Origin of the sequence: Simiduia sp. 21SJ11W-1 (assembly GCF_024138675.1) — a bacterium.
Classification (GTDB): Bacteria; Pseudomonadota; Gammaproteobacteria; order Pseudomonadales; family Cellvibrionaceae; genus Simiduia.
Genome location: NZ_CP090959.1, coordinates 2,840,080 through 2,897,750 on the forward strand (window position 1 = coordinate 2,840,080; position 57,671 = coordinate 2,897,750).

General features: G+C 55.9%; 49 protein-coding genes (2 of these 49 only partly in view). 26 read left to right on the forward strand and 23 right to left on the reverse strand.

The window, feature by feature from the left end; genetic code table 11:
* Both L1F30_RS12430 and L1F30_RS12435 read right to left on the reverse strand, forming a co-directional pair.
* Positions 1 to 2,585: the 5' portion of a TonB-dependent receptor domain-containing protein gene (locus tag L1F30_RS12430; RefSeq protein ID WP_253356516.1), read on the reverse strand. It extends 118 nt beyond the left edge of the window; the window shows 2,585 of its 2,703 coding nt (coding positions 1-2,585); its start codon is at positions 2,583 to 2,585; its stop codon lies beyond the left edge, outside the window.
* Between the two features lie 122 nt (positions 2,586 to 2,707).
* Entirely contained in the window at positions 2,708 to 4,279 is a 1,572-nt protein-coding gene (locus tag L1F30_RS12435; RefSeq protein ID WP_253356517.1) for a hypothetical protein, read from the reverse strand.
* 309 nt (positions 4,280 to 4,588) lie between these two features.
* Here L1F30_RS12435 and L1F30_RS12440 point away from each other — a divergent pair, with 309 nt between their 5' ends.
* Positions 4,589 to 8,206, forward strand: coding sequence for an EAL domain-containing protein (locus L1F30_RS12440; RefSeq protein ID WP_253356518.1), 3,618 nt, complete (start codon positions 4,589 to 4,591; stop codon positions 8,204 to 8,206).
* Positions 8,184 to 8,894: a DUF5020 family protein gene (locus tag L1F30_RS12445; protein WP_253356519.1), complete on the forward strand. Its 711-nt coding sequence runs from the start codon at positions 8,184 to 8,186 to the stop codon at positions 8,892 to 8,894. Before L1F30_RS12440 ends, L1F30_RS12445 begins: the two co-directional genes overlap by 23 nt.
* 81 nt (positions 8,895 to 8,975) lie before the next feature.
* Here L1F30_RS12445 and L1F30_RS12450 read toward each other — a convergent pair whose 3' ends face one another.
* Positions 8,976 to 9,470, reverse strand: a complete 495-nt coding sequence (locus tag L1F30_RS12450) for a peptidylprolyl isomerase (protein WP_253356520.1) — start codon at positions 9,468 to 9,470, stop codon at positions 8,976 to 8,978.
* A gap of 149 nt (positions 9,471 to 9,619) precedes the next feature.
* Positions 9,620 to 9,967 (reverse strand): DUF6122 family protein, encoded by a 348-nt coding sequence (locus tag L1F30_RS12455; protein ID WP_253356521.1) that lies wholly within the window; start codon positions 9,965 to 9,967, stop codon positions 9,620 to 9,622.
* A 168-nt stretch (positions 9,968 to 10,135) separates the two neighbouring features.
* Between L1F30_RS12455 and speA the strand changes: the two genes are divergently transcribed.
* Positions 10,136 to 12,025, forward strand: a complete 1,890-nt coding sequence (gene speA, locus L1F30_RS12460; RefSeq protein WP_253356522.1) for a biosynthetic arginine decarboxylase — start codon at positions 10,136 to 10,138, stop codon at positions 12,023 to 12,025.
* A 552-nt stretch (positions 12,026 to 12,577) separates the two neighbouring features.
* Here speA and L1F30_RS12465 read toward each other — a convergent pair.
* The 9 genes from L1F30_RS12465 to L1F30_RS12505 form a co-directional block, all read right to left on the reverse strand.
* Positions 12,578 to 13,408, reverse strand: a complete 831-nt coding sequence (locus L1F30_RS12465; protein WP_253356524.1) for a universal stress protein — start codon at positions 13,406 to 13,408, stop codon at positions 12,578 to 12,580.
* A gap of 235 nt (positions 13,409 to 13,643) precedes the next feature.
* Entirely contained in the window at positions 13,644 to 14,426 is a 783-nt protein-coding gene (djlA, locus tag L1F30_RS12470; protein ID WP_253356526.1) for a co-chaperone DjlA, read from the reverse strand.
* Between the two features lie 53 nt (positions 14,427 to 14,479).
* Complete coding sequence (locus L1F30_RS12475; protein WP_253356528.1) at positions 14,480 to 15,553, reverse strand: hypothetical protein; 1,074 nt, start codon at positions 15,551 to 15,553, stop codon at positions 14,480 to 14,482.
* A 73-nt stretch (positions 15,554 to 15,626) separates the two neighbouring features.
* Positions 15,627 to 16,286 (reverse strand): hypothetical protein, encoded by a 660-nt coding sequence (locus tag L1F30_RS12480; protein WP_253356534.1) that lies wholly within the window; start codon positions 16,284 to 16,286, stop codon positions 15,627 to 15,629.
* A gap of 178 nt (positions 16,287 to 16,464) precedes the next feature.
* Positions 16,465 to 18,195 (reverse strand): thiamine pyrophosphate-binding protein, encoded by a 1,731-nt coding sequence (locus L1F30_RS12485; protein ID WP_253356536.1) that lies wholly within the window; start codon positions 18,193 to 18,195, stop codon positions 16,465 to 16,467.
* Between the two features lie 164 nt (positions 18,196 to 18,359).
* Positions 18,360 to 19,529 (reverse strand): lipase family protein, encoded by a 1,170-nt coding sequence (locus tag L1F30_RS12490; protein ID WP_253356537.1) that lies wholly within the window; start codon positions 19,527 to 19,529, stop codon positions 18,360 to 18,362.
* 63 nt (positions 19,530 to 19,592) lie between these two features.
* Positions 19,593 to 19,994 carry a DUF6795 domain-containing protein gene (locus L1F30_RS12495; protein ID WP_253356539.1) on the reverse strand — a complete coding sequence of 134 codons (402 nt, stop codon included), beginning with the start codon at positions 19,992 to 19,994 and terminating at the stop codon, positions 19,593 to 19,595.
* A gap of 258 nt (positions 19,995 to 20,252) precedes the next feature.
* Positions 20,253 to 21,626 carry a glutamine synthetase family protein gene (locus L1F30_RS12500; protein ID WP_253356541.1) on the reverse strand — a complete coding sequence of 458 codons (1,374 nt, stop codon included), beginning with the start codon at positions 21,624 to 21,626 and terminating at the stop codon, positions 20,253 to 20,255.
* Between the two features lie 114 nt (positions 21,627 to 21,740).
* The gene (locus L1F30_RS12505) at positions 21,741 to 22,574 is read right to left on the reverse strand and encodes a helix-turn-helix transcriptional regulator (RefSeq protein WP_253356543.1); all 834 of its coding nucleotides are present in this window, start codon (positions 22,572 to 22,574) and stop codon (positions 21,741 to 21,743) included.
* 226 nt (positions 22,575 to 22,800) lie between these two features.
* Between L1F30_RS12505 and L1F30_RS12510 the strand changes: the two genes are divergently transcribed.
* From L1F30_RS12510 to L1F30_RS12520, 3 genes are all read left to right on the forward strand, one after another.
* Positions 22,801 to 23,481, forward strand: a complete 681-nt coding sequence (locus L1F30_RS12510) for a GntR family transcriptional regulator (RefSeq protein WP_253356545.1) — start codon at positions 22,801 to 22,803, stop codon at positions 23,479 to 23,481.
* Positions 23,482 to 23,640: 159 nt separating this feature from the next.
* A complete protein-coding gene (locus L1F30_RS12515; protein ID WP_253356546.1) occupies positions 23,641 to 25,014 on the forward strand; it encodes an aspartate aminotransferase family protein in 1,374 nt (457 codons plus the stop codon).
* A gap of 312 nt (positions 25,015 to 25,326) precedes the next feature.
* Positions 25,327 to 25,887 carry an aminoacyl-tRNA deacylase gene (locus tag L1F30_RS12520; RefSeq protein WP_253356548.1) on the forward strand — a complete coding sequence of 187 codons (561 nt, stop codon included), beginning with the start codon at positions 25,327 to 25,329 and terminating at the stop codon, positions 25,885 to 25,887.
* Between the two features lie 55 nt (positions 25,888 to 25,942).
* Here L1F30_RS12520 and arfB read toward each other — a convergent pair whose 3' ends face one another.
* The 4 genes from arfB to dbpA all read right to left on the reverse strand — a co-directional run bounded on the left by arfB (position 25,943) and on the right by dbpA (position 29,826).
* The gene (gene arfB, locus L1F30_RS12525; protein WP_253356550.1) at positions 25,943 to 26,356 is read right to left on the reverse strand and encodes an alternative ribosome rescue aminoacyl-tRNA hydrolase ArfB; all 414 of its coding nucleotides are present in this window, start codon (positions 26,354 to 26,356) and stop codon (positions 25,943 to 25,945) included.
* Positions 26,353 to 27,540, reverse strand: a complete 1,188-nt coding sequence (lhgO, locus tag L1F30_RS12530; RefSeq protein ID WP_253356552.1) for an L-2-hydroxyglutarate oxidase — start codon at positions 27,538 to 27,540, stop codon at positions 26,353 to 26,355. The genes arfB and lhgO overlap by 4 nt, the downstream gene beginning before the upstream one ends.
* Positions 27,541 to 27,561: 21 nt before the next feature.
* The gene (gene dcd, locus L1F30_RS12535; protein ID WP_253356554.1) at positions 27,562 to 28,131 is read right to left on the reverse strand and encodes a dCTP deaminase; all 570 of its coding nucleotides are present in this window, start codon (positions 28,129 to 28,131) and stop codon (positions 27,562 to 27,564) included.
* A gap of 300 nt (positions 28,132 to 28,431) precedes the next feature.
* A complete protein-coding gene (gene dbpA / locus L1F30_RS12540) occupies positions 28,432 to 29,826 on the reverse strand; it encodes an ATP-dependent RNA helicase DbpA (protein ID WP_253356555.1) in 1,395 nt (464 codons plus the stop codon).
* A 159-nt stretch (positions 29,827 to 29,985) separates the two neighbouring features.
* On the opposite strand from dbpA, the gene L1F30_RS12545 reads away from it, so the two are divergent.
* Entirely contained in the window at positions 29,986 to 31,323 is a 1,338-nt protein-coding gene (locus tag L1F30_RS12545; protein ID WP_253356557.1) for a DEAD/DEAH box helicase, read from the forward strand.
* Here L1F30_RS12545 and L1F30_RS12550 read toward each other — a convergent pair.
* From L1F30_RS12550 to apbC, 5 genes are all read right to left on the reverse strand, one after another.
* Positions 31,320 to 31,736 (reverse strand): hypothetical protein, encoded by a 417-nt coding sequence (locus L1F30_RS12550; protein WP_253356559.1) that lies wholly within the window; start codon positions 31,734 to 31,736, stop codon positions 31,320 to 31,322. The genes L1F30_RS12545 and L1F30_RS12550 overlap by 4 nt on opposite strands.
* Before the next feature lie 149 nt (positions 31,737 to 31,885).
* Positions 31,886 to 32,416 (reverse strand): lipocalin family protein, encoded by a 531-nt coding sequence (locus L1F30_RS12555; RefSeq protein ID WP_253356562.1) that lies wholly within the window; start codon positions 32,414 to 32,416, stop codon positions 31,886 to 31,888.
* 78 nt (positions 32,417 to 32,494) lie between these two features.
* Positions 32,495 to 32,869: a TonB-dependent receptor gene (locus tag L1F30_RS12560; RefSeq protein WP_253356564.1), complete on the reverse strand. Its 375-nt coding sequence runs from the start codon at positions 32,867 to 32,869 to the stop codon at positions 32,495 to 32,497.
* A gap of 87 nt (positions 32,870 to 32,956) precedes the next feature.
* Positions 32,957 to 33,637 carry an ion channel gene (locus L1F30_RS12565; RefSeq protein ID WP_253356566.1) on the reverse strand — a complete coding sequence of 227 codons (681 nt, stop codon included), beginning with the start codon at positions 33,635 to 33,637 and terminating at the stop codon, positions 32,957 to 32,959.
* 51 nt (positions 33,638 to 33,688) lie between these two features.
* Positions 33,689 to 34,774, reverse strand: a complete 1,086-nt coding sequence (gene apbC, locus L1F30_RS12570) for an iron-sulfur cluster carrier protein ApbC (RefSeq protein WP_253356568.1) — start codon at positions 34,772 to 34,774, stop codon at positions 33,689 to 33,691.
* A gap of 254 nt (positions 34,775 to 35,028) precedes the next feature.
* On the opposite strand from apbC, the gene metG reads away from it, so the two are divergent.
* From metG to L1F30_RS12610, 8 genes are all read left to right on the forward strand, one after another.
* Complete coding sequence (gene metG / locus L1F30_RS12575; RefSeq protein WP_253356574.1) at positions 35,029 to 37,041, forward strand: methionine--tRNA ligase; 2,013 nt, start codon at positions 35,029 to 35,031, stop codon at positions 37,039 to 37,041.
* Positions 37,042 to 37,223: 182 nt separating this feature from the next.
* Entirely contained in the window at positions 37,224 to 37,799 is a 576-nt protein-coding gene (gene rsxA, locus L1F30_RS12580; protein ID WP_253356576.1) for an electron transport complex subunit RsxA, read from the forward strand.
* Between the two features lie 8 nt (positions 37,800 to 37,807).
* Positions 37,808 to 38,407 (forward strand): electron transport complex subunit RsxB, encoded by a 600-nt coding sequence (gene rsxB / locus L1F30_RS12585; protein ID WP_253356578.1) that lies wholly within the window; start codon positions 37,808 to 37,810, stop codon positions 38,405 to 38,407.
* Complete coding sequence (rsxC, locus tag L1F30_RS12590; protein ID WP_253356580.1) at positions 38,404 to 40,683, forward strand: electron transport complex subunit RsxC; 2,280 nt, start codon at positions 38,404 to 38,406, stop codon at positions 40,681 to 40,683. Before rsxB ends, rsxC begins: the two co-directional genes overlap by 4 nt.
* A gap of 7 nt (positions 40,684 to 40,690) precedes the next feature.
* Positions 40,691 to 41,746, forward strand: coding sequence for an electron transport complex subunit RsxD (gene rsxD, locus L1F30_RS12595; RefSeq protein WP_253356582.1), 1,056 nt, complete (start codon positions 40,691 to 40,693; stop codon positions 41,744 to 41,746).
* On the forward strand, positions 41,746 to 42,384 hold the full coding sequence (gene rsxG, locus L1F30_RS12600) for an electron transport complex subunit RsxG (protein ID WP_253356584.1): 639 nt from the start codon (positions 41,746 to 41,748) through the stop codon (positions 42,382 to 42,384). The genes rsxD and rsxG overlap by 1 nt, the downstream gene beginning before the upstream one ends.
* Positions 42,381 to 43,166 carry an electron transport complex subunit E gene (locus L1F30_RS12605; protein WP_253356585.1) on the forward strand — a complete coding sequence of 262 codons (786 nt, stop codon included), beginning with the start codon at positions 42,381 to 42,383 and terminating at the stop codon, positions 43,164 to 43,166. The genes rsxG and L1F30_RS12605 overlap by 4 nt, the downstream gene beginning before the upstream one ends.
* 358 nt (positions 43,167 to 43,524) lie before the next feature.
* The gene (locus L1F30_RS12610) at positions 43,525 to 44,046 is read left to right on the forward strand and encodes a TetR/AcrR family transcriptional regulator (RefSeq protein WP_253356587.1); all 522 of its coding nucleotides are present in this window, start codon (positions 43,525 to 43,527) and stop codon (positions 44,044 to 44,046) included.
* A 346-nt stretch (positions 44,047 to 44,392) separates the two neighbouring features.
* Here the strand turns inward: L1F30_RS12610 and L1F30_RS12615 are convergent, their stop codons facing one another.
* Positions 44,393 to 45,241 carry an ABC transporter substrate-binding protein gene (locus tag L1F30_RS12615; RefSeq protein ID WP_253356589.1) on the reverse strand — a complete coding sequence of 283 codons (849 nt, stop codon included), beginning with the start codon at positions 45,239 to 45,241 and terminating at the stop codon, positions 44,393 to 44,395.
* Positions 45,242 to 45,500: 259 nt separating this feature from the next.
* Between L1F30_RS12615 and L1F30_RS12620 the strand changes: the two genes are divergently transcribed.
* The 11 genes from L1F30_RS12620 to L1F30_RS12670 form a co-directional block, all read left to right on the forward strand.
* Positions 45,501 to 46,100, forward strand: coding sequence for a c-type cytochrome (locus L1F30_RS12620; RefSeq protein WP_253356591.1), 600 nt, complete (start codon positions 45,501 to 45,503; stop codon positions 46,098 to 46,100).
* Positions 46,097 to 47,296, forward strand: coding sequence for a cytochrome-c peroxidase (locus L1F30_RS12625; RefSeq protein WP_371922633.1), 1,200 nt, complete (start codon positions 46,097 to 46,099; stop codon positions 47,294 to 47,296). The genes L1F30_RS12620 and L1F30_RS12625 overlap by 4 nt, the downstream gene beginning before the upstream one ends.
* 16 nt (positions 47,297 to 47,312) lie before the next feature.
* Positions 47,313 to 48,866 (forward strand): parallel beta-helix domain-containing protein, encoded by a 1,554-nt coding sequence (locus tag L1F30_RS12630; RefSeq protein WP_371922634.1) that lies wholly within the window; start codon positions 47,313 to 47,315, stop codon positions 48,864 to 48,866.
* Positions 48,867 to 49,279: 413 nt separating this feature from the next.
* Entirely contained in the window at positions 49,280 to 50,209 is a 930-nt protein-coding gene (locus tag L1F30_RS12635; RefSeq protein WP_253356594.1) for a DMT family transporter, read from the forward strand.
* Between the two features lie 152 nt (positions 50,210 to 50,361).
* Positions 50,362 to 51,657, forward strand: a complete 1,296-nt coding sequence (hmgA, locus tag L1F30_RS12640) for a homogentisate 1,2-dioxygenase (protein WP_253356596.1) — start codon at positions 50,362 to 50,364, stop codon at positions 51,655 to 51,657.
* Positions 51,658 to 51,699: 42 nt separating this feature from the next.
* A complete protein-coding gene (locus tag L1F30_RS12645) occupies positions 51,700 to 52,710 on the forward strand; it encodes a fumarylacetoacetate hydrolase family protein (protein ID WP_253356597.1) in 1,011 nt (336 codons plus the stop codon).
* Between the two features lie 14 nt (positions 52,711 to 52,724).
* Positions 52,725 to 53,360 carry a maleylacetoacetate isomerase gene (maiA, locus tag L1F30_RS12650; protein ID WP_253356598.1) on the forward strand — a complete coding sequence of 212 codons (636 nt, stop codon included), beginning with the start codon at positions 52,725 to 52,727 and terminating at the stop codon, positions 53,358 to 53,360.
* Positions 53,361 to 54,015: 655 nt separating this feature from the next.
* Positions 54,016 to 55,263, forward strand: a complete 1,248-nt coding sequence (locus tag L1F30_RS12655; protein ID WP_253356599.1) for a ribonucleotide-diphosphate reductase subunit beta — start codon at positions 54,016 to 54,018, stop codon at positions 55,261 to 55,263.
* A 74-nt stretch (positions 55,264 to 55,337) separates the two neighbouring features.
* Positions 55,338 to 55,526, forward strand: a complete 189-nt coding sequence (locus L1F30_RS12660) for a hypothetical protein (protein ID WP_253356600.1) — start codon at positions 55,338 to 55,340, stop codon at positions 55,524 to 55,526.
* 55 nt (positions 55,527 to 55,581) lie between these two features.
* A complete protein-coding gene (locus L1F30_RS12665; protein WP_253356601.1) occupies positions 55,582 to 56,484 on the forward strand; it encodes a diguanylate cyclase in 903 nt (300 codons plus the stop codon).
* Between the two features lie 943 nt (positions 56,485 to 57,427).
* Positions 57,428 to 57,671, forward strand: partial view of a lysoplasmalogenase gene (locus L1F30_RS12670; protein ID WP_253356602.1) — the start only. Its footprint extends 419 nt past the window's final position; only the first 244 of its 663 coding nucleotides appear in the window; it begins with the start codon at positions 57,428 to 57,430; its stop codon lies beyond the right edge, outside the window.

Consider the following 57,671-nt stretch of genomic DNA (forward strand, 5'->3'; position numbering starts at 1 on the left):
AGGCTGATGTTTTCGTAGGGGTAGAATGCGTAGTTCAGATCCAGAGAATTAAATGGATCTTCGTATGCATCATCTGCGCCGTCGCGCGCGGCAAACGCAATGCGTGAACCAAAGTAGTTATAGGCAAGTGTGGCACTGTGCATACCACTGGGCGCATCGTAACCAAACTGGATGTTGGCCACCTCACGGGAGTGGCCGGTCATGCGGCGCTCATTATTGGTTAGGCCTATGTCTTGATCGGTAATGGTAATTTCTGAATCACTCAGGGTCAGGTTGCCAGACACAAACAACCCTTCAAGGGCGTTATCCAGGCCCCAGAGCCACTCCATTTCCACGCCCATGAGTGAAGCTTTTTCGGCGTTCAAAAAGGTCAGCACCACATTGTCATCAGAGCCAGGCGCACGCACGGTTTCGATGGGGCTTTCAATGTCTTTGTAGAAGGCCGACAAGGTAAAACTGTTGCCGCTGTCAAAGAACCATTCAGCTCGGGCATCAAAATTTTGCAGATCTGAGGTCTCAAGGTAGGGATTGCCCACTACGCGGTAATCGGTTACCGGATCGATGTATTGCACAACTGCCACTTCACGTAAATCCGGGCGCACGGTGGTGCCACCGTAGCCCAACCGGAACTGGAACTGTTCGGCCCAAAAATTCTGCAGCATGTAGGTCATCGAAAGCGATGGATAACTCTTGGTTTCCGACACTACAATTTTTTCCAACTCCTCGTCGCTCACCCGCATCTGGTTCACAAAATCCAGCGTGTCGATGGGCAGCGCCACCTGCTTGAATGATTCACGACGCAGGCCTCCGGAGAAACGCCAAGTCAAATCCAGCGTTAAGTCGGCTTTACCGTACCAGGCATCCAACGTTTGCGCGGCCAAGTAAGACTCAGCCTCCGCCGAACCCAAAGAGGCGATAAAACCGTTGCTACGCTTGGTGAGTTCATCTTCACCAAATACTTCGCCCGGTGTACCGCCCAGTGCATCCATGCTGGCATTGGAGGTATCGATGTTCACCGATGTGCCGATATAGGTACGATCTTTACGCGAGCCATCAAAGCCACCACTTAACTCCAGATCATAGGTTTCCCATGTAAGAGGCAGACGAACATCCCAGCCGTAGCTCTCTACGTTGTCTTCCATATCGGTGAAGCGAAAGATGGCCGCCTTAGACAACTCCTGCACGCGCGTGGAGTAGACTTCACCCGTTGCAACGTCGATGGATTCAATACCTTCAACGGCCACTTCATTGGGCTTTTCAGTGGTGGCGCGGCTATCGCTGTAGTACCAGTTCAGCACCATTTCATCAGCCCAACGCAATGGCAGCTCGTATATTGATTCGTTAAACGCCGCTACAATGTTGTGCTCACCTTTGGCCTGCCAGGTGTGCAACTCACGTTGTTCGTAGCGCAGATCGTAGGTAACAAAGCGGTTACCACTGTCTTTTTCGGCCTGGGTACCTTCATTAAAACCACGGGTAATGCTGGCTTCATCTTCGGTATTGCGAATGAACAAGTAATTCACGTCAACTTTGTGATTCATGCCATGGTTTACACCTAGGCTGGTGTAACTATTGATGGACACTTCGTCGGTTGTGCTTATGGTGTTAGAGAAATTATTCTCTGGATTGCTGGCGCTGCGATTCACACGATCTTTATTTCGCGTTTTCTGATCGTAGGCACCCAGTGCGATAAAGCCAACATCCCAATCTTCCGACACGCCCCAGCGATAGCCCAAACCGCCTTTGATCTTTTGGTCTGCCCCGTTTTTCGAAGACTTGACATCAATATCGCGATTCAGCGATGACGCAATCTGGCGATTGATATCTTGCGCCTCATTTACAGTGTGAAAGCCACCGTCGTAGTTCAGGGTTTTCAGAATATTGGCTACTGAAATGTCGCCGCGGTATTCGTTAATGGCTTGGGAAATTTCACCCGGCAGCGCGCGGGTGCCGTCGTCTACACCCCAGCGATCATCACCACCACCGGCGTAGGTGAGCCCATCTTTACCAGTACTTTCTGAACTCCAACCGGTGCCGATAGACAGATTTACCAGCAGATCATCAGGCAATGCCCGGGTGCGGATGTCCACGTTACCGCCGCCAAAATTGGCGGGCATATCGGCGGAATATACCTTTTGTACTGCCAGTGACTGAATCACTTCGGCGGGAAAAATATCCAGCGGCAACACGTTGCGCTGCAAATCAGGCGACGGTACCAAGGCACCGTTCAACTGCGCAGACGAGTAGCGTTCACCCAAACCCCGCACGTAGATAAACTTATCATCCACCAGCGTCAGGCCGGGTACGCGCCTTAGCGCCGAGGCCACGTTAGGGTCGCCCACGCGCACAATCTGTTCACTGGAAATAATATCGGTAACCACATCGTATTCCAGGCGCTCTGCGATCACATCTTCGGCACTGCTGCGCTGGCGAGCGACTACCGTGACTTCTTCCAGGGGTTTGGCAATGCGAATGGTGGGCGCATCTGCCTCAACTGAATCGGCTTGAGCAAAACCGAAGGGGCTCACGCTGGCCATTACAGCCAGGGCCAGGGCGTTGCGCTGCCAGTGTTTTTTAGTGTTCATTGTTGCTGACCTTTGTCGTATCTTGATGCAGAAATGGGCCCGAACCTTGTTAGCCACACTGTTCGAGCCCATCGTCTAAACCGGTGGCAGTGGTGGGCAAGCCCACCTCTGCCATCAGCGAATTACTGCAGGCCCAGCGTCCAACCGGCCGTCCAGTCGTCATCGGCTACTACCGCACCGAAGTAAGTTGGCATTTCGAAGAAGTCATCATTCTTGCCATTGGATACGTCGGTAGTCATCACCGTGATGGCATTGCTGGAAGAATCCATCATCATGCCCTGGGTGTAGATGCCGTCTACCACAGCTGCACCGGCCGGGTTGCTTTCAACAAAGTTATTGGCCGACGCGTTGAAAAAGTTGGTGGTGTTGAAGCTGCTGCCGGCAGGTAAATCGTCAGAACCGGCATTCTTAACAGGCTCTGAGCAAGACAAAATGGTGGAATCAACAATCAGCTTGCCGTTTTCAGCATTCTGAACGGTGCCCGTGCTGTTGATCTCAAAGCACTCGTTGCCACCCGCAGGGGATACAACAATAGAGTTGTAGATTTCCGCCTCTGCTCCGTGGCGCAACAGGAAGCCTTCACTATCGCCGTGGGTGCCGTTGTCATTGCCTGAGGTTAAGCAGGTGATGTTGGATAAAATCGGGTGAGACATGGGCGCAATCAGCCAGTCTGCCGGGTTAGATGCATCGGCTGGGCGTTTGTCGGAGATGTTGTCGCCTTCAATACAGCGGTTGCCATTGTCTGATGCGTGCTTGATCAGCGCGTATTGGATTTTACCTACGTAGCCGTCTGAGAAGTCCAGCGAGTCGTCGCGCACGTTTACCAGTACCGCGTGGGATACGTTTACAGCACCACCGAAGAATTCAAAACCGTCATCAAAGGTGTTGTACACCTGCACGTGATCAACCACGGTGCCGGAACCTACGGCGTTAAAGGTAATGCCGTTAAGTTCGTCACCGGTCACTACGGCGAAGCCTGAGTGCTTTACTACCACATACTTGAGTGAGCCTGAGCTCTCTTCATTATTGTTGCCACCGTAGTAGGATTCCTGCCCCTCAGATTGCACAGCACAGGTGCCATTAGTGCGCTCATCATCAGTACAGTTGTTGGTAATGCCGTTTCCGTTAATCATGATGCCGCCCCACAGGCTTACCGCATTTTCAGCCGCTGTGTTGGTCACCAGGTCGGAATATCCGGAGAAGATAATGGGTGCGGCTGAGGTGCCGTTGGCGATGATGCGTGAGCCACGGGAAATGCGCACATAGTCGCTCGGGTTAGAGAAGGCCAGCTTGTTACCGGCAGCGATAGTTAGCGTTGGGCCATCGCCTTCTTGCGGCACGGGCACACCGGCTGCGATATCAGCCGGGGTTACGTCTTCGCCTACAAACAGGCTGCTTTCGAAAATGTGCACACCCGAGATAAACGGAATGGTGAGGTCCGCCACCAGTGGTTTGTTTACCCCAACGAAAGTGGAATCGTAAAAACAGTTATTGCCATCAAACGAGCCTATCAGTGTTTGGCCATCAACCGCGTAGCTGGCGCAAGGGTTGTTGTCGCCAGAACCACCACCGCTAACAACGCTGTTATCCACTGAATTATCGATATTGGTTGGCTGAACATTTACGTCGCCACCACCACAGGCCATAAGGGCGGCTGCCAGCGTATTGAGTGCAAGTATGTGCTTGAGTTTCATGGAATCGTCTCCTAACGATGATCATTTGTAGGTAGGTGAGAAGGCTCTTACGGCCGGTATGTGGCTCACTTGGGAAGGAGATACTAGCGTTCCAAAATGACAAAACTCAGTCACTTTTATGTCGGCTTTGCGACCATAAAATGGCATGCAGATGACAAAAATTTGACACTATTAAGAAAATTTACCTTAAGGCTTAAGGTAAACCGCCGATACAAATACTGCAGCCCGAGCGGCGAAAACGCCCCCGTATGCTAGGCTCAGAGCTATATTGGCTATTCATTTCACACCATCACAGCAGGAACTGCCGCGTTGACCCGAGCCCTCACCCTACCGCTGGTGTTATTGCTTGCCCTTTGCTGGGCACCACACGCCCTGCCAAACACAGAGGTAAGCCTGCAACTGCCCTGGGATCACGAATATCGCTACGCGGGCTATTACGCCGCTGAAGATGAGGGGTACTACAAAGATTACGGGCTGGGGGTCGAAATTCGCAGCGGTTTCACCCATACCGGTGAGCGACTAGACCCCATAACAGAGGTGCTCGCCGGGCGCGCCACCTTCGGCGTTGCGGGTATTGAATTGCTCTATCACCCAGAGGCCAGCCAGCAGCTGAGAATCCTGGCGCCCATATTCCAACAAACGGCCACCTCGCTGTTCAGCTTGCAAGACACGCCCCTTGGCAAGCTACAAGACTTGGTGGGCAAGCGCATTGCATACCTTGCAGCCAGCAGCGAACTACACGAGTTGAAATCATTGTTGCGCCAGCTCGGCATAGATACGCATACCATGAGTTTTGTGGCAAGCCCAGCCCCCCTGGAGTTACTGACCCAAGGCGCGGCAGACGTGATTCTCGGTTACAGCCCGCGCTTGCAATATCAGGCACAAAAAAAGAACCTGCCGATCAACGAATTATCGCTCGGGTTGTTTCAGCGCCGCCACTACAGCGACATACTCTTTACCCGTGCCGACACCCTGCAACGCAAGCCCGTAAAGGTGGCCAATTTCATAGAGGCAACCAAGCAGGGCTGGCTGCTTGCGCTGGAAAATCCCACAGCCGTGGTGAACACTATCTTGCGCAAATACCCGCAAACCCATTTGGATCAAAACAATCTGGCCGCTTATAACACCTATATCGCCAAAGCCTTGCCCAACTTTATTCAATACCCAGCGGTACCTATCGGCTTTTCAGATCCGGTACGCTGGCAGGTGGTGGTAGATTCGCTTTTGCAAATTGGCGCCCTGACAACCCCGCTCAATATCAACAGCATGCTTTGGCGCCCGCAACAAGATGGGAAGAACCTGTATGAGCTGCTGCCGTTTCTGGCGGGCATCTGCCTGAGTATTGGCCTGATTTTATTTTTTGTAATTCGCGGGCGACACCAGCCGCTTTTGTTAGCGCTGGCCGTTACGGTGGTATTGGGCACGCTGGCTATCGAACGTTGGCTTATAAGCCAAAAGCAGGAATTGCTGCGCTTAAGCCTTTTGGAAAGCAACATGCAAATGCGGGCGCAAATTGAAGGCGTGCTCAACAATACCCTTACCGGCATTCACGGCATGGCCACCTATGTAAGCGCACAGCCGGATATTTCGCAAAGGGATTTTAAAGATTTTGCCGCAGCCATGATGCGCCGCGACCCAAGCATCCGCAACATTGTACTGGCGCCGGATTTGGTGGTGAGCTACGTCTATCCGATGAAAGGAAACGAGGCCGCCCTGGGGCTTGATTACCACAAAAACGATGCCCAGCGCGAAGCGGCATTCCGGGTGCGTGATCGCGGTGAAATGGTATTGGCCGGCCCCCTTGAGCTGGTGCAAGGTGGCCAGGCCTTTATTGCCCGTGCGCCAGTGTTCATCAATTCAAACGGTGGTGAACTCCGCTTTTGGGGGCTGGTAGCCGCACCCATAGACGCAGCGCGCCTGCTGTTGCGCACCGGCCTTGACCCCAAATATTTACTAACACCAGGCAAACCCGTTACCGCTACCACCATCGCCATTCGCGGCAAAGACGGCAAGGGCACATTGGGCGAGGTGTTTTACGGCGACCCCGCGGTATTTAACAACCCCGAGGCACTCACAGTTCCCATCAATATCGGCAGCGACTCCTGGATGCTGGCCACACTACCACCACAGGGCACCGCACTTGAGCCGCAAACCCTGTTCGCCACCCGCGCCACAGCGCTATTGGTGTTTATTATTTTCTGCATGCTCATATCGCTCTTGCGCCGCCAGGAAAACCGGCGCGAACTCTACGAGGAAAATATTCGCCAAAACCAACGCCTGCTCACCGAAATTGGCGACATGGCGCAGGTGGCAGGCTTACGCATTGTCAACGGCAACACCGTCACGGAGATCAGCGCCCAGGCGTTCAACATTATGCAAATGGACGTGCGCACGCCGCCGTTTTCTGCAGATGATCTCACTAAAAATTTAAGCCGCGTTGCAGGGCTAAAATTACTGTTCGTTATGCGCAAATGCCAGGAAAGCGGTGAACGCCAGCAAACTGAAATTCAGGTAGACCACCCAGACGGCAAAGTTCAGTGGATTAAAGTCATCTTCAGCCCCCAGGGTAGAAACGAGTTAATAGGCGCAATTCAAGATATCACCCGTCAAAAGGTGAACGAGAACACCATTCGCGAACAAGCCACAATGGACAGGATTACCCAGCTGCCTAACCGCTGGTTTTTCACAGAGCAAACGGCCATTGAGCTTACCAAAGCCAAGCGTGAGAACACCAAAGTTGCACTACTGTTTATTGATGTTGATAACTTCAAATCCATTAACGACAGCTTAGGTCACGCCACCGGTGATGACTTTCTGCGCGCCATTGCGGCACGGCTGAGAGCCTGCACGCGCGAATCTGACGTGGTAGCAAGATTGGGCGGCGATGAATTCACCGTACTGCTTACCAACATTGAAGACTATAAAAATGCCTTCAAAGTGGCCGAGCAAATTATCCGCTCCATGAACCAGGCCTTCATGCTGCTGGGCAATCAAATTTTCTCAAGTGTCAGTATTGGCATTTCGGTTTTTCCTGAAGATGCCACCACTACCGAAACGCTGCTGAGCCATGCAGATCAAGCCATGTATGCCAGCAAACAAAGTGGTAAAAATAATGCCAGCTTTTTCACCCTGGCCATGCAAGAACATTCTGAGCGCCAGCACTGGATATACAACGAGCTGGTGCAAGCCATTGAAGAAGATCAGCTGTCTGTGGCTTACCAGCCAATTTTCAACCTGGCAGATGAATCCATTGCCGATTGCGAGGCCCTAGCGCGCTGGTACAGGCCAGACGGTGAAACCATTTCGCCGGCTGAATTTATTCCCGTAGCCGAAAGTTCAGGGCTTATTAGCCGCCTGGATTTAGTGGTGTTAAGAAAAAGCCTGACGCTACTTACGCAAACCAAGAACATGGGTGTTTCGGTAAACATTTCGCCCAGGCTCTTTCATGAAACTGAAAAAGGCTTTGCCAATTGGCGTGCACAACTGCTGGAACACCCGCAAAAAACGCGGGTAACCGTTGAAATTACCGAGCGGCTATTGGTTGACGACCGGCTGGACGCCGAGGCCCTGCTGGCCGAGCTGCAGCGCGAAGGCCTGGACATTTCACTCGACGACTTCGGCACAGGCTATTCATCGTTGAGCTATCTGTCGCGATTTAATGTAAACAAGCTCAAGATTGATCGCTCGTTCGTCATGGCCATCGGGCGCAGCAAAACACAGGAAACATTAATTGAAACCATTCTCAGCATGGGTGAAAAGCTGGGTATAGATGTGGTTGCCGAAGGTATTGAAACCCAAGAGCAACTCGACTTTCTACGCAACCGCGGCTGCCGCTACGGGCAGGGATTTTTTCTGGCCAAGCCCATGCCCGATGTTCAGCTGATCAAACTCCTGGGAGAAAAAAATGCAGCGCCCACTACGCACTAGCAACACACTTGCCATTACAAGCCTGCTCAGCCTCAGCGCTGCCCTGCCATGCGCCGCCATGGACGTAAGCCTTTCAGGCCTCTATGGCGACAACTATGCGGTAGAGCCCGAGCGCCAGGCCACCGCCACGCTGGAAGTGGTAGCCTGGGGCAGCTGGGGCGATTTGTTTTCCTTTGTGGATTACAAAAGCTTCCCCGGCAGCGATGCCGCCAACAGCTGGTACGGTGAAATTGCACCGCGATTTAAATTGATAGACGGCGAAATGCCCCTTTATGCAGCCTTTACCTACGAGCGTGGCAAGGGCGATACCGAAGCTTATTTGGGTGGGCTGGGCACAGATTTTAAAGTGCAGGGCTTTAAATTTTTAAAGGCCAATGTCTACTACCGGGATTCACCCAATCACACAGGCCACGGCTGGCAAACCACGGTGTCTTGGGCCTACCCTTTTGCCAACGAACACTGGGTGATTGATGGCTACATAGACTGGGTTTTCAGCACTGAGGAAACCGAACCACACCTGCACTTTAACCCGCAAATAAAGTGGGACATGCAAAAAGCCTTAGGCTCATCAATGCGGTGGTATGTGGGGCTGGAGTATGACTACTGGTATAACAAATTCGGAATAGACAACGATATTCTAGAAAGCCGGCAAAACACCGCAAGCCTGCTGGTCAAGCTGCACTTTTAACCCGCCAAGGCCTGTAACCCCCGTGTAAAAAAAGCCCGCACTTCGCCAGGAAGTGCGGGCACATCTTAACTTCCTGACACCTTAATCGTGCTGGTGGCCACCCACACCGTGGGCGTGCCCGTGAGACACCTCCTCCGCAGTGGCCTTGCGCACCTCTAGCACTTCTATGTCGAAGGTGAGGGTTTTACCCGCGTAGGGGTGGTTGGCGTCAATATCAATATTAAAGCGCCCTACTTTCAGCACCACGGCATCTTGCGGGCCATGCTCGGTATTAACCGATGCAGTCATACCCGGGCGCAGCTTGTTTTTCAGCTTGGCGTGATCCACCAGGTGCTTGATGGGTATGCGCTGGGTGGCGCCATCCTGGCGCTCGCCATAGGCCTCAGCCGGGGTAAGCGTCATAGAAATCTTGGCGCCGGCTTCCTGGCCTTCCAGCTGCTTTTCCATGGCAGGCAGCAGGTTTTGGTAGCCGTGCAGGTAGAGTACCGGGTCGCCTTCGCGGGAGGTTTCCAGTGTGCTTTCACCCTCTTTCAACTCATAGTGAAAGCTGGCAACTGTGTCTTGGGTAATTTTCATGGAAACCTCCGGCGATAAAAGGCCGCAAGTATGGCGAGCAGCGCCCCCCTTGGCAATGGCCATAAACCTGCGCCAGTACAAGCGAGGCTTATAAACGCTGCAGCCAGCTAGTCAAGTAACGGGCTTAAATGAACCCGGCCGTACAATAGCTAATCGAACATGCGCGCCAGCAGTTCGGCCAGGCCAAACTGGCGCACACAATCGCTGGCATCCAACAGCATATGCACCAGCAGGCCCACACCCAGCCAGCGGGTGCGGGGCCAGAGCGCCAGCAATCCATACAGTGGCCACACAGGCCAAAGGTGCAGCGGGTGGTAGGTAATACTGCAGCGATCCGGGTCATACAAAGGTGTGGCGAGCAGGTGGTCTAGATCTACCAGCATCGCCAGCAGCATCCACACGAGCGCGTTGCGCCAGTGCGCGCGGGCACAGACGCGCGCAATCAGCAGGGGCACCAGAAAATGCAAAAGAATGTGGCCAAGCCCTGCAAGACTCACTTAATCACGCCCCCAGTTATGTATACTCATGCCGGTAATCAGAGTAAAAAGCCACAATGCTTGCCCAATTGCGACACTTATCGCCCGCAGGGCCTATGCACCTTGAAGTGCAGCTGACATAGCCTACAATCCGCCACTTTACCCCATCCAAGAGGGCAACCACAGCCAATGAACTGGTCAATCGACGATTCTCGGGAACTCTACAATATCACTCACTGGAGCGATGGCTACTTTGACGTAAACGAACAGGGCGAGCTGATTGCGCGCCCTGATCCGGATCAGCCCGCCCATGAAGTGAGCCTGATGGCTTTGGTTGAGCAGGCGCGTGCCCAGGGTATGCCTACGCCCTTGCTGGTGCGCTTTAACGACATCCTGCACGATCGCGTAGACAGGCTGTGCAACGCCTTTGCCGGCGCGCGCGAACGCCTGGGCTATGAAGGCCAATACCGCGCCGTTTACCCCATCAAGGTAAACCAGCAGCACGATGTGGTTGAGCAACTGTTGCTACACGGCGGCCAGGAGCGCTTCGGCCTTGAAGCCGGCTCCAAGCCCGAGCTGATGGCCGTCATTGGCCTTGCCAAACCCGGTTCTGTGATTGTGTGTAACGGCTACAAAGACCGCGAGTACATCCGCACCGCGCTGATTGCAGAGCACCTGGGCCACCAGGTGTACATCGTGGTGGAAAAAATGTCTGAAATGAATCTCGTGCTCGAAGAAGCCGAGAAAATGGGCGTAAACCCCCGTATGGGTGTGCGGGTGCGCCTGGCTTCACAGGGCAAGGGCAAGTGGCAAAGCAGCGGCGGCGAGAAATCCAAATTTGGCCTTTCGCCCACCCAGATACTCTCTATGGTAGATACCCTGCGCGCGCGCAATAAGCTGGATGCATTGCAGCTGGTGCACTACCACCTGGGCTCGCAGCTGGCCAACATTCGCGACATTCAACACGCCCTGCGCGAAGCTGCGCGCTATTTCGCCGAGCTGCATGCGCTGGGTGCACAAATTAAGTGGGTAGACGTAGGCGGCGGCCTGGGTGTGGATTACGAGGGTACCACCAGCTCGCAATCGTCTTGCTCTACCAACTACTCCATGCAGGAATACGCCAACAAAGTGGTTACCGCGCTCATGGATATTTGCAGCGCCCACGACATTGCCCACCCCAATATTATTTCAGAATCGGGCCGCGCCATGACCGCGCACCACGCGGTGCTGATTACCGATGTGATTGGCGTAGAGGAAACCGTTGGCTACAAACTGCCAGACCCGGTGGAAGATAACGAAGCCAGTATTTTGCAGGATTTGTGGCACGGCTTTAAAAACATTTCGCGCCGCAGCGCACTGGAAATTTACCACGATGCGGTATACGCCATTGGCGAGGCACACAGCCTGTATGTGCACGGTGCGCTGTCGCTGCAAGAGTGGGCCCGCGCCAGTGAACTCTACGCAGCCAGCTGTGTAAAAGTGCGCGACGTGCTGCAAAACAACCCAGGCGTGCACGCAGAAATTCTTGATGAATTAAATGAAAAGCTGGCAGACAAAGTATTCTGTAACTTTTCACTTTTTCAGTCGCTGCCCGATGCCTGGGCCATTGGCCAGATCTTCCCGGTGCTGCCCCTGCACTACCTGGACCGCCGCCCCGAGCGGCGCGGCATTTTGCAAGACATCACCTGCGACTCCGACGGCAAGCTGGATAAATACGTAGAAGGCGAAGGCATTGAGCCCACCCTGCCCATGCCAAAAGTGGATGAAGACAAGCCCCTGTACCTGGGCATGTTCATGGTGGGCGCATACCAGGAAATTCTGGGCGATTTGCACAACCTGTTTGGCGATACCCACTCAATGCACGTGGAATTCAACCCAGACGGCAGCTACGAAATTCTGAACCCGTTAATGGGCGACACAGTAGCAGACATGCTTTCGTGCGTAGACTTCGATGTAGACCAAATCATCGGTATCTACCGCGAAAAGCTCGCCGCCAGTGATATTTCCCCTAAGGTACAAGCCGAGTATTTGGCGGAACTGGAATCGGGTATGGCAGGCTACTCCTACCTGGAGGAGTAAAAGGCCAACGTTCGCAAAGCACTGCTTTGCGTTGGCCTTTTACGACCCCCAGCTATGCTGGGGGGCCACCAACCAACGGCCCGCAAACGCAAACTCTCAACGAAACTCGCACACTCAAAACACACTGGCAAAGCACTGCTTTGCGTTGGCCTTTTACGACCCCCAGCTATGCTGGGGGGCCACCAACCAACGGCCCGCAAACGCCAACTCTCAACGAAACTCGCACACTCAAAACACACTGGCAAAGCACTGCTTTGCGTTGGCCTTTTACGACCCCCGGCTATGCTGGGGGCCACCAACCAACGACCCGCAAACGCAAACTCTCAACGAAACTCGCACACTCAAAACACACTGGCAAAGCACTGCTTTGCGTTGGCCTTTTACGCCCCCAGCTATGCTGGGGGCCACCAACCAACGGCCCGCAAACGCGGGCTTTTAACAAAGCCGGCAGCACCCCAAATGCGGGTGCTGCCGGCTCTCTTGAACAGTGGACAGCCACAAAAAAACCAGCCCTCGGGCTGGTTTTTCATGGTGCGAGTAACTGGCTTGGCGTTACTTGGTGGTAGTGAATTCGTTACACACCATCACATCAACGTCCAGCGCGCCAATAACGCGCTCGGCCGTGTTGCCGCGCAATAAGGTGCCTGTTGAGCCCAACTGGTTCAAGGTGCCCATTACAACCAGGTCTGCATCAATGGCGCTGGCCACACCAGACACCACTTCATCGGTATAACCTTGCTTTACGTGAATGCGATCCGCCGATACGCCGGTTTCTTTTGCCAGTGCACCGCGATCGGGGTAGAGCATGGAATCCAGGTAGCCGTTTACAAAGTGCAGCTCGGCACCGTAGTTATTGGCAATGTATTTGGCGCGCTGCACTATCTGTTTGTTCAGCTCGCGCTGCTTGTCTTTATCAGCCTGGAAATTCACCGCAGCCAATACCACTTTGCGCTTGTCGTGTGCACCGGGGCGAATCAATACCACGGGGCAGGCGGCTTTTTTAAGCACTTGCCACTTGGATTCAGCAAAGGTAAAACGGCGCGTGGTTTTAGCGTGCACCGGCAGGTAAATCATTTCAGCGCCACTGCGCTTGGATTCCTGAATAATGGCGCCCTGCCAGTCGCTCGACCAGCACACCTGAATTTCACACTTAAGGCCGGCCTCTTCTACGGGCTTTCTGATCTGATCGCGGAACCAGAATTCATCGCGGAACAAATGATCGTTGATTGCGCGCGTATCTACCGCCTCGCCATCAACGGCCACAAAGATATTCAGCTTGGGGCTGGGGGTACGGAACTTGGAGGTGATTAACGCACGCTCCAGGGCAATGTGTCGGTCGTCGTTTGGGTCTACCACCACAAAGACTTTCTTTTCAGCTTCCATCTTAAACCTCTAATACTTCAGGCAAAAAGCCTGCAATTGTTATGATCGCCATCGTCGATCCGCGCTGCCTCAGACTCACCAGAGGCTCGGTTGCCGTTTGCGCTACCCCTGCCCACGGCCACAATGCTTGGGCCAAGCGTGGGCATGCACCCACATCAACCTCAAGCCGGCCCCTACTTTAACACAGCTCGGCTGGCAATTATCTCTGGGCGCGGGCGGGTTTTTTCAAGCTTGGCTAACGGCCTTTACGGGATTTGCGAATCACGTCATAGGCGCGCTGCACTTCCTGGGCGCGCTCGGTGGCCACCTTGATCATGCCATCGGGCACGCCTTGGCCCATGAGTTTATCCGGGTGATTTTCACTCATTAACTTGCGATAGGCCCTTTTAAGTTCGGCATCAGTTGCGGATTTTTCAACACCCAGAGCGGCATAGGCGGTAGCCAACTCGTAGCCCGCCGGCGGCGCCTGCTGGCTACGAAACTGATCTTGTGCGCGCAGCATGGCCATAAGCTGCTCAAACATCACACCGGCAAAGCCCAGGCCCTCTGCCACTTCGCGCAGGGCCCTTTCTTCGCCCGGGTGCAGCTCGCCGTCCGCCATGGCCATACCCACCACATAGGTAAGTAAAACCCGACGCAAATTGGGCTGTAGCTGGGTGGCACTGAAAAATTCGCGCACCACCGGCTGAATATCGAAATCCGCTTCGGTGCCGCGCTTGAACAGGGCAATGGCGTGCTGGCGATTGGTGTCGGTAATGCCGTACTTGGCCATCACCTCTTCAGCATTATCAATTTCCGATTGGCTAACCTGCCCGTCAGCCTTGGCAATATGGCCAAGCAATGGAAAAAGTGTATTGATAAACCGGCTTTCAAGCTCGCGCCGTTGCTCAGGGCTAACGCCCCGGCCCATTTGATTTAAGCCACGGTCAAAAAAGTGGCCCGCAACCACACCCAGAATTAACCCCACAGGGCCCAAGGTGAGAAACCCCAGCAGGCCACCTATTAATTTACCGGTCATTCAGTTTCCTCAGGCGGCGGCCGCCACCTACTAGATTCTACAAATTGTGCGCCTTAAATAGCTCGCGTAACTTTCGCCCAGTCGCCTGCGCGGGCAACACTCATAAAGGCCTCGCCCAGCTCCAGGCTGCGCTCTTTGACAATGCGCCAGCGCCTGGCACGTTCGTCATCATTGTGTTTAAAACGTTGGAAATCTTTCCGATCGGGTATACGCCCGGCGGGTAAAGAGGCCACAAAAGCGGCAGTGGGTACCACCATCACAACGTTATCTAACGCACTGCCCGTGGCACGCCGTGAAGGCAGGTACTTATCGTACCAACCTGGCAGCAGCCAAGGGTAAAAATGCGGGTAGAGTATCAGCCCGGGCTCCCGCCAGAAATTCGCCGGCACCGGATGGTAATCCACCAGGCCCCCATCGCGATATATACCCGGCGGCGCCTCGGCGATGGCTGTTTTCGGGGCCATAACGTAGGGAATGGAACCCGAGGCCACCACGGCATCGCGCAGGTTATTTGCGTTGAGTGGCTGCAGTTCGGTGGGAATACCGTCTGTGGCCGCCACTGCCGGCATACGGCGAGGATCTGCAAATATCACCCGCTCAAATTGGCGATTCAAGTGCCGGCGGCCCTTGAAATTGCGCACAAACGCCGATGACATACCCCGCAACAACGGCCAGGCGGCCTCCCGCGACAAGGTACCATGGCAGCGTGCCACACCGCAGTGATAGTTAAAACGCGCTTGCGACAACAGGTCGTCTGCTTGCGGCTGCTGCAAAAAACGGTTCAGGATTTTCATCAACTCGCGGTGCACCACGGGCTGGGTAATGCCATCGGCATAGTTCTGGCCAATGTAGCCCTCGGCCAGCTCGTTGAGTGCCCAGCCCGGGTTCGACTGGCCAGCGGCGGCCAACTTCCAGGCACCGATAGAGGTGCCGAACAGGTGAATGGGGTGCGTGGATTTCGGCAGCCACTGCTCGAATATCGCGCGATCCAGGCCATAGATAGTGAGCCACTTTGCCGCACCGGATGCGCCAAACACACTGTGTATGTGCTCCGGCGCCAGGCCATTGTGTTGAATATGGTGATAGGCCGCCGGACCCGCCAGCAACTCAAAGGGAGGTGTAGCCATCGAGGGTGTCATTCCTGAAATTCAAACGGGCGTTAGCGTACCTGCCCTGCCCCGCGCTGGCAAACGCAACCCCTTACGCCAGCCAAACCCTGAGCTCTGAAAGCGCCGTGGCGTGGGTGAGATAGGGCACATTCATGCCATTGGCCCGCCGCTGGATTTCCGCCAGTAATGCGGGCAAATCATCGAACATGCGCGGCGTCACGGCGCCAGCACTCGCCACATAGCCCCACATTTGCAGCAGGGCATCGCGCAGGCTCTGCTGCTCGGGCACCAGGCGCAACTGTTTGCACACCTCGCCCGCCAGCCAGTCGAAATTTTCGCGCCCACGGCTGGCAGCCACTTTTACGCTGATTTCCCGATAGGCGGCCATTGAGCGCGCAGCAACGGAATATTTATGCTGGGTCCAGAGGCTTTGGGTGGAGTTTGGCAGGGGTATGCGCCCGGCATTGCGCTCAGACGCCTTGAGCCTGCCGAAAATATCCGCCGGCGCCTGCAACTTGGGCCATGCGTACACAGTGGGTGCCACTTTGGGCAGCACTTCTGATTGCGGCAGGCCGCGCAGCTCGGTTTCAGCTTCAAGCCAGGCTGCCACACAGTGCAATGCCTCGCGATGCTGCAACCAACTGGCCCCCGCGGCATCCTGGGCACCGGTTAACAGGGCCTCCACACGCACGCGCTGGGCGTGTAACTCTGCATCATTCAAATACGCGGGCGATATTTCCCAAACCTGCATCTCAGGACCTCAATACCGCTGAATAATCAATCGTCCTGGATGTTTCGCAGGCGGCGTGCTCACTGCTATCAAGCCGCGCGAATTCAGCTAATTTCATTCATTCTAAAACCCAAATTGTAGGGCCGATGGCGCCCTAATGAAAGTGCCCACACACTCACCCGGCCACTCCAAGCAGCCGTTAACCGGTTACGCGCCGCCAAAGCGCACGGGTAATCATGCGCACTTTGGTGGGCAACGGTAAGCGATTGAGGTTGGTGCGCACTATGCCTTCGGTGAAGCGGGTTTTCTTGGAGTAATCCACATAGACATCCAGCAGCACGGCAACCCCCTTGGCAGCCTGCGCCAGCGCCTCGTCCAAACGCGCCTCTATGGCCTCGTTGTGCTCGAGCTTCAGGTAGGTCACGCCAGTAGCTAACGCGATGCCCTCCATGCGGACATCGCGCAGCTCTGTACAGGTTTTGCGGTTATAGGGCACTTGCTGGGCCTGTGAAATCTGGCTCAGCTCGCCGTCGTTAAATACGGCAAACACCGCGCCCACGCCCATTGCCTTGGCCGTTACAAGCTCCATGGCCGTCATCAAAAATGCACCGTCGCCAATAATACCCACGACCTGCGCCTGCGGATTGGCAAGCTTGGCGCCAATTACCGCGGGCACCGCGTAGCCCATGCAATTGAAATCTGTGGGCGATATAAACCGCCCAGGCGCGTGAATGGGCATCAATTCAGCGGTTAGAAACGTGTGGTTGCCATCGTCAGCCACCACAAAATCTGTATCTGCCAGCCGCGCTCTGAGTGCGGCAAAGAATTTTGCGGGATTAACCCGCCCTACCACATTGTGGGCAAACCATTGCGCTTGATAGGCCTGCTTGTGACGCGCAATCAGTGCTGGCACATCATCTGTGCGACCAACGGGCGCCAAGGCCCGCAAGCGGCTTGCCAGCAGAGGCAGCAGCTGCGCGGCATCGCCCTCAAGGCTCAACGAAGCCTTGTAATTTACGTTAAACACGGCGGGGTTGATGTCTAGATGAATCAGGTGTTCAGGCACAGTAACCCCAAAGCTTGCGGTGCCAATTTCGGCAAAGCGGGTGCCCACCGCCAGCAGGCAATCACACCCCTTAAAGGCCTCAGTGGCCGCCGGCACGGCAGCCGGGCCAAAGCTCATGCCCGTGTGCAGCCGATGATTACCCGGAAACACGCTCAAGCCCTGTAAGGTTGTGGCCACAGGTGCATTCAGGCATTCGGCAATTGCGATGGCCGCCTCACTGGCCCCCAAGGCACCCCAGCCTAAAAATAAGCCAGGGCGCTTGGCTGCTGCCAGCATGCGCGCGGCAGCCGCTATGTCGTCATCTTGGGCCACTGGCTGCGGCTGGGGTGCGCGGTATTGAGGCAGCAGATCCACAGGCCCGAGATCAAGCTGGATATTCACCGGCACCTCCACAAACACAGGCCCCGGCTCGCCACTGATGGCCGTGTTATAGGCTTCAAACAGGGTGGGCACTAGCTCTGCGTGGCTGGCAATCTTGTAGGTTGCCTTGGTGATGGGCGCCAGCATCTGATGCTGATCCAGCTCGTGCAATTGATAGCCGTACTGGGAATCACTGCGCACACCGCCACAAATAATGAGCATGGGGATGCCATCCAAAAAGGCCTCACCGATTCCACTTGCAGCGTGTGTCGCACCCGCTGCCGGCACAATCACCAGTACACCTACCCGGCCTGATGTGCGGCTGACAGCATCGGCCATGAATGCACCGCACCCCTCGTGGGTAACCAACACGGGTTCGATAACCTCAGACTGATCCAGCTCGTCGTAGATTTCCGTGTTGTGCACACCGGGAATGCCAAAGGTATGGCGAATATTTAATTGCTCTAACGCGTAGCGTACTAGCCAGGCACCGGTCTTTTTCATCGCCGCTAACTCTTGTTGTTATTTGGAGAAATAACAAAATACCGCATCTGTGCCGCCCGCGCGAGCAGCGCCTAAAGCCTATGAAATAGCGCAAACCTGCGCCTGCGGCGCAACCCCAACGCGCAGGCATTGGGGCTTTGCAAAGGAATTAGCACAGCAAGGCGTTAGTGCTTTAACGTGCGCCCGGCCTGGCGCACTAACTCTGATACGGCGTGATGAAAGCGCATGAATACCGTGCGAATTAAGGCCAGTGTGACATTCGCGCCCTCAACCAGCACCACACCCACAAGCTGTGCCATACGCTTGATTAAGCGCAACACCCAAAAAGACACATCCTTGGCGAAATCCAACGCCTTGTGCATCAGCATGGCGAGGCGATCGAGCAGGGTAAAGGTTGTGCTACCAGCCATGACAACAGCCACACCGGCAAGGTTGATGAGCTTCTTCACCACCCACAAAACCGCGGCACTTACTACTCGGGCTGTGTTTAAGGTGAGCGAGGCGATGCCATCAGATTTCAGCCATTGCTCAACGGCCCCATCCAATACATCTTTTGGCCGCTTGGCACGCAAGGTTTGCCAGGCCAAACCGGTTTTGCCGTCGCCTTTGGTAGAGGCAATGTAGCGCACCATGCTGTGAAATTCCCAAGGCTTTAAATGCAGGCCCGACGGCAACAGTAGGTCGCCTTTGCCGCCATCGGGAATGTGCATAAAAGGCCAAGTGGGCACCATGGGCACAGGATCTGTTTGGTGGTAAACGCGAAATACATTGCTAGGCCCAATGCGCCGCTCAGCACTGTTGGCAAAGAAATCCAGGCCTACCCTTGGGCTGCCAAAAGTGTACAGCTTGATCTCGCGGCCAGAGGTGGATTTCAACCAGTCGGCGGCAAGGGTTGCAAGTGCGCCACCAAGGCTATGGCCCACACAATGGATGGTATGCACACCGGCTGAAAATGTTGGCAGCGCGCCAGAAAAAGAGGTGAAGGCATCCTGAAACCCTTGATGCACCTTGCCACCGGAATTGGAGTTTTTTAAGCCCGCGTTTAAGTCGGTGAGAGCATCCATGAGGCTTGCGGTGCCTTTAATGGCCACAATTGCCTGGCCTTCGTAGGGCGTGTCTTTTTTACCCTCAGCGGCAACGGCCATCATGTGAGCAGTTTTCAGCAAAATACCGCCGGTTTTACCCACAATACCTTTGGCTTCCATACTTGAGTCTTCACCCAACTCAAAACTGTTTTTGTAGGCCGCATAAAATGCCTTGCGGGTGATGGGATTTTTAACATCGTAGATATCTGATGCCAGGTTGGCGACAAATAACGGTTCCAGCTCTGCCATGTTTCACGTCCTTATAAAAAGAGTTCACCTGCCTCTACTGTTTACCTTTCAAAACGTCACTCGCTACCACTGGCAGCTGGTAAGCATCAACGCATCAAACTCCCGGCTCACTTGCGGCTCATCGGTGAGCTCGCAACGCAGCTTTACCGGCCGACCGCCCAGCTCTGCGTTTTCTTCGGGCTTGCGTTTGCTGTTAATCCATATCTCAAATTCTTGGCCCAGGTAGTGCACATGAATAGCCTGGGCCACCACAAACTCAACGGGCAGCAGCTGGGTAAGCGAGCGCTCGTGCAATTCTGGCAGCACCAGCTTGCCGGCATCGTCTGCGTAAAACTCATCCACATGCGGCTTTTGCCACTCAACCGTTCGCACAACCTTGGCGCCACTGGCAGGCTCGCCTTGATAGGTGAGCGTCAGGCTCATTTCCGAAAAGGTACATGCCTTACCGGCATCAAAAAAAGACATAGCTGCTCCATCTAGTGCAAACAACGCCGCAATCAGTATTATTATCAAGCGTGTCACAATGCATCCTTCACTAAACTTTTGTGCGGGCTACACGGGGCGTGCAGCACAATGTTTATGTGGTCAAAGTTATCGCTTGCCGCCAGCACTGTGTCAACGAAAACCGCCCAAGTGGCGCGCAACTGGTACCATGGTTCCCGCGCATTTTTTGCACCCATAAAAAAACGGCGCACAAGGCGCCGTTTGTAAACCCAAGCTTATTTAGAAAGCCAATAAGTAGGCATCGTACTCCATGCGCGTCACCGTGTGACGGAACTCATTGAGCTCCTGGTGCTTGGATGCGAGATAGGAACGCTGGAACACCTCGCCTAAATGCGTGCGCACAAAGTGCGAGCGCTCAAAGGCGTTCAGGGCATCGGGCCAGTACACAGGCAGCGAAGACTGCGCCTGACTGTAGGCATCACCTTCCATGGCCGCGGTGGGCTGCAGCTTGCGGGTAATGCCCTCATAGGCACCGGCCAAAATGGCTGCCAATACCAGGTAGGGGTTAGCATCGGCACCGCTTACACGGTGTTCGATACGGGTTGCGGCGAAATCATCTGATGGGATGCGCAGCGCCACGGTACGGTTTTCATAGCCCCAGGTAGGCGCCATAGGCGCGTAAGAGCCAGGTTGAAAACGGCGGTAAGAGTTAAAGTTTGGCGCGTACACCGCCATGGTTTCCACCATGGTCGATTGCACACCGGCAATGGCGTGCATCAAGGCTTCGCTGCCCTCTTCGGTTTCATTGTTGAAAATGTTGTGGCCTTTTTCATCAAGAATACTGAAGTGAACATGCATGCCGTTACCGGCCATGTCACCAAAGGGCTTGGCCATGAACGATGCGTTCAGGTCGTGACGACGGGCCACGCTCTTGATGACGCGCTTGAGCATCATGGCGTGATCGGCGGCACTGCAAGGGTCGTCTTCGTGGTGCAAATTAATTTCGTACTGCGCCGGTGCGAATTCTTTTACCAGCGTATCTACCGGTACACCCAGGGTTTCGCAGGCCTCACGCATTTCGTGGAAGGCCTCTTCGTACTCCTGCATCAAATCCAGGCTGTAGGGCTGGCCGCCAATGGGGTAATCGGCGTTGGCATCACAGCCTGCGTGCACGGGCCGGCCGGCAGAATCGCGCTTTTCTTCGAGCAGATAAAACTCAAGCTCAATGGCCACTACGGGCGTTAAGCCAATGGCCTTGAATTTTTCAACAATGGTATCGAGCACTACCCGTGGGTCGCCCACGTAGGGCTGCTCTTCCAGATCGGCCATATGCACGAACATCTGGCCCATGGGGCGGTCTGTCCATGGCACGCGGCTGAGGCTTGTGGCCACCGGCACACAAATGCCGTCGGCATCACCATCATCAAAAGCCACACCCGGTGCATCACGGCCCCAGATATCGAAGTTCAAGGTGGTAACAGGCAGCTTCAAACCGCCCTTGAATGCCTTCAGCAGGTTATCCCGTGGCAACCATTTACCACGCAGTACGCCGTTAATATCGGGCAACAACACCTCGATGGTTTCAATATCGGGGTTTTCTTCCAGGAACTTTTTCGCGAGTTCCAGATCTTTCGCTTCACTAGGGCCAAGCATGACCATCTCCATCAAACGCGCCGCCCGTTGGGGCAGCGCCTACTAAGGTATTCTTTAAAATTTAGCCGTTAATTCGGCCATTCACACTGATTTTGCCCGCTTGGGCCGGCTGGCTCAGCCAGCGGCACCCTGGCGGCCAAAATAGCCACGCAGCGGGTCTTGCCCGGGGGCGGCATCGAAGCACCCCAGCGAGTTAATAAACAGCGAAAACACTTCGGTTTGCGAGCTTACATCCAGCTTCTGATAGATGTTTTTACGGTGCCGGCGCAGGGTTTCTGTGGAAATTCCCAGTTTATCGGCGGCAAAGCGCGTGGAATAACCACTGAGCATCAGGCCCAATACATCTTGCTCACGGGCGGTGAGCAAGGAGCGGCCGAACAGCGCAACAGCTTGGCGCACGCCGGCTTCTACGCCGGGCTTTGGCTGTTCAAACACCTTCACATGCTGGCTGATCAGTTGGGTCACCATGGGCGAGCAGGCGTTCAACAGGGCAAGTTCGGCGGCGCTAAAGGGCGGTGCCTGGCGGGCGCGCATCAGGCACAGGTGGATATGGGTGTGATCGTCGATATGGGCCACAAACACCACTTCATCGCACACATCCATGCCATCGTGCGGGCCACGCCCGGCGTCTTCAACGGCGGCGCGCCAATGGCTGAAGCCGGCTTCCATGTCGCCATTATGGGTGAGCTGATAGAAAGGGTCTTTGCGGTACAGGCCCGCCTGGTAGTCATCTACCTGCTGCTTGCGCTGAGCGCCGCTCAACCGGTGGAATAACACGCAGGGCTCGGGCTCTGAGTCTGTATAGCGCCACACTTGGGGGTAGTCGACAGGCAAGGTGGCAGACAGCGCGTCTACCAGGGCTGCGTAGAAATCGGGGCTGCCTAAACAGGCTACCGCCGTTGCGATCTCGCGATTCCAGACTTCTAAAGCCTGTGTATGCAGGGTCATGATTCAACTGGGCCAGGGCCCATGCCTCTCTGATTTGCCTTCAAAAAACCTGTGTCCAGCAACATAAACTGAACTATTATTCTGTTTTCGGGTCGTAAAAAACAGTTCACAAGCCCGCCCTGGGGCGGCTGCTTGCGGGTGGATCACATCGGCTTTTAAAAATAATGTGATCACAAAATCAACTTGTGGGATAATCTAACCCTGCCAATTAGCAAAGTCAAACCCCATGAGCGAACCCACACCCGAATTCAAGACACAACAGGAGCGCGTCTACTTTCAGCTGCGCGAGGCCATCCTGTGCGGGCGCTTCGTGCCGGGGCGGGCGGTGACCATTCGCGGCATTGCCGAAATGCTGGATGTCAGCCCCATGCCCGTGCGCGAAGCACTGCGCAGGCTAACCGCCGAGAACGCCCTGGCGCTGCAGGACAACCGCCGGGTAACCGTGCCGCTGATGACCGCCGGAAGGCTCGAGCAAATTGTGGAGGCCCGCATAGCGCTTGAGACCCAGGCCGCCCTGCGGGCCATGTCGCACATCTCGGCAGCAGATCTGGCAAGGCTCAAAGCGCTGGATGACGAGGTAACCCGCGCCATTGAGGTGCAAGATGCCGAGAGCTACATCCGCACCAACCTGGAGTTCCACCTGAGCCTGTACCGCTACGGCCCGAACGACGTGATCATGCCGCTCATTGAGAGCCTATGGCTGCAAAGTGCACCTTTTATGCGGCTTGTGCTAAACCGAATAGGTTTGGGCTACCTCACCGATCGCCACGTACAGGCCACAGATGCCATCGCCAATCGCGACGCACTGGCGCTGAAACTGGCCATCGCCAGCGATATCCGCGAGGGCATCGGCGCCCTTGGGCAGGAGGAACTGGAGGCTGCCATCGCCGAGGGCGAGGCTACCTAAGTTGACATAGGCCCAAATTGGGTACACCGGGGGTGTTGCCAAGCGCCCTCAAAATGTGATCACATTATTAAGACAAACATCGCTGCTGTCGGCACGGGCACCGCAAGCCCACCGGCAGCGCCAACCATCAACGCGCCCACCCGCGCACGAGGAGGTTCCATGAGCCAGGTTTACAAAGCGCGCTCTACCGCCGAATGGCAATCACTGGATGCCGGTCATTACCTGCACCCGTTTACCGACTACAAAGATCAAATGGCGCGCGGCAGCCGCATCATTACCAAAGCGGAAGGCCCCTACATCTACACCTCTGAAGGCCAGAAAATTCTCGATGGCATGTCGGGCCTGTGGTGTTGCAATCTGGGCTATGGCCAGCAGGAAATCGCCGATGCCGTTGCGGCCCAGCTGGAAGAGCTGCCCTTTTACAACAGCTTTTTCCAGTGCGCGCACCCGCCATCCATTGAGCTTTCCGCCAAGCTGGCCGAAGTGGCCGCACCGCACATGAACAACGTGTTCTTCACAGGCTCCGGCAGTGAAGCCAACGACACCGTGATTCGTATGGTGCACCGCTACTGGGATCTCAAGGGCGAGCCCGAGCGCAAGATCTTTATCAGCCGCAACAACGCCTACCACGGCTCCACCATTGGTGGCGCAAGCCTAGGCGGCATGGGCGGCATGCACAGCCAGTTCACCCGCCTGCCCTACGTTCACCACGTAGACCAGCCCTACTGGTTCGGTGAGGGTGGCGACATGAACCCCGATGAGTTCGGCCTGCAAGCTGCGCGCTCACTGGAAGCCAAAATCAAAGAATTGGGTGCCAACAAAGTGGCCGCCTTCATTGCCGAGCCCATTCAAGGCGCAGGCGGCGTGATTGTGCCACCGGCCACCTACTGGCCAGAAGTGAAGCGCATTTGTAACGAATACGGCATCTTGCTGGTTACCGATGAAGTGATTTGCGGTTTTGGCCGCACCGGCCACTGGTTTGGCGCCGACTACTTCAACGTTCAGCCGGATTTGATGCCCTTCGCCAAGGGCGTTACCAACGGCTACCAGCCGCTCGGCGGCGTGATGGTTGGCGATCGGGTAGCAGACGTGCTGAAAACCCAGGGCGGCGAGTTCTACCACGGCTACACCTATTCGGGCCACCCCGCAGCCTGTGCGGCAGCACTGGCCACCATCAACATTTTGCAGCGCGATAAAATTCTCGAGCAAGTGCGTGAAACCAAGGGCGACTACCTGCAAAAGCAGTGGGCAACCCTGGCCGATCACCCCATTGTGGGCGAAGCACGCGGCGTAGGTTTTGTAGGCGCAATCGAGCTTACCAACGACAAATCTGCCCGCACCCGTTTCGACGACAACGCCACCGCCGGTGCCCTGTGCCGCTCTGCGTGTATTGAAAACGGCCTGGTTATGCGCGCCGTGGGCGACACCATGATTATCGCCCCACCGCTGACCATGAGCCACGAAGAAATTGACGAGCTGGTCAACAAAGCCCGCAAAGCGCTCGACCTCACCGCAGAGCGTTTAGGCAAATAAATTCCGTAGCAAGCCTCGGGGCGCACCAGCGCCCCTTTTTTATACCCGAAATTTCTGCATAACTGCGTGCTTTATATAAAAAACTACGCACCTATAACACCTTGACATTATTACGTCACAAAAACCGCTTATACTTAAAACACTTCTAACGAAACCTCTCGGCAAACATCGCTCTGGGTTAGGTGAAGTATCGGTGTGTGCAGCCCAGAGGTTGCCAACACATTGAAACCGAAGGTGCTGCCGGCGCAGCGTCCCTTTCGCGCTTGCAGCAGCTACCGCGTTTGTTAAATTGCACGGTATTGGAGGCGTTTTATGGGACTTGCCAGTAATCTTGCGCGCTTTTTGTCGCACAAAAAAGTGCCCTTTGAAGTTGTTTCCCACCAGTATGCTGAAGGCAGCGTAAACACCGCCAACAGCGCTCATATCTCCCCCCTTCAGCTCGCCAAGGCCGTGGTCTTTCGCGATGAAGACATGTACTACACCGTGGCCGTATTGCCCGCCAATTACAAAGTAAAGCGGCACACCCTCAACCAGATTTTCGATCGGCACCTGGAACTTGCCGGTGAAGATGAGCTGGAGGTACTGTTTGAAGATTGCGCGCCCGGCGCCATTCCGATTCTAGGCCAGGCCTATGGCCTTCGGGTAATTTGGGACGATGCCCTGTCGCTGCAGGAAGAAGTGTACATGGAGGCCGGCGATCACGAGCACCTGATTAAACTCAAGCGCGATGACTTTCTCTCACTGATGGAGAATAACTTGCACGAGCGATTTTCCTGTGAACGCCAGCGGGCAAAAACCGCGCGACTTTTGCGATACATTCGCTCAAAAGGTTATGAGTGGAACGAGCCTGAGCCGGTTTTCGCACAAAACTGATTGCGCTTGCCGGTCGCCTATGGCCGGCAGTTGCGAGGTTGAATTAGCAGACTGATTAAAAATCAACCTTGCCGCGATTTTGTTTTATGCCACTGCGCACACTCTTGCCCTTTAAGCGCCGCCCTTTGGCCCCTTTAGAAGGGCGCGTGGGGCGCCGCTTTTTACGTACTTCGCTGGCGGCTATGATGATTTCCCGCAGCCGCTCAAGGGCCGCCAGTTTATTTTTTTGCTGGGTGCGAAACTCCTGCGCGCGCAATACCAGCACACCCTCTTTAGTTAACCTGGAATCGCCACTATTAAGCAGCGTTTGGCGACAATGCTCATTAATTAGCGATGAATGTTGCACATCAAAGCGCAACTGTACCGCCGTTGCCACCTTATTCACATTTTGGCCGCCATTGCCCTGGGCGAGGGTAAAGCTGATGTCTACCTCGCGCTCCAGCTGCTCCATAAAACTTGGGGGAATCATAAAAACCAGGGTTCCATTTTTTCAACAAGGTGTTCGGCAATGGGAAATGCAGCCGTGGCCGCAGGCGATGGCGCGCTGCACACATGCAGGCAATGCAGGCTTTGCATAAAGTGAAAATCTTGCACCAGCTCCCCCTTGCGCGTTACCGCTTGCGCGCGAATGCCCACAGGCCATGGTTGCAGATCCGAGAGTGTAAGCCCGGGGCAATAAGCCTGCAGGCGGGCCAAATAGCCACGTTTATAGAGGCTGTCGCGGAGCTCGCGCGCGCCTGCACGCAGGGTGCCCGCCGCCAATCGCCAAAGGCCGGGGTAGCGCAGTAAGTCCCACACATCCTGCCCACGTACAGATTGCGTATAACCTTCGCGGTGTAATCCTAACACTGCATTGGGGCCGGCTGTAATTTCGCCGCCCACCATGGGCGTTAAGTGCACACCCAAAAACGGCAACGCAGAATCCGGCACCGGGTAAATCAAATGGTTGAGCCGAACTGCCCCCTTGCGCAAACGGTAGTACTCGCCGCGAAAAGGCACTATGGCAAAATCAGGCGCCAACCCTTGGGCCGCAATGAGCCTGTCTGCCTGCAAGCCTGCACACACCACCAGCTTATCAAGCTGCAAGCGCGCGCCTTCAGGCAATGCCAGGGTAACACCGGCATCAGACTCATCAATGCGAGACACTTCTGCGCCCAGCCATAGCCTGCCGCCGGCCTGTTCAAATTCGGCCACCAGTGCCCGCACCAGTGCCGGGTAATCCACAATGCCGGTTTCGTCTACCCGCAGTGCCGCCACCGCCTGAATGGCAGGTTCAATATCGCGCACTTCACGGGCATTGAGATGGCGAAGACTCAGGCCATTGCCGGTGGCACGGGCGGCCAGATTTTCCAGCGCGTCTTGCTGGGTGGGATGCGTTGCCACAATGAGTTTGCCGGTACGGCGATGGGGAATATTACGGCTGGCGGCGAAGTGGTAGGTAGCAGCCAAGCCAAACCTGCAAAAGCGGGCCTTTAGACTTTGGGCGGGGTAATAGACGCCTGCGTGTATCACACCGCTGTTGCGCCCGGTTTGATGCAGCGCCGGTGCAGCCTCTTTATCAAGCAGCCACACCCGGGCACGGGGCCAGCGCTGTTGCACGGCGCGCGCGGTGGCAGCGCCAATGATGCCTGCACCAACAATGCCGATTTTCATGGCCCTGGGTGCCTGGGTGATTTAGGTTTTGGGCAGGGTAACACCGGTTTGGCCCTGGTACTTGCCGCCACGGTCTTTATAGGAGGTTTCGCACACTTCATCAGATTCAAAAAACAGCATCTGTGCCACACCTTCATTGGCATAGATTTTTGCAGGCAGCGGCGTGGTGTTGGAAAACTCCAGAGTCACATGGCCCTCCCACTCGGGCTCAAGCGGCGTAACATTCACAATGATACCGCAACGGGCGTAGGTGGATTTGCCCAGGCACACTGTCAATACATTGCGGGGAATGCGGAAGTACTCAACAGTGCGCGCCAGCGCAAAAGAATTCGGCGGAATAATACACACGTCGCTTTGCACATCCACAAAGCTGTTTTCATCAAAGTTTTTTGGATCAACTATGGTGGAGTGCACGTTGGTAAAAATTTTAAATTCATTGGCGCAACGCACGTCGTAGCCGTATGAGGAAGTACCATAAGACACAATGCGATTGCCCTCGGCGCAGTGGCGTACCTGCCCGGGCTCATAGGGCTCGATCATGCCGTGCTCTTCGGCCATGCGGCGCATCCACTTATCTGACTTAATACTCATGGGCCTCTCCAAAACATTGAATTAATCGCACAACCACGGCGGCCATGCAGCCTAATCCGTAAAAAATGGCGCACATGATAGCCCGTTTAGGCAAAAATAGGGAGCCATACACCCGCAAGAGCAGCCACCACAGGCATTAAATAATCGGGTTTGCGGGTGCCCCCAGAGAATGACAGCAAGCACCCCAACTGACGCATACTGGGCAGGCCCAACGCCCGTGGGCGCAGCCATTAGCCCACGACAAACACGCTCACAGGGCGAAGATGATTTGCAGGTTTTTAGGGCACCGGGTTATCAGTATCAGACCTTGATGCGGCGCACACGGAACGAGCGGCCCTTCAATTTGCCCTGCTCAAGCTGGATATGTGCCTGCTTCCAGGCACCGCGCGCCACGGCCACATAAGTGCTGAAATCATACACCTGAATTTTGCCAATATCGTCAAAGGCAACCTGATTATTGCGGGTTAATGCACCCACCACATCACCGGGCCTGAGCTTTTGTTTTTTACCGCCATCTATTTGCAAAGTCACCATGGCAGGCTCTGGCATGTGGCGACGAGACTCGGCTGGCAAGGGCTCTATGTCAGGCAAGTCACCCAACAGTTCAGCCAGTTTTTCCAGCTTGAAATCTTCGCGCTCGCTCACAAGGCTGCAGGCAACGCCGCTGGCACCGGCGCGTCCGGTGCGGCCAATGCGGTGCACGTGCACTTCGGAATCGCGGGCCAAGTGGTAATTCACCACTAAATCCAGCGCTTCAATATCAAGCCCGCGTGCAGCAACATCGGTGGCCACCAACACGCTTGCAGATTTATTGGCAAAACAGGTAAGCACCTGATCGCGCTGCTTTTGCTCAAGGTCGCCGTGAATGGGCAGGGCCACAATTTCCTGCGCGCGCAGCACCTCGGCAATGGCCTCTGTTTCGCGCTTGGTGTTACAAAACACCACCGCCGATTCCGGAACATAGTGCAGCAGCAAACGCGCAACGGCCTGCTCACGCTCCTCGTTATTTTTTACCCGATAAAAGTGCTGCTCAATGCTGTTGGCCTGATGCCGGCTGGCCACAGTTACCCGTACGGGGTCTTTCAGCACACGCGCAGCCAAGGCTTCAATGGCATCTGGGTAGGTTGCAGAAAACAACAGCGTTTGGCGCGCCTGAGGCACCTGCTCAACAATGGCATCTAGGGTTGCCTGAAACCCCATATCCAGCATGCGGTCGGCTTCATCCAACACCAGTGTTTGCACCTCACCCAAATCCAGCTTGCCCTTGCGCACATGTTCTTCGATGCGCCCGGGGGTACCCACCACTATGTGGGCACCGTGATCGAGGGAGGCCAACTGCGGCCCGAAGGGCATGCCGCCGCACAGCGTGAGGATTTTGATATTGTGAATCGCTCGCGCGAGCTTGCGCAGCTCGCGCGCCACCTGATCGGCCAGCTCGCGGGTGGGGCACAGCACCAAGGCCTGCACACGAAACCGGCCAACCTCTAATTTATTAAGCACGCCCAAGCCAAAGGCCGCGGTTTTACCAGAACCGGTTTTGGCTTGCGCGATCACATCGCGCCCGGCCAGCACCTGTGGCAGCGCCTGGGCTTGAATCTCGGTTAGCTGGGAAAACCCCAAATCCGCCAGATTGGTTAATAACGGGGCCGAAAGCGGCAGGGAATCAAAAGCGCGAGACGCGTCAGGCTGAGACAAGGGAACTCCGAGAATGGGGTATCAAGCGCACAGTTTACACTATTGGGGAACAAAGCCGTCAGCCGCCACCGTTGCAGGCCATAGCACTCGCGCCCACTATCCTGTAAGCTGCACCGCCGCCAGCCAAGCTGGCCATTTTTTGAACAACCTGAGAATTGCATGCGCTTTGCTGACCTGGGCTTATCTGCCCCTATCCTTGATGCTGTAGCCGAACAAGGCTATGAAAACCCCTCCCCTATTCAGGCCCAGGCCATTCCGGCGGTACTTGCCGGCAAAGACGTTATGGCGGCCGCTCAAACCGGCACCGGTAAAACGGCGGGTTTCACCCTGCCTATTTTGGAGCTGTTAAGCCGCGGCCAGCGCGCGCCAGCTAACCAGGTGCGGGTTCTGGTGCTCACCCCTACCCGTGAGCTTGCCGCACAAGTAGGCGAAAGTGTTGAGAAATACAGCGTGCACCTGCCGCTGCGCTCGGCGGTGGTGTTTGGCGGTGTGAGCATTAACCCGCAAATGTTAAAACTGCGCAAAGGCGTTGATGTACTGGTAGCCACGCCCGGGCGCCTGCTGGATTTGTACAGCCAGAACGCGGTGAAGTTCAACAAGCTGGAAATGCTGGTGCTTGATGAAGCCGACCGCATGCTGGACATGGGTTTTATTCACGACATCAAACGCATTTTGAAATTGCTGCCCGATCGCCGGCAAAACCTGCTGTTTTCTGCCACCTTTTCCGATGAAATTCGCGCGCTGGCCAAGGGCCTGGTGCACAACCCGGTAGAAATTGACGTGGCACCGCGCAACACCACGGTAGAAAGTGTGAAGCAGTGGCTGTGCCCGGTTGATAAAAACAAAAAATCGTCGCTGCTTATTCATCTTATTAAAGAACACAACTGGCACCAGGTGCTGGTGTTTTCGCGCACCAAACACGGTGCCAACAAACTCACCAAGCAGCTCGACGCCGCAGGCTTGAACGCCGCTGCCATTCACGGCAATAAAAGCCAGAATGCCCGCACTAAAGCCTTGGCAGATTTCAAGAGCAATAAAATTCGCGTATTGGTAGCAACGGATATTGCCGCGCGCGGTATCGACATCGACCAACTGCCACAGGTGGTGAATTTCGATTTACCCAATGTGCCGGAAGATTACGTGCACCGCATCGGGCGCACAGGGCGCGCGGGTGCCACCGGGCAGGCGGTGTCTTTAGTGAGCGCCGATGAGCTTAAGCAACTGAAAGACATCGAGCGCCTTACCCAGCAGCTGATAGCGCGCGAAACTATTGCAGGTTTTGAACCGGTAAATGTGCTGCCGGCCACCACGCTGAATACCCGGCCTGTTAAACCTAAAAAGCCTAAAAAGCCCCGCTCAGAACACGCAGACGGCTACCGTGCGGCGGGCTCTGCCAAGAAAACCACACAACCCTCGGCGCGCAACCGCAATCGCCCCCCTGCCAATAAAACCGGCGGTTCAGCCAAAGCGCCTGCCGGGCGCACGGGTAATCGTTAAGACGCCTTGGTGGCGCTGCCTGTTCGCAGGTAGCGCCTGGTCGCCAGCCACACCACCCACGCCATAGCGCCATTAAACACCATAAGTAAATCCGGGCCGTAAAACCACGGCCCTTGCATTGCCAGGCTAATCACCAAGCCCGATACAATAACGGCACAAAACCCGAACAAGGCTGCTCTCGGCAACCACTCGCCCACCAAACCCAACATATAAAACGCCAGCGCCTGCCACAGCAAAATGTGAATGCACTGCTTCGCTGCAATAACGCGCGCCGGAACCTCCGAGGCCGCAAGCCCACTGACCAGCCACATCACCGCCACGAATGCCAACACCATAGCGCTGGTGCGCACATCCAGAAAACTCACGGCACCGGCAAATTGCCCGGCGCGCGCTTTTTTACCTTTGCGTTTCATAGGCCACCCATAGCGCGCAGCTTTTACTGTAACCCGCGCGCAGGCAACTACCAAGCGCCGGGGGAAACCTCAAGCAAAGGTATAATCAAAGTTGGTTTAATGCTGCGCGACTATAACGATCAAGCCGCTCAAAAAAGAAACAGCAGGGTTTAAGACGCAGGCGTTGGTTCGGCTTGCGGCACCCAAATTAGCGCACTGGCATCAAAGCCCAGCTCGGTAACTTTCTGGAGAAATTGTTGCTTTAGGGCCTCTGGCACCTGGGGCTCGCGGGATAAAAACCACAAATAATCGCGGTTATGGCCAGACACAAAGGCGTAGCGGTAGTCAGCATCCAAATAGAAAATCACATAAGAGGCGTAAAAGGGCCCAAAGAAAGACACCTTCAAGTGGCCAAGGGAGTCGTTTTGCACAAAATAGGCGCGGCCTTTAGCGCTCTGCCAAGCCTGCTCTTGGTCATCATAGCCACGGTTAAGCACATTGATGCCACCATCATCACGGGGGCTATATTCTGCCGACACACGGGAAAGACCGCGCTCAAACCGGTGATCCAGGCGGGCCACTTCATACCACTTGCCGAGGTAGCGATCTGCATCCAGGTTTGCCACAGGCTCTATACCTTGAGGCAAGCCAGTGCAGCCGGCCACCAACAAACCAAAACCCAGTAAAAGCACGCGCCACATAGTTTTCTCCCGCCCAAATACTCCTCACTACGTACCAGCACCCCGGGCGGATGAACCCGCCGGGGCTGCAAACAAGAATTACTGTTTTAGCGCCTTGATAATCATGACTTTCATCAAGATAAAACTTAACAACACAACCAGCGATGAAACCGCCAGCAGCGCCCCTACAACCGGTGCAGGCGCCAAGCCGCCGTACATTAAAAACAAGCCCAGAATTAATACCGGCGTGGCGAGTTGGTGGCTGTAAAACTGAATGCGCGCCATAAGGCTTGTGGAATCAACCGGCCACAATTTACCCACTACGGCGTACACGAAGGTCACCACAAAACCCAGCAACATAATGTGTGCGTGGGTAACAAGTTGACCGTGATTTTTGGTAGCTGCCATATAAATGCCCAGCACTAATCCCAGAATGCCGTAGCCGAATGCGGTGAGTAGGTATTTCCTTTCCATGAGTGCCTCTTTTTTATTGTTACTGTGAAGGTTAAAAACGCTTTCCAGCATACACGCTAGCGGTGCTTACCGGAACCTGAGGGCAAGTTAATCCAGAGCTTTATGGGCGATATGCAGTGCCACCAATCGCGCCACCACAATGGCAATATAAAATTGCCCTGTCACACCCTCCAGCGCCGCCCAACTCTGCGCCACCTTGTGCACTGGCACTATGTCGCCATACCCAACTGTCGCCAGGGTGACAAAACTGTAATAGGAAAATATGCCCATGAGCTCATCTTTGCTGAGCACAACCCCCTCGGGCACATTGGTGAACCGGAAAGCGTCGCCATAGAAAACGTGAATGTTGGCGAAAATCGCAGCCCAAATGATCGCCCCCATTAAATACACACAAACAGAGGCATAAATTACATTGGTGGTTACCCGATCGCACTTCAGTATGTAACGCAGAAAATGCACACATACAAAACCCAGAAACGCGATAGTGGTGAGGTTATCCAGGTAGAACAACCAGAGGTTACCCTCGTTTAGATATTGCCCCCACACAGTAGCAACAGAGGCTGTAAGCAATAGCACGATGGGCACCCAAAGGTGGCGTTTTTCAACCACGGTGTAAGCGGCCGCCAGCATCATCACGGTAAACACCAACTTCCAGATCACCACAAACGCCAGATGATCTTCAATGTATGCAGGCAACAAAATGGAAGTGAGCAAACACACCAGCAGCGCCAGAAACTGGCGCCCTTCTTTTAGTTCAGGTAAATGCATTGCACCATCCGTGTTGTGTCGTGTTGTTGTGTCGTGGTGTTGTATCAGCGGTTAGTCATCGTCTATTTCAATCACCGGCACCTGCACGCCGTCGGCCACCCAAAGATTGGCCGCCATTTGGCGGGCAATGTGGCGGTAGGTATCGGCAACGTCTGACTCGGGGTCGGCAATTACCGTGGGTACTCCGGCATCCATTTGCTCGCGAATGGAAAGCGTTAACGGCAGCGAACCCAAACACTGGGTTTGGTAGTCTGCGGCAATGCGCGCGCCGCCACCGGTGCCAAAAATGTGCTCTTCATGGCCGCAGCTGGAGCAAATGTGGGTGGCCATATTTTCCACCACCCCCAACACCGGCACGTTCACCTTGCGGAACATTTCAATGCCTTTTTTGGCATCCAGCAGGGCGATGTCTTGCGGCGTGGTCACAATCACCGCACCGGTGACCGGCACAGATTGCGCAAGGGTGAGCTGGATATCACCGGTGCCCGGTGGCATATCGATCAGCAGATAGTCGAGATCGTGCCAGAGCGTGAGGCTCAGCAACTGTTGCAAGGCGCCACTCACCATGGGGCCGCGCCAGATCATGGGCGTTTGCTCGGTAACCAAAAAACCCATGGAATTAAGCTGTATGCCATGCGCTCTAATGGGCTCCATGTGTTTCTGGCCGCGAATCTGTGGCCGCACCTGGCCCACACCAAACATTTGTGGCTGGCTGGGGCCATAGATGTCGGCATCCAGCACACCTACACGCGCGCCTTCAGCGGCCAGTGCCAGTGCCAGGTTGGCAGTGGTGGTGGATTTACCCACGCCGCCTTTGCCCGAGGCCACAGCCACAATGTTGGCCACATTGGGCAGGGGCTCTTTCTGGTTGGCTGTGGCCTTGGGCTGGATCAGCCAGCCGAGATCTGTAGTCACAGAGCCCACGCCCTCAACGGTGCTGACCGCCACGCATACGGATTCTTCAATTTGCGCTTTCAGGCTCAGCGCCGGGTAGCCCAGCACCACATGCACTTTAACGTCGGCGCCGTCTTGCTCAACCCCGGCAATGGCGCCCAGCTCGGTCAAACTGCGGCCGGTACAAGGGTCTTTTACAAAGGCCAGGGCCTGGTATATGGCATCTTGCTCGGGGTGACTCATGAAAACTCCATTAGGGTGCTTGCCTTTGGGCAGGTTGGCGCGCGGTTGCCCCAAAAGCCAGGTGATATGAAATTTGGGGCCGCGCAGGCTACAAGGCCGTTATTTTAGCCGAATTCACCACGCGCTTTGGCAACAATGTGCGCGGGCCGCAGCCATGGGTCAACACGCTGCTAAGCGGGCTGAAAAAATGCTATAGTTCGCGGCTTTTATGTTGCCGCTCAGGCAACCCAAGACACAGCCTTGAGAGATCTTCAATGAGCCAACGCCGTCAAATCCTGGTGACCAGCGCCCTGCCCTATGCCAATGGGTCGCTCCACTTGGGCCACCTGTTAGAACACATCCAAACGGATATCTGGGTTCGCTTCCAACAAACCCGCGGCCACGACTGCACCTACGTGTGTGCAGATGACGCCCACGGCACCGCCATTATGCTCAAGGCCGAAGAACTGGGCATCAGCCCCGAGGCCCACATTGAAAACATGAAAGCCGAGCACATGGCCGACTTTCAAGGGTTTTTGATTAACCACCACAACTACCACTCCACCCACTCGGAGGAGAACAAGGCACTCTCAAGCCTTATTTACGAGCGCCTTAAGGCCAACGGCCACATTGCCAGCCGCAAGATTACCCAGGCTTTCGACCCTGAAAAACAGCTGTTTCTGGCCGATCGCTACATCAAGGGCAGCTGCCCCAAGTGCAAGGCCGAAGATCAATACGGCGATAACTGTGAAGCCTGCGGTGCTACCTATGCCCCGGCAGATCTCATCAACCCGCGCTCGGTGATCTCTGGCGCCACCCCCATCACCAAAGAATCCGAGCACTTTTTCTTCCGCCTGCCCGCCTTCCAGGATTTCCTGAAAGACTGGACGCGTGCCGGCCACCTGCAACCCGAGGTGGCCAACAAGCTGGCCGAGTGGCTGGATGCCGGCCTGCAAGAGTGGGACATTTCGCGCGATGCGCCCTACTTCGGCTTTGAAATTCCCGGCGAGAAAGACAAATTCTTCTACGTGTGGCTAGATGCCCCCATCGGCTACATGGCCGCCCACAAAAACCTGTGCGACCTCACAGGCGCAGACTGGCACGCCATCTGGGATAAAGACTCCACCGCCGAGCTGTACCACTTCATCGGCAAAGACATCGTGAATTTCCACGCGCTCTTTTGGCCTGCCATGCTGAGCTCGGCCCAATTCCGCACCCCCACCAAGGTGTGTGTGCACGGCTTTCTCACCGTCAACGGCAAGAAGATGTCCAAATCGCGCGGCACCTTTATTAATGCCAAAAGCTACCTTGAGCACCTGAACCCGGAGTATTTGCGCTACTACTTTGCCGCCAAGCTCACCGCCGGTGTAGACGACCTGGACTTAAACCTGGAAGACTTCGTGAACCGGGTAAATTCAGACCTGGTGGGCAAGGTGGTAAACATTGCCAGCCGCACGGCCAAGTTCGTTAACAAGGCCGGTGGCCAATTGGCCGAGAACCCCGAGCCCGAGCTGTGGGCCGCCTTTGTGAATGCAGGCAGCACCATTGCCGAACTGTACGAGGCCCGCGAATTCGGCCGCGCCATGCGCGAAATCATGGCGCTGGCCGATCAGGCCAACGAATACATTGCCGCCAAAGCGCCTTGGTCGCTGGCCAAACAAGAAGGCACCGAAGCAGAAGTACTGGCCATTTGTTCGCTCGGCATCAACATGTTCCGCGCACTGCTGACCTATTTAAAGCCGGTGTTACCCGCCATGACAGAAGCCGCCGAGGCCTTTTTGGGTGAAACACTCACCTGGGAGGCCCCGGTGAGCTACCGCGCCGGCAGCCAGATCAACACCTTCACACCCTTGATGACCCGAGTAGACACCAAAGCGATAGACGCCATGATTGAAGCCAACAAGCAACCCGAGCCCGCCCCGCAAACTGCCACCGGCCCACTGGCCGATGAGCCTCTGGCACCGGAAATCAGCTTCGACGATTTCGCCAAGGTGGATTTGCGCGTGGCACTGATCAAAGACGCCCAGCACGTGGAAGGCGCCGATAAACTGCTGCAGCTCACGCTGGATTTAGGCGGCGAAACCCGCAATGTGTTTTCCGGCATCAAATCGGCCTACAAGCCTGAAGATCTGGTGGGCAAGCTCACCGTGATGGTGGCCAATCTGGCGCCGCGCAAGATGAAATTCGGCATGAGTGAAGGCATGGTGATCGCCGCAGGCCCCGGCAAGAAAGAAATCTACCTGATGGAGCCCCACGCCGGCGCCAAGCCCGGCCAGCGGGTGATGTGATTCGAGTAACCAGTTTCTGGTTACTCGAGACTAGAAACTGGTTACTCGCATCTAACCTTATTCATAACGAATCTAAGCAGCTGATATTGCTCAGGTTGATGGCTATATAAGCCACAGGGATAATAGCCGCCATTTAACATTGGTGTACCCGCCCAACAGCGCAGGCGAGAATCGACAAGCCCATGACCGAATTTGCCGTCATATTGCTCAGCACCATATTGGTGAATAACTTTGTACTGGTTCAGTTTCTTGGCCTGTGCCCGTTTATGGGTGTGTCCAACAAATTGGAAACCGCCATCGGCATGGGTGGCGCCACCACCTTTGTGCTCACCCTGGCCTCTATTGCCAGCTACATGGTGAACACCTGGGTGCTGTTGCCGCTGGGCCTTGAGTACCTGCGCACCATCGCCTTTATTTTGGTGATTGCCGTGGTGGTGCAGTTTGCCAAGATGTTTATCGAAAAAAGCAGCCCCCTGCTGTATCGGGTGCTGGGTGTATTCCTGCCGCTGATCACCACCAACTGCGCGGTGCTGGGTGTGGCCCTGCAAAACACCGCCCACGCCCACAACTTTGTGGAATCCTCCCTGTATGGCTTTGGCGCGGCACTGGGCTTTTCGCTGGTACTGGTGCTGTTTTCTGCCATGCGCGAACGCCTGGCCGCCGCCGACGTGCCCGCGCCCTTTCAAGGTGCCGCCATCGGCATGATCACCGCGGGCTTGATGTCGCTGGCGTTCATGGGCTTTAGCGGGTTGGTATAGGTGCCCTTATGATCGAACTTATTATTGCCAACCCCATCGTCAGCGCGCTGATTGCGCTGGGCAGCCTGTCGCTGCTATTTGGTGCTGTGCTCGGCTTTGCAGCCGTGCGCTTTAAAGTGGAAGGCGACCCGATTGTCGAACAAATCGACGCACTCTTGCCCCAAACCCAATGCGGCCAATGTGGCCACCCGGGCTGCAAGCCCTACGCGCAGGGCATCGCCAACGGCGAACCCATCAACAAGTGCCCGCCCGGCGGCCAAAGCACCATCAACGCCATTGCCGACTTACTGGATGTAGACGCCCCCACTCTCGATGAAGAGCATGGTGAGGAATCCGATGTACCACGGGTGGCCTACATTCGCGAAGACGAATGCATCGGCTGCACCAAGTGCATTCAGGCCTGCCCGATGGATGCCATTCTGGGCGCGGCCAAGCAGATGCACACCGTGATTGCCGATGAATGCACCGGCTGCGACCTCTGCGTTGAGCCCTGCCCGGTAGACTGCATCGACATGCTGCCGGTGCAAACCACCCTCAACAGCTGGAAGTGGGAACCCCCCAAGCCCGATATCATTGCCACCGATCGCAAGGAACACCAGGCCGCATGACCCAGATCTGGACTATTCCCGGCGGCATTCACCCCCCGGAAAACAAACACCAATCACTGGTAGAGCCCCTGGCCCACATCGAGCTGCCGGCGGAACTGGTGCTGCCGTTAAACCAGCACCTGGGCGCACCGGCCGAGCCCGTGGTGAGCGTGGGCGAGAAGGTAAAAACCGGCCAGCTGATCGCCCAGCCCGGCGGCCAGTTCTCAGCCGCCCTGCACGCCTCAAGCTCGGGCGAGGTGGTGGCCATAGAAGATCGCCCACTGCCCCACCCCTCGGGCCTTACCGGCCCCTGCATAGTGATCCGCCCCGATGGCCAAGACACCTGGGTAGCCCTTGATCCCTGCCCCGACTACCGCCAGCAAAACCCCGTGGAACTGGTGCAGAAAATCCGCCTGGCGGGCATTGCCGGCATGGGCGGTGCGGGCTTTCCCACCGCCATTAAGCTCGCCCCCAAGGCCAACCAGCCCATAGACACACTGATTCTCAACGGCACCGAATGTGAGCCCTATATCACCGCCGACGATCGCCTGATGCGCGATCGCCCGGAACAGGTGATTGAGGGCGCAAGGCTCATGGCCTATTTACTGGGCGAGCCCAAGCGTGTGGTGATTGGTGTAGAAGACAACAAACCCGAGGCCATTGCCGCGCTCAAGCAGGCAGCCGCAGGTAGCAACGTAGAAGTTGTGGCCTTCCCCACCAAGTACCCCTCGGGCGGTGAAAAGCAGCTCATCACAATTTTAACGGGGCGCGAAGTACCCTCGGGCAAAATTCCAGCCGACATCGGCATAGTGCTGCAAAATGTGGGCACCGCTGTGGCCGCCTGGCGCGCGGTGGTTCACGGCGAGCCGCTGATTAGCCGCATTACCACGGTTGTGGGCGAAGCCCTTGAAATTCAGCGCAACATCGAGGTGCGCCTGGGCACGCCGGTTGCGCACGTATTGGCCGCGCACGGCTTTAACGCAGCCGCCGCCTCGCGCCTGGTACTCGGTGGGCCAATGATGGGCTACACCCTCGAAACCGGCGACGTACCAGTGGTAAAAACCACCAACTGCATTTTGGCGCCCAGCCAGCAAGAGCTGCCACCGCCACCGCCGGCACAAGCCTGTATTCGCTGCGGCCTGTGCAGCGAAGCCTGCCCGGCGAGCCTTCTGCCGCAACAGCTCTATTGGTATGCCCGCGCGGAAGATCACGACAAACTTGAAGCCTACAACCTGTTTGACTGCATTGAATGCGGAGCCTGCGCCTATGTGTGCCCGTCTTCCATTCCATTGGTGCAGTACTACCGCGCGGCCAAAGGCGACATTCGCCAGGCCCGCATAGATAAAGAAAAGGCCGACCGCTCCCGCGAGCGCTTCGCCTTCCGCCAGGAGCGCATCGCGCGCCAAGAGGCTGAAAAAGAGGCCAAGCGGCTAGAGCGCGCCAAGGCCGCAGCCGCCGCCAAAGCCAAAATGGCGGCCCAGAAAACCAGTGGCGATACGCCCGCAGACCCGGTGGCCGCCGCCATTGCCAAAGCCCGCGCACAACAGGTAAGCGCCCAGCAATCGCCCGCCGACCAGCGCGCCAAGCTCGAGCGCCAGCTGGCCTCCGCTGAAGGGCGACTCAAACAAACCCAAGACCGCCTGGCCTGCGCCGAATCTGAAGAGCAGGCAGAAAAGTTCCGCGCCGCGGTAAAAGCCGCCGAGCTGAAACTGCAAGAGGCCAAACAAAAGCTCGCCCTGTGCGATGCACCGGGCAGCGCCACCACCGGCATTGACGACCCGGTAGCCGCAGCCATTGCGCGCGCGCAAGCAAAAATGGCCATGGCGCCCGATGAAAAGCTTAAAGCCAACATTGAGTCACTGCGCACACGCCTGGTGAAAGCTGAAGAAAAACTGGCCGAGGCCCACGCCGAGCAGTCTGCCAACACAGGCGCGCTGCAATTAGGTGTGGATAAGCTGCGTGAAAAAATCAGAAGCGCCGAGGCGGAACTCGCAACCCTTGCGCCTGCACCAAGCGCCAAACCCGAAGCCCGCACACCCTCAGCGGCCGAACCCGTTGATGCCGCCAGTGCAGCCATCGAACGCGCCAAGGCCAAGGCCGCAGCGCGCGCCAATATGAGCGAGCAAGACAAGCTACGCGAGCAGGTGTCATCGCTGGAGCAACGCTTAGCCAAGGCCCGGCAAAAGCTCGCCGATGCCGAAGCCGAGGGCAGCCCCCATGTTGAGGCGCTTAGCACCGCGGCCGAAAAGCTCGCCAGCAAACTGGCCGACACCCAATCCAAACTCGAGAACGCCTGAGACCCCTATGGCACTAATGCGCATCAGCTCACCCCACGCCACCGGCCACAACCGCACCACCAAAGTGATGCTGACGGTCGCCCTGGCAACCCTGCCAGGCTTAATGGCACAGGTGTGGTTCTTTGGCCCCGGGCCATTGCTCAACGTGTTGCTGGCGTGCCTGTTTGCGCTGGGCTTTGAAGCGGCCTGCCTGGCCGTGCGAAAGCGCCAGGTAGGCTTTTATTTGCGCGACGGCAGCGCGCTGGTAACGGGCTTGCTACTGGGCTTGGCACTCCCCCCTTATGTGCCTTGGTGGCTCATTTTTGTGGGCACGGGCTTTGCCATTGTATTGGCCAAGCAACTCTACGGTGGGCTAGGCTTTAACCCCTTTAACCCCGCCATGGTGGGTTATGTGGTGTTGCTGATTTCCTTCCCCGTACCCATGACCCAATGGACGCTACCGGCAGACTTGGCCGGCCAAGCGCCCGGCTTTGGCAACGCGCTCACAAGCCTCTGGGCCGGTGCCAGTGCACTGCCCGACGGCATCACCGGGGCAACCCCGCTCGATGCCTTTCGCCAGCAAAGCGGTGAACTGGTAAGCGATATTTACCAAAACACACCGGTACTGGCCGCGGGAAAACTTGCAGGGCTCGGCTTTGAATGGGTAAACCTCGCGTTTTTATTCGGCGGCGCCTTTTTACTGCAGCAGCGTATTTTCACCTGGCACGCGCCGGTGGGAATGCTGGCAAGCCTGCTGGTGCTTACTGCGTTTTTTTACGACGGCGGCTCATCTGGCTCGGCGGGCTCGCCTTGGCTGCACCTGCTCTCTGGCGGCACCATGCTGGGCGCGTTTTTTATTATCACCGACCCGGTGAGCTCGGCCACCTCTAACAAGGGCCGCTTGATTTTTGGCATTGGCGTGGGCGCCTTGGTGTTTTGCATTCGCACCTGGGGTAACTACCCCGATGCCGTGGCCTTTGCCGTGCTGCTGATGAATTTTGCCGCGCCCTTTATAGATTACTACACACTGCCACGCACCTACGGGCACAACAAAGCCCGCAAGGCCACGGAGAAAAGCGAATAATGCTCGCCAAATCCATCAGCTTTAATAGCCTGCTACTCGGCGGTTTCGCCCTGCTCACCGCCGGCACTCTCGCAACCGTTAACCTGTTTACCCAAGCGCCCATTGCCGAAGCAGAGCGTGCTGCCGCGCGCAAAGCCTTGCTTGAAATCTTGCCGCCGGCCACTCACAACAACGCCATGCTGGAAGACACACTGCCGCTCACACCCGAGTGGCAGCAAGCGCTCAATGCAAAAAACGACGCCGTAATTTACCGGGCGCGCAAGGATAACGATGTGGTGGGCGTGATTATTCCGGCCACAGCACCGGATGGCTACAGCGGCAACATTCACCTGATTGTTGGCATTAATAAAAATCTCAGCGTTGCTGGTGTGCGGGTTGTGGCGCACGCCGAAACGCCAGGCTTGGGTGATAAAATAGAAACCAAAAAATCAGATTGGATTCTTGCATTTAACGAAACATCCCTCGATGAACCCGCGGCCAACCATTGGCGCGTTAAAAAAGATGGCGGCCACTTTGATCAATTCACTGGCGCCACCATCACACCGCGCGCCGTTGTTCGCCAGGTCAAGCAGGTGATTGAATTTGCCGAGCGCAACCATGACGTTTTGTTCCGCGCATCCAATGAGGCCAACCCATGAGCATAGACTCCCTTGCAGTGAGCACGGCTACCGATGAAACCATCACACCGGCTGCCGAAAATAACCCTGCAAAAAATGTGGATTATGCAGAGCTTGCACGCAACGGTTTGTGGACAAACAACCCGGCATTGGTGCAACTGCTCGGCCTTTGCCCGCTGCTTGCTGTATCGGGCACGGTAGTTAACTCGCTGGGCTTGGCGCTGGCCACGCTACTGGTTCTCGTAGGCTCAAACGCTTGCGTTTCGTTAATTCGCAACCAGGTTTCCGACGCGGTGCGGCTGCCCGTTTTTGTAATGATCATTGCAGCCTTTACCACCTGCACTGAAATGCTGATGAAGGCTTTCACCTACGAGCTGTACCAGATTCTGGGCATTTTTATTCCGCTCATCGTAACCAACTGCGCCATTCTTGGCCGCGCCGATGCCTTTGCCTCCAAACAAAAATTACTGCCTTCAGTGTTCGACGGCTTGGTCATGGGTGCGGGCTTTGGCCTGGTGCTAATAACCATAGGCGCCATAAGGGAATTGCTTGGCCAAGGCACCTTGTTTGCCAATATGGATTTAATTTTTGGCGCAGCCGCCGCTGATTGGACAATTGTTTTGTTGAATAATTATTCCGGTTTTCTTGTGGCCATTTTGCCGCCCGGCGCCTTTTTGGTGGCAGGCTTTTTAATTGCCGGAAAAAATATAATCGACAGTCAAATCAAAGCAAAACGCGACAAAAAGAAAATAAAAACTCCCAAAGGCAGTAAACGTGTTAGAACAACCGGCACAATTAGTTGACCCGTTCGCATTTTGTGCTAATTACGCCTTTTCAAGTCCCCATTTATGGTTACAATGCCTGCTCATAAAAAAATTGGTGCGCCAACGTAGCACGCCAATACAAAAAAATGGCCCACATCGGTGACTGCACAGTCCCGAAGTAAGGATGAGGGCCGCGGTAATACCACTATTTGAGGGAAAGGGAATGACGGCAGCAATTAGTCCGACTAAAGCTGATGCAATTGAGTTTCAGGGAAGAAAGGCTCAAAGAGCCGATAGCCGCGAAAGACGTAGGGCTATTCTCGAAGCCACACTTCGAATTGTTGTCCGCGATGGGATTCGCGGTGTTCGACACAGAGCCATTGCCAAAGAGGCCAACGTGCCATTGGCGGCCACCACCTATTACTTTAAAGACATTCAGGAACTGGTTTCCGATGCCTTTAACCTATTCGCCCAAGACAGCTTGAAGCAAACCGAAGCACTGGCCGAAACCAGTTTCGCCGCGCTCGATAAGCTCAAAGGCGCAAACCTTGCCGACCCGCAAATTTTTGACGTACTGGTCACCGGGCTTACCAATGCCATGGTCAACCACATCAAAAACCAGATAGCAGATCGCGACCGGCGCGTTATTGAGCACTCGTTTAAAACCGAAGCACTGCGCAACCCGGCACTGGCGCGCACCGCGTGTATTCCACAAGCGAACATCACTACCAGCATTATGAATTTCTTTAAATTGCTGGGCTCAAAAGAACCCGATGCCGATGCCCACATTGTGCACGGGGTTATTTTGTTTATGGAGTATCAACTGCTGCTGGGCGACGACATCATGGCCATGGAAACAGCACACAAGTCACTGCGCAGAATGATCAGCCAGCTGCTGGCGCTGGCAGTGAAACGCTGATTGCACGGCGCAGCTCCCAGAGCCCGGCATTGCCCACTGCTGCCACATAGTTTGAGCGTCCATAGAAGACAGGCGTAGAAGCTAACTAGATCGCAGAATCTCTAAGCTATGTCTGGACATGAAATCCAGGGCGCAGTTTGTGACGCAACGCAAATACCCTTCGGGGCCTGCCTACAAGCACAGTGTGTAAACGTTTAAGCGCCCGCAAAGCAATGCTTTGCGGGCGCTTAAACCCATGCAGGTGACGGTCACGAACGCCGCGCCAAATTCCATGCCGCTAGATTTGTAGGGCAACAGTGCTGCATTGCCGGTTTTTTTATTGCCGCGATGCAGGCTGCTTAACACTTCACAAACTTGCGCGGGAATCGTCTGGCAACTCCCTTAAGCCGTAGCTTGCAAGCAATGCCTGCCAGCGCCCGTCGGCTCGCCATTGGGTGAGTGCAGCGCTCAACGCTGCAACCACTTCTTCGCCGAGGCTACTATTGGCCAACGCAATATGTAACGGCCGGGCACCAAAGCGGCCGGCGATCACCAGATCAGGCCGGTTCATCATTTGCGCGGTGTAAGCCAATACCTCGGGGTTGTCGATCACTGCATCCACTCGCCCGCCAATAAGCATCTTCACCATTTGCCCAACGGGATTCGCTGAAGACACATGAACAATTCGGTTGTCGCCTTGAGCCAAGCGTTGCTTCAGGTAAAACTCCAGCGGGTTGCTGGCAAACTCAAGCTCGGTATTTGATTGTGCGATGCGCAGGCCGTTCAGCAGGTACAAGTTGTTGCCTTGCACGGGCCCGTTAAAAAGCGGCTTTACGCTCATGATACTGGTGCTGTCTGAGCCCAGGGGCGGAGAGAGCAACCAACCCCGTGCGCGCTGCGCGGTAATGGCTAGCACACCATCCACCTTTCCGGCCTGCATCAAGCGTACTGCACGGGGCCAGAGTTGCTCCACAAACGCCACCTCAAAACCCGCTGGCGCCAGCGCGGCCTTGGCAAAATCCACCATATAGCCTTGGCCGATGGGGTTATCAGGCGCACACACATAGGGGCAGAACTGATCGCTCACCAACACCAGCGTCCTTGCCGCACTGTTGGCTGCCACCACTTGGGCGCCGGCCAGTGCCCAGCCTAGAGCCAAAAGCCACACCCAGGGCACCCAGCGCCTGCATTGCCGGCGTGTACAACTCCAGCGCATTGCCACCTCCATCACCGCGTTATCAGCTCGATCTCAGCCACCACTCTACGCCCATGCCCTATACCAACTCCAACTAAAGCGCCAAATTCGTGGATTTGCGAGCCATTATTGTATTGGCCCACACAAAGCCCAGCCGCCGGGCTTACTTAGTAGTTGTACTCATGTATAATTCTCACAACAACATTGGTACGAAAGTACCACATAAGAATAACTATGCTTATACGCAGCCCAATATCTGACGTTGAGGAACTCCCCCACCATGCGCTCACTCATTGCCGTTTGTTTGCTCAGCATTGCCTGCACCGCGCTACACGCCACACCGCAATATCAAACCTGCATTAGCTGCCATGGCGACCAAGGCCAAGGTAACCCGGCCCTGAAGGCGCCCGCCTTGGCGGGCCAATCCGCCAGCTACCTGGCGCGCCAGCTGTCGCACTTCAAAGCCGGCATTCGCGGCAGTGATGCGAGCGACACCCTGGGCCAACAAATGCGCGCCATGGCCAACACCCTGCCAGACCAAGCTGCCATTGAGGCGGTAAGCAATTACTTGAGCACACTCCCTCGCACCTGGCCTGCGGCCACCGTTGAGGGGAACGCCGAGGCCGGCTACAAGCTCTACAACATGAAGTGCGGTGCTTGCCACGGCCCCAATGGCCAAGGCAACGAAGCCCTGAAGGCACCGGCACTGGCGGGCGTGGGCGATGCCTACTTGGCGCGCCAGTTCGAACAATTCAAAACAGGCGTGCGTGGCAGCCACCCGCAAGACAGGCCCGGGCGCCAAATGAAGATGATGGCCACCCATATGAGCAGCGCCGAACTGCACGATGTATTGGCCTACCTCAACGGGCTCGCCCAATGATGCGATTGACCACCCGACTAGCCGCGCTGCTTGCGCTCAGCGGCCTTGCTACTGGCGCTTTGGCGAGCGAGTTTCAGCTAAGTGAGCAGTGCCCGCCGAGTTTTGAGCGCACCACCGACAACAGCTGCCGACTGCACAGCCTGTACGACCAGTACAACTCGCTCTACGGCCGCGGTGTGGGTGGGCTGAAAACCGCCCTGCCGAGCCGACGCGACGGTTTCAGCCCCCAGCAAATAGACCTCGGCCGCTTTTTATTTTTCGACCCCTTGCTGTCGGCCGACAACAGCCTGTCATGCGCGAGCTGCCACCACCCGGATTTGGGCTTCGCCGATGGCCGCGCAACAGCCTTGGGTGTGGGCGGTGCCAAGGGCCACCGTGGCGCACCCAGCCTCTGGAATATGGCATTTCTAACGCGCTTTTTCTGGGATGCCCGGGCATCCAGCCTTGAAGCCCAAATGCAGGGCCCACTGTATGCCCCCGAAGAAATGGGCACTAATCCCGCACAATTGTTACAAAAGCTGAATGCCAATGACGCCTACCGGGCCATGTTTGAACAGGCTTTTCCAAACGCCGATCAATACATCACACTGGATCAAATTTACACCGCCATTGCCGCATTCGAAACGTCGCTGGTGTCGTTAAACAGCCCCTATGACCGCTACGCCCACGGCCACCACCAAGCCCTGAGCGAACCCGAAATTGAAGGGCTCAATATTTTTCGCTCTTTTGTGGCGCGCTGTGCCGAGTGCCATACCCCGCCACTGTTTACCAACCAGCAAATTGCCGTTATCGGCATTGCCGATGGCGAGGGCAACCTGCCCGATGAAGGTGCAGGCGCAGTCTTTAACAACCCCAGCTGGCGTGGCGGTTTTAAAGTGCCGAGCTTGCGCAACATCGCGCGCACTGCGCCCTATATGCACAACGGCATGTTCGATTCGCTCAAAGATGCCGCGCGCTTTTACACCCTTGGGCGTGGCCACGCGCTGAACGATAAAGAAAAAAGCAACACCGTACTGCACTGGCACATCTGGGAGCCCAAGCTCACAGATGCCGAGTTGGACCGGCTAGTGGACTTCATGAACACCCTGACCGATGAACAATTTACCCCCGCAATACCCAACAAACTGCCCTCTGGCCTGAAGCCTGTGGGCGCACTTCCACCGGCGCTTTCGTCGCCTGTGGCACGCAACAATTAAAACGAGAAAAGGGAGAATGGCATTGAGCAATAAAATTATAACTACCGTTGCCGCACTGGGCCTGTTGGCTGGCGGTGCCTGGCTGGGCCAACAACTGGGCTCAGACAACAGCGCAACACTGGTTGGCGACGCCAGCCGCTATAACAACAACGCAAACGCAGGCTTGGGCGCCGGCACCCGCTTAGACGCCACTGTGGGCGCAAGCGGTTCAGGCAAAACCATCGATGTGTACAACGGCGAATCTATTCAGGCTGCGGTAAAACGCGCAGCACCCGGCGACATCATTCGTGTGTTTCCGGGCGAGTACAAGGAAACCGTGTATATCGATAAAGACGACATCTGGCTTACCGGTGTAATTCAAGGTGGCAAATGGCCGGTACTTGAAGGTGAGCACAAGCTCAACGATGCCGTGCTCTACTCGGGCAACAACATCACCGTAGAAAACCTGCGCATCACCCACTACAAAGGCAATGCGGTAATGGGGCAGGCGGGCAACAACTTTTTAATCCGCAACAACCATGTGATTGATACCGGCGTGTACGGTATTTTCCCGCAGCTGGGTAAAAACGGGCTTATTGAGCGCAATATTTTAAGTGGCATTGAAGATGCCGCCATCTACGTGGGCATGTGCGATAACATTCACGTGAACAACAACGAAGTGTTTGCAAATGTTGCCGGCATTGAAATTGAAAACACCCGCCACGCCATTGTTGAAAACAACAAGGTGTACAACAACACCGGCGGCATTCTGGCGTTTATTACGCCGGGCCTGCCTATTAAAACCGCCTACGACATCATTATCCGCAATAACTTTATTAACGATAATAACCACGTGAACTTTGGCGCCCCAGGCTCCATTGTGGCAGGCGTGCCGTCTGGCTCTGGTATTGTGGTTATGGCGGCAGATCAAGTTACCATTGAAGGCAATATTATTTCCAACAACAAAAATATTGGCATCGTAGTGACAGATCACCACAGCTTTTCCAATATTACTATCGACCCGGAGTCAGACCCCACATCAGATCAAGTTGCCATTCTAGACAACGTGATGTTTAACAACGGCTACGAGCCCATTAAAGAAATTGCCGCCTACAAGCTTGCCAACCTCATTAACGATGATGTGGATATCATCAACGTGGGCGACAGCAAAGACAGCTGCATTTTGGATCGTGGCAAGTACGTGGGCCTGGGCCTGGGTGATTACGGCACCTGTAATTTTTCCGACACCAGCGGCACGGTTGCCTACCTGCTGGCTGAACCCGCCGAACCGCACCCGTTCAGCGAGGAAGACAAAGGCAAAATGGCCTACTACGGCATTTGCTCTGGCTGCCATGCCTACAATGTGCGCATGATTGGCCCACCGGTGCAGATTATTCAGGCGCTGTACATGGAAAACCCCGAAGGTCTGGCTGAATACATTGCCAACCCCGTGAAAAAGCGTGAAGACTACCCCGAGATGCCAGCGCAAGATTACCTGGCACCGGAAATGCGTTTGGCGGTTGCCAAATACATGCTGGGAGTAGATAACCAGGGCCGCTTTAACGACCCGGCGCTGAATCAAAACCAGTAGCATTTGATTGACTTCAACGCGTGAGCACGCCCAAGGCATAGCTTGCTCGCGCGCTTTTAATCGCACGATAGAACCACAAAGAAGGCGGCCCCTCATCGGGCCGCCGTTTTTTTGCGCCGCTTAGCCAAAAACCCACCGGCCACCAGCGGTTAATACGCCACTTTTTACCCATTTTATTGCACCCCTTGCCCGCGCCCTATTGCTTGGTTATTGTTAGTGCTCGACTCAGGAATACCCATGAATACTTTTGCACAGCACATTACTCGCCCAGTCTCCCTCGCCCTATGGCGTTTGGTTGCGGCAGCGGGTGTGCGTGCGTAAGCATTTTTTTCACCGGCTGCAAACGCAGCCGGTGCAATTGTCTACCCGATAATCTCACTCGCTGCGTTGCCACCACTCAAGGAAGGAACGCAATGAACACACCTGCCGCAAGGCCTGCACCCTATGCCCACGCGATGGCCATTGCCGCTATCACGTTATTTTCAGCCAAGCCGATTTTCATCAAGTGGGCCTTTGCCCACGGCATAGATGCCAGCCAACTTATGATGTTGCGCCTGTTAATGGCTGCGCCGCTGTTTGCCCTTGCCGGGCTGTGGGTAGTGCGCAACCATCGCAGTACCTTGCGCGATGTGGGCATTGCCGCGGGCCTTGGGGTACTGGGTTCTTATATTTCCGGGCTTTTGGATATGACGGGCCTGATGTACATCAACGCCCAGCTCGAGCGTATGCTGCTATTTACCTACCCGATTTTCACCGTACTGTTGAGCTGGGTGATCTACAAGCGCCGCCCCTCAAGGGCCATTTACCTGTGCATTGTGATGACCTACGCAGGCCTTGCGCTCATGTTCAGCAACGACCTCAGTCAGCAGGGTGAAGGCGTGATTACCGGCACCTTGCTGGTGCTTGCCAGTGCGCTCTTGTTCGCTTTGTATATGGTGTTATCGCGCGCACCCATCCAGCGCATGGGCGCCATTCCATTTACCGCCGTGGCCATGCTCTCGTCTACGCTTGTGATGGGCGTGCACCAAGGGTTGCTGGCACCTGGGCAATTAAGCCTTGCCCACCTTACGGGCTATTCGCCTGAGGTATACGGGTTAACGGCGGGCCTGGCGGTATTTTGTACGTTCATTCCCGCACTGCTCGGCAGTGAAGCAGTACGCCAACTGGGGCCAGAGCAAGTTAGCCTGCTGGGCAATGGCGGGCCGGTTATCACCACGGCACTTGCGGTGCTGCTGCTGAACGAGACCTTTACGCCCTGGCATGCCGCCGGCATGGGGATGATTCTGGCTGGCCTGTGGTTGCTACAGCACCCACCTGCGGCATTAATCGCAGCAAGAAGCTAAGTGATGGCACAGGTTATACAGCAGCCCATTGCGCGCGGGCAGGTTTTCGACGGCGGCCATTGCGAATCCGGGGTGTCTGCCCTGTGCGGTTTGACATTGGTTACATTTGTAACTAAGTTAGGCGCACCTAACAGCAAGCGAGCCAATAGCCTATGGAATCTGTGTCTTACTTGACCGGCTTTAACAACGAGCACGAAACCGAGGCCCTGCCGGGCGCGCTGCCCGTGGGCCAATTCAACCCACAAAAAGTGGCCTACGGGCTCTATGCCGAACAGTTTTCCAGCACCGCCTTTACCGCACCGCGCGCGCACAACCGCCGCACCTGGCTGTACCGCATTCGCCCCTCGGCCGTACAGGGCGACTACCAAAGCTTCCAGCAGGCCAGCCAACTGGTGCGCACAGGGCCCATTACCGAGCAGGCGCCGGTGCCCAACATGCTGCGTTGGTCGCCCCTGCCCATGCCCAGCGACCCCACCGATTTTGTAGATGGCCTGGTTACCCTGGCCGCCAATGGTGATGCCGCCACCCAAACGGGCCTGGGCGTGCACTGCTACCTGGCCAATCAATCCATGAGCGAGCGCTTTTTTTACAATGCCGACGGCGAGCTATTAGTTGTGCCGCAAACCGGCGCCCTGCGCCTGCACACAGAGTGCGGCATTTTGGATATCGACGCCGGCGACATTGCGGTCATTCCGCGTGGCATGAAATTTCGCGTGGTATTGCACGGGCCCGAGGCCCGGGGCTACCTGTGTGAAAACTACGGCGCCTGCTTTGAATTGCCAGAGCGTGGGCCGGTGGGCGCGAACGGCTACGCCAACGATCGCGATTTCCAATACCCGGTGGCGGCCTATGAAGATCGCGAAGGCGCCTTCGAACTCATCTGCAAATACGGCGGCAATTTTTTCCGCGCAGCCATTGGCCACTCGCCCCTGGATGTGGTGGCCTGGACGGGCAACTCCGCGCCTTACAAATACGATCTGGCGCGCTTTAACGTGATCAACACCGTGAGCTTTGACCACCCGGACCCGTCTATTTTTACCGTGCTCACCTCGCCCTCAGATACCGCAGGCGTGGCCAATTGCGACTTTGTAATTTTCCCTCCGCGCTGGATGGTGGCCGACAACACCTTTCGCCCGCCCTGGTACCACCGCAACATCATGAGTGAATTCATGGGGCTGATTAAAGGTGTGTACGATGCCAAAGAAAAAGGCTTTGAACCGGGCGGCGCAAGCCTGCACAACTGCATGAGCCCACACGGGCCGGAGGCTGAGGTGTTTGAAAAAGCGAGTAACGCAACACTTGCACCACAGCGCTACGAAAACACCCTGGCGTTCATGTTTGAATCGCGCTATGCCTTCACGCCCACGCGTTTCGCCATGACCACCAGCGCCCGCCAGCAAGATTACGTGGCCTGCTGGAATTCACTTAAAAAACATTTTCGCCCATAAATTTTCACGCCGGTGTACACCGGCCCAAAAGGGAATGACACCATGAAACTTGCATCATTGAAGCAGGGCCGCGACGGCGCCCTGATCGTTGTTAGCCGCGACCTCACCAAAGCGGTAAAAGCGGCACACATTGCCCCCACCCTGCAGGCAGCACTGGACGACTGGGCCGCCAAGGCACCCAAGCTTCAAGCCCTGTACGAAGACCTGAACGCCGGCAAAGCCACCGGCAGTTTCGCCTTTGACGAAGCCGCCTGCGCCTCGCCACTGCCGCGCGCCTACCAATGGGCCGATGGCAGCGCCTACGTGAATCACGTCGAGCTGGTGCGCAAGGCGCGCAACGCCGAAATGCCCGAAACCTTCTGGACAGACCCGTTGATCTACCAGGGCGGTTCCGATGATTTTATTGGCCCGCGCGACGACATTCCGCTGCCATCAGACGAGTGGGGTGTTGATTTTGAAGGCGAGATTGCCATCATCACCGACGACGTACCCATGAGCACCGATGCCGAAACCGCCAAAGAGCACATCAAACTGCTTATGCTCGTTAACGATGTCTCCCTGCGTGGCTTGATTCCGGGCGAGCTGGCCAAGGGGTTCGGCTTTTTCCAATCCAAACCCGCCTCGGCTTTTTCACCGGTTGCAGTCACGCCCGATGAATTGGGCGATGCCTGGGACGGCAGCAAAGTGTCACGCCCGCTGTTGTCTTACCTCAATGGCGAGGCCTTTGGCAAACCCGATGCCGGCACCGATATGACCTTTCACTTTGGCCAGCTGATTGCCCACGTGACCAAGTCGCGCAACATGGGCGCAGGCGCCATCATCGGTTCGGGCACTGTGTCGAACAAACAGGGCACCGGCCACGGCACCTCCATTGCAGAAGGCGGCGTTGGCTATTCGTGCATTGCGGAAATCCGCATGATCGAAACCATCCGCGACGGCAAGCCCAGCACCGGGTTCATGAAGTTTGGCGATCGCGTGAAAATTGAAATGCGCGATAAAGACGGCCACTCCATCTTTGGCACCATTGAACAAACCCTGGTGAAAAACGCCTAGGCAAGGAGCCTGTGATGAAACTCTACGGCTATTTCCGGTCATCGGCGGCCTATCGGGTACGCATTGCGCTGAACCTCAAAGGCCTGAGCGCCGAGCAGGTACCTGTGTCGCTCATCAAGGGCGAGCAGCAAGGAGCCTACCGCGAGCTCAACCCCCAGGGGTTGGTGCCCGCGCTGGGTACCGAGCAAGGGCTGCTCACGCAATCGCTGGCAATCATCGAATACCTTGAAAGCCTGCACCCTACACCTGCCCTGCTGCCCGGCGACGCCTGGCAACAGGCGCAAATTCGCGCCTTTGCACTCTCGCTTGCCTGCGATGTTCACCCGCTTAACAACTTGCGCGTGCTGAAATACCTCACGGACGACCTGGCCCTCAACGAGAACCAGAAAAACGCCTGGTACGCCCACTGGATTCAAACGGGCTTTACCGCTCTGGAAACCCAGCTGGCCGAGCACGCCGGCGATTATTGCTTTGGCATACGCCCAAGCCTTGCCGATGTGTGCCTGATCCCGCAGGTGTACAACGCCAAGCGCTTTAATGTGGATCTTGGCGCCTTCCCCACCATTTTGCGTATTTACGAGCACTGCAACACGCAACCGGCCTTTCAAGCGGCACAACCCGAGCAGCAGCCAGACGCGCCACAAAGCTGAGGTGCCCCCTTCAAACATCAGGCCTGTGAACCGGCCTGGTGTTGACGGTTGCCTACCCTTCACCCGCTCTCTGCCCTGACACGTAAGTTATTCCTAACCCAGCTAACGGACAAAGGCCGCTAATAGCCCGCGCGCCACGGCTGTACCGCCCACAGTGCCTGCCATTGCGGCGTCCATACACATTCCACCCACAAGTTATCCACAGCTGCCACCATATATAGTGTTATTGCCAATTAGAATTTGCATATCTTGTGCTAGGCGTTAGAATAATTGCCATCATTTGGGGTGCAGGGGCCGGTGCAGCAGACCGGCCGGATTGAAGATGCAGGCAAGGCGGATTCAGCTGCAATGGGAGGGCAAGGAATAGCGCCCGCGGTTTACAGCCGCACCCAGGCATTCAGCGCAATTTCGCACCAGTGCTCACAGCCATCACAATCAACCAGACAGACAAACAGTAAAACGCTGCTGTTTGAGCTTGGGTACAAACACGATAAGAGCCCTCAGCTGTGCAAACCACAAGCGCAACATGAGGCCAAGCCCCGCCACCAAAGGCAGGCGCCAAGGCGGGGCGTCACACACAGATTCCAGTTTTGCCATTTCCGGGGTTACCCGGCCGAATTATTCACAATTAAAAGCAGTTTAAGGACCATTGACCATGCTGAGTTGGGACGACTACGAGAACGAAGCCACCACAACCAAGCCCACCGAACCGCAACCGGCCGCTGCCCCACAGCCCGCACCCAAGGTGCAGGCGACCCAGGCAGCGCCGGTAGCGGCCCAAACGGCCGCAACCGATAAACCCGCGAGCGATGCCATCGCCAAGGCCCGCGCCGCTGTCGCTAACCTCGACACCGCCGCCGGCATCGCCGACCTGGAACTGGGTGCCGAGCGCGTTCAGGTAGACGACAAGCGCATGATCAACTGCCGTGCAGATCTCAACCAACTGGTGCCCTTCAAATACGAGTGGGCCTGGCAGAAGTACCTGGATGGCTGTGCCAACCACTGGATGCCCCAGGAAATCAACATGACCGCCGACGTTGCGCTGTGGAAATCGGCCGATGGCCTGACCGAAGACGAGCGCCGCATTGTGATGCGCTCGCTGGGCTATTTCTCAACGGCTGACTCCCTGGTGGCCAACAACCTGGTGCTGGCCATTTACCGCCTGATCACCAACCCCGAATGCCGCCAGTACATCTTGCGCCAATCCTTCGAGGAGGCTATCCACACCCACGCCTACCAGTACTGCATCGAGTCGCTGGGCATGGATGAAGGCGCAGTATTTAACATGTACCGCGAGCTGCCCTCTGTGGCCAACAAGGCGGTGTGGAGCCTGAACCACACCAAATCGCTGTCTGACCCGACCTTCACCACCGGCACCCCCGAGACAGACCAAGAGCTGCTACGCAACCTGATTGCCTTCTATGTGGTCACCGAGGGTATCTTCTTCTACTGCGGTTTCAGCCAAATTCTTTCTATGGGCCGTCGCAACAAAATGACCGGTGTGGCCGAGCAGTTCCAATACATTTTGCGCGATGAATCCATGCACCTGAACTTTGGTATTGATGTCATCAACCAGATCAAACTGGAAAACCCGCACCTGTGGACGGCCGAATTCAAAGCCGAAGTGGTACAGATGATTCTGGAAGGCACCGAGCTTGAAATTGCCTACGCACGCGATTCTATGCCGCGCGGCGTACTGGGCATGAATGCCGCCACCATGGAAGAGTACCTGCACTTCATTGCCAACCGTCGCCTGGCGCAGTTGGGCCTACCCGAGCAGTTCCCGGGCGCGCAGAACCCCTTCCCGTGGATGAGTGAAATCATGGACTTGCGCAAAGAGAAGAACTTCTTCGAAACGCGCGTTATTGAATACCAAACCGGTGGCGCACTGAGCTGGGAGTAACCCTCAGGCGTCTTTGCCGGCAGCGCCCGCTGCCGGCATTTGTCATTAACCAAGAGTTGTCAACGGAGAGAACGATGGAACATGACCGACGCAATAACCTAGACCCGATGCAAGAGGCCATGCTGATTAGCCTCGATCAATTAAGCCAAACGCTGGAAGTAATGGGCCAGGTGATCAACCGGCTGCGCTACCAGGTAGAAGACATGGCAGACACACGCCCACCAACGGCGGAAGAAGCCGACCGGCTCTCCCCCATGCATTAGCCTCAAAATCACGGGATTCTGTCTATACTGCTTTAAACCCAAGGGAAAGTAGTTGATGGCCAGAATATTCATCGTTGATGACGTAGAAGATAACATCAAGTTGCTCTGGTATAACCTGGAGGACGACGGCCACGAGGTCGCTTCCGCCAACAGCGGCCAGGCATGCATAGATCAAGCACCGGCCTTCAAGCCAGATGTAATCTTGCTCGACATGATGATGCCTGGCATGAGCGGCATTGAAACCCTCAAGGTGCTGAAAACCTTGCCGGAGGTTGAGAATGTGCCGGTTATTATGGTGTCTGCCGACGACAGTGACGACAGTATCATCGACGCCCTCGACATAGGCGCGCACGACTTCATTTCCAAACCCTTCATCTACCCGGTGCTGGAAGCCCGCGTGCGCTCGGCGGTGAGGCTCAAGCAAAGCCAGGAAGAACTGGGCGCCGCCAACGAGCGGCTGGCCATTCTCGCCTCAACAGATTCCCTGACCGGTTGCTTTAATCGACGCCACTTCTTTGAGATGAGCCAGCTGGAGTTCGCCAAGGCCACCCGCCACGGACGGCCTTTGTCGGTAGTGATGCTCGATGCCGATAAATTCAAAGCCATTAACGACACCTACGGCCACGCCATGGGCGATGAGGCACTGAAGGCCATTGCCGACACCTGCCGAAGCTGCCTGCGGGAATCAGACATACTGGCGCGCCTGGGGGGTGAAGAGTTTGCCTTATGCTGCGCTGAAACCAACCGTGATGGCGCCGCCCAACTGGCCGAACGCATCCGGCAAGCCATTGAGAAGACCACCGTCGAGCTTGACGGGCAGGCCATCAACTTTACCCTGAGCCTGGGTGTTACCGAACTGGGTGAAGGGGATATCAGCTTCGATCAGTTGATAAACCGCGCCGATCAGCTGCTATATCAGGCTAAGTCTAATAATCGAAATTGCGTGGTGGCAGGCTGAGCCAAGCAGCCGCCAGCCTCACCCTTGTAAGCCATGGCTTACAAAAGCTTCAGCCATACGCCACTATCGCCTACACCCTGCCTTGGGCAGAATACACAACATACAAGGAAGTCGACACGGAAGTGATTCAGGCCATTGATGGTCAAGGGAGGCGCCCTTTGGAAAACAGGGCCATAACAAATACGGTCAGGGATACGGCATCAAGGATAGGCAGAAGGATTCTGCAAGATGATGCAAGGACAGCGATTAAGGATTAATCGATAAGACCGACACTTAGGGAAAGATATTCAAAGGCCAGCACTGCTGGTCTTTTTCATTTCCGGGCTTTACTAATCCCGTGAAGCCACAGCCGTGTCAGCCAAAGCTGACAAGCCGCTGGCCAGAAACCTACGCCTGCTGCCGTTCCAAGCCACTGGGCGCACAGCAGGTGGTTTTGCATAATACCCATCAACAAGGAAGTACACAGGATGTAACGCGGCCACTGAAGGCAAAGGGAAGTACCTCCCGGATGGAGGTCATAGATAGGTCAAGGAATAGGGACGAAGACCAGCACTTAGGGAAAACGCTTTAAGAGGGCCAGCTTTGCTGGCCCTCTTTCATTTGCGCGTTAAAAAAAGCTGCGGCTTACGGATGTAGGTTTTGGCTGACACACTCTGGCGCTTCCCGCCACTAGGCGCACACGGGGCAATTTTGCAAAATACCCATCAACAAGGACGTACCACAAGGAAGTATCGAGGCCAGCGAAGGCCAAGGGAAGCGCCCTCAGGACGACAGGGCCAAATAAACAAGGTCAAGGAAAAAGGATCACGGACGGTTCAAGACCACAACTTAGGGAAACACATTCAAAAGCCGGCATTGCCGGCTTTTTTTCTATCCGTCACCTGCGACTTCTCAGTCAGCCACAATCTCGTATACTGCCTGAAAATAACAACGAGTAGCGCCCATGGCATTTCGCATTCCCTCTACCAACACATTTTTAATTCAGGCCTTTGTGCTTTTGGCCTGCGTCTATTTGGTGAGTTTATGGTTGTCTTTGCCTGTGTACCTTGCAGCGGTGCTAAAGGTGGCCCCCATACTGTGCTTGCTGACGCTGGCTCTGAAGGCGCCGCAGCGGGCCAACTTTCTAGTGGGCGCCCTGGTATTTTCCGCCCTGGGCGATGTGTTACTCGCACTACCTATTGAACACA

Coding starts and splice junctions, on each gene's coding strand:
- L1F30_RS12435 (WP_253356517.1), bottom strand. CDS start 4,279: ATGAAACTCAAGCACATACTTGCACTCAATACGCTGGCAGCCGCCCTT.
- L1F30_RS12445 (WP_253356519.1), top strand. CDS start 8,184: ATGCAGCGCCCACTACGCACTAGCAACACACTTGCCATTACAAGCCTG.
- L1F30_RS12450 (WP_253356520.1), bottom strand. CDS start 9,470: ATGAAAATTACCCAAGACACAGTTGCCAGCTTTCACTATGAGTTGAAA.
- speA (WP_253356522.1), top strand. CDS start 10,136: ATGAACTGGTCAATCGACGATTCTCGGGAACTCTACAATATCACTCAC.
- L1F30_RS12465 (WP_253356524.1), bottom strand. CDS start 13,408: ATGGAAGCTGAAAAGAAAGTCTTTGTGGTGGTAGACCCAAACGACGAC.
- djlA (WP_253356526.1), bottom strand. CDS start 14,426: ATGACCGGTAAATTAATAGGTGGCCTGCTGGGGTTTCTCACCTTGGGC.
- L1F30_RS12475 (WP_253356528.1), bottom strand. CDS start 15,553: ATGGCTACACCTCCCTTTGAGTTGCTGGCGGGTCCGGCGGCCTATCAC.
- L1F30_RS12480 (WP_253356534.1), bottom strand. CDS start 16,286: ATGCAGGTTTGGGAAATATCGCCCGCGTATTTGAATGATGCAGAGTTA.
- L1F30_RS12485 (WP_253356536.1), bottom strand. CDS start 18,195: ATGAAAAAGACCGGTGCCTGGCTAGTACGCTACGCGTTAGAGCAATTA.
- L1F30_RS12490 (WP_253356537.1), bottom strand. CDS start 19,529: ATGGCAGAGCTGGAACCGTTATTTGTCGCCAACCTGGCATCAGATATC.
- L1F30_RS12495 (WP_253356539.1), bottom strand. CDS start 19,994: ATGTCTTTTTTTGATGCCGGTAAGGCATGTACCTTTTCGGAAATGAGC.
- L1F30_RS12500 (WP_253356541.1), bottom strand. CDS start 21,626: ATGCTTGGCCCTAGTGAAGCGAAAGATCTGGAACTCGCGAAAAAGTTC.
- L1F30_RS12505 (WP_253356543.1), bottom strand. CDS start 22,574: ATGACCCTGCATACACAGGCTTTAGAAGTCTGGAATCGCGAGATCGCA.
- L1F30_RS12510 (WP_253356545.1), top strand. CDS start 22,801: ATGAGCGAACCCACACCCGAATTCAAGACACAACAGGAGCGCGTCTAC.
- L1F30_RS12515 (WP_253356546.1), top strand. CDS start 23,641: ATGAGCCAGGTTTACAAAGCGCGCTCTACCGCCGAATGGCAATCACTG.
- L1F30_RS12520 (WP_253356548.1), top strand. CDS start 25,327: ATGGGACTTGCCAGTAATCTTGCGCGCTTTTTGTCGCACAAAAAAGTG.
- arfB (WP_253356550.1), bottom strand. CDS start 26,356: ATGATTCCCCCAAGTTTTATGGAGCAGCTGGAGCGCGAGGTAGACATC.
- lhgO (WP_253356552.1), bottom strand. CDS start 27,540: ATGAAAATCGGCATTGTTGGTGCAGGCATCATTGGCGCTGCCACCGCG.
- dcd (WP_253356554.1), bottom strand. CDS start 28,131: ATGAGTATTAAGTCAGATAAGTGGATGCGCCGCATGGCCGAAGAGCAC.
- L1F30_RS12545 (WP_253356557.1), top strand. CDS start 29,986: ATGCGCTTTGCTGACCTGGGCTTATCTGCCCCTATCCTTGATGCTGTA.
- L1F30_RS12550 (WP_253356559.1), bottom strand. CDS start 31,736: ATGAAACGCAAAGGTAAAAAAGCGCGCGCCGGGCAATTTGCCGGTGCC.
- L1F30_RS12555 (WP_253356562.1), bottom strand. CDS start 32,416: ATGTGGCGCGTGCTTTTACTGGGTTTTGGTTTGTTGGTGGCCGGCTGC.
- L1F30_RS12560 (WP_253356564.1), bottom strand. CDS start 32,869: ATGGAAAGGAAATACCTACTCACCGCATTCGGCTACGGCATTCTGGGA.
- L1F30_RS12565 (WP_253356566.1), bottom strand. CDS start 33,637: ATGCATTTACCTGAACTAAAAGAAGGGCGCCAGTTTCTGGCGCTGCTG.
- apbC (WP_253356568.1), bottom strand. CDS start 34,774: ATGAGTCACCCCGAGCAAGATGCCATATACCAGGCCCTGGCCTTTGTA.
- metG (WP_253356574.1), top strand. CDS start 35,029: ATGAGCCAACGCCGTCAAATCCTGGTGACCAGCGCCCTGCCCTATGCC.
- rsxA (WP_253356576.1), top strand. CDS start 37,224: ATGACCGAATTTGCCGTCATATTGCTCAGCACCATATTGGTGAATAAC.
- rsxB (WP_253356578.1), top strand. CDS start 37,808: ATGATCGAACTTATTATTGCCAACCCCATCGTCAGCGCGCTGATTGCG.
- rsxC (WP_253356580.1), top strand. CDS start 38,404: ATGACCCAGATCTGGACTATTCCCGGCGGCATTCACCCCCCGGAAAAC.
- rsxD (WP_253356582.1), top strand. CDS start 40,691: ATGGCACTAATGCGCATCAGCTCACCCCACGCCACCGGCCACAACCGC.
- rsxG (WP_253356584.1), top strand. CDS start 41,746: ATGCTCGCCAAATCCATCAGCTTTAATAGCCTGCTACTCGGCGGTTTC.
- L1F30_RS12605 (WP_253356585.1), top strand. CDS start 42,381: ATGAGCATAGACTCCCTTGCAGTGAGCACGGCTACCGATGAAACCATC.
- L1F30_RS12615 (WP_253356589.1), bottom strand. CDS start 45,241: ATGCGCTGGAGTTGTACACGCCGGCAATGCAGGCGCTGGGTGCCCTGG.
- L1F30_RS12620 (WP_253356591.1), top strand. CDS start 45,501: ATGCGCTCACTCATTGCCGTTTGTTTGCTCAGCATTGCCTGCACCGCG.
- L1F30_RS12625 (WP_371922633.1), top strand. CDS start 46,097: ATGATGCGATTGACCACCCGACTAGCCGCGCTGCTTGCGCTCAGCGGC.
- L1F30_RS12630 (WP_371922634.1), top strand. CDS start 47,313: ATGGCATTGAGCAATAAAATTATAACTACCGTTGCCGCACTGGGCCTG.
- L1F30_RS12635 (WP_253356594.1), top strand. CDS start 49,280: ATGAACACACCTGCCGCAAGGCCTGCACCCTATGCCCACGCGATGGCC.
- hmgA (WP_253356596.1), top strand. CDS start 50,362: ATGGAATCTGTGTCTTACTTGACCGGCTTTAACAACGAGCACGAAACC.
- L1F30_RS12645 (WP_253356597.1), top strand. CDS start 51,700: ATGAAACTTGCATCATTGAAGCAGGGCCGCGACGGCGCCCTGATCGTT.
- maiA (WP_253356598.1), top strand. CDS start 52,725: ATGAAACTCTACGGCTATTTCCGGTCATCGGCGGCCTATCGGGTACGC.
- L1F30_RS12655 (WP_253356599.1), top strand. CDS start 54,016: ATGCTGAGTTGGGACGACTACGAGAACGAAGCCACCACAACCAAGCCC.
- L1F30_RS12660 (WP_253356600.1), top strand. CDS start 55,338: ATGGAACATGACCGACGCAATAACCTAGACCCGATGCAAGAGGCCATG.
- L1F30_RS12665 (WP_253356601.1), top strand. CDS start 55,582: ATGGCCAGAATATTCATCGTTGATGACGTAGAAGATAACATCAAGTTG.